Annotated in this window: 55 protein-coding genes and 1 other RNA gene; 50 read left to right on the top strand and 6 right to left on the bottom strand. The window is 58.6% G+C overall.

Going from position 1 to position 57671, the window contains the following annotated elements:
• Together ABEV74_RS16565 and ABEV74_RS16570 are read left to right on the top strand one after the other, a co-directional pair.
• On the top strand, positions 1-2550 hold a 2550-nt coding region (locus tag ABEV74_RS16565; RefSeq protein ID WP_430147674.1), incomplete at its 5' end, for an SbcC/MukB-like Walker B domain-containing protein.
• Between the two features lie 173 nt (positions 2551-2723).
• Positions 2724-3347, top strand: coding sequence for a hypothetical protein (locus tag ABEV74_RS16570; RefSeq protein WP_430147677.1), 624 nt, complete (start codon positions 2724-2726; stop codon positions 3345-3347).
• 931 nt (positions 3348-4278) lie between these two features.
• Here the strand turns inward: ABEV74_RS16570 and ABEV74_RS16575 are convergent.
• The gene (locus ABEV74_RS16575) at positions 4279-5595 is read right to left on the bottom strand and encodes a phytoene desaturase family protein (protein WP_430147680.1); all 1317 of its coding nucleotides are present in this window, start codon (positions 5593-5595) and stop codon (positions 4279-4281) included.
• Positions 5596-5779: 184 nt separating this feature from the next.
• Between ABEV74_RS16575 and ABEV74_RS16580 the strand changes: the two genes are divergently transcribed.
• The 27 genes from ABEV74_RS16580 (at position 5780) to rnpB (ending at position 32004) form a co-directional block, all read left to right on the top strand.
• Entirely contained in the window at positions 5780-6202 is a 423-nt protein-coding gene (locus ABEV74_RS16580; RefSeq protein WP_430147683.1) for a hypothetical protein, read from the top strand.
• Positions 6203-6352: 150 nt separating this feature from the next.
• Complete coding sequence (locus tag ABEV74_RS16585; protein ID WP_062492345.1) at positions 6353-6706, top strand: histidine triad nucleotide-binding protein; 354 nt, start codon at positions 6353-6355, stop codon at positions 6704-6706.
• 86 nt (positions 6707-6792) lie between these two features.
• Positions 6793-6966, top strand: coding sequence for a 30S ribosomal protein S21 (rpsU, locus tag ABEV74_RS16590; RefSeq protein ID WP_062492346.1), 174 nt, complete (start codon positions 6793-6795; stop codon positions 6964-6966).
• A gap of 16 nt (positions 6967-6982) precedes the next feature.
• Complete coding sequence (locus tag ABEV74_RS16595) at positions 6983-7426, top strand: GatB/YqeY domain-containing protein (RefSeq protein ID WP_062492347.1); 444 nt, start codon at positions 6983-6985, stop codon at positions 7424-7426.
• 143 nt (positions 7427-7569) lie between these two features.
• On the top strand, positions 7570-8919 hold the full coding sequence (locus ABEV74_RS16600; RefSeq protein WP_430147687.1) for an NfeD family protein: 1350 nt from the start codon (positions 7570-7572) through the stop codon (positions 8917-8919).
• 66 nt (positions 8920-8985) lie between these two features.
• A complete protein-coding gene (gene floA / locus ABEV74_RS16605; RefSeq protein ID WP_430147689.1) occupies positions 8986-9993 on the top strand; it encodes a flotillin-like protein FloA in 1008 nt (335 codons plus the stop codon).
• A gap of 61 nt (positions 9994-10054) precedes the next feature.
• The gene (locus tag ABEV74_RS16610; RefSeq protein ID WP_430147692.1) at positions 10055-10546 is read left to right on the top strand and encodes a hypothetical protein; all 492 of its coding nucleotides are present in this window, start codon (positions 10055-10057) and stop codon (positions 10544-10546) included.
• A gap of 197 nt (positions 10547-10743) precedes the next feature.
• A complete protein-coding gene (gene yqfC, locus ABEV74_RS16615; protein WP_062492351.1) occupies positions 10744-11022 on the top strand; it encodes a sporulation protein YqfC in 279 nt (92 codons plus the stop codon).
• Between the two features lie 13 nt (positions 11023-11035).
• Complete coding sequence (gene yqfD / locus ABEV74_RS16620; RefSeq protein WP_430147695.1) at positions 11036-12229, top strand: sporulation protein YqfD; 1194 nt, start codon at positions 11036-11038, stop codon at positions 12227-12229.
• 3 nt (positions 12230-12232) lie between these two features.
• On the top strand, positions 12233-13204 hold the full coding sequence (locus ABEV74_RS16625; protein WP_062492353.1) for a PhoH family protein: 972 nt from the start codon (positions 12233-12235) through the stop codon (positions 13202-13204).
• A gap of 17 nt (positions 13205-13221) precedes the next feature.
• Positions 13222-15465 (top strand): HD family phosphohydrolase, encoded by a 2244-nt coding sequence (locus tag ABEV74_RS16630; protein WP_430147698.1) that lies wholly within the window; start codon positions 13222-13224, stop codon positions 15463-15465.
• A complete protein-coding gene (gene ybeY, locus ABEV74_RS16635; RefSeq protein ID WP_062492355.1) occupies positions 15462-15956 on the top strand; it encodes an rRNA maturation RNase YbeY in 495 nt (164 codons plus the stop codon). The genes ABEV74_RS16630 and ybeY overlap by 4 nt, the downstream gene beginning before the upstream one ends.
• Entirely contained in the window at positions 15956-16321 is a 366-nt protein-coding gene (locus ABEV74_RS16640; protein WP_062492356.1) for a diacylglycerol kinase, read from the top strand. The genes ybeY and ABEV74_RS16640 overlap by 1 nt, the downstream gene beginning before the upstream one ends.
• 65 nt (positions 16322-16386) lie before the next feature.
• The gene (gene era, locus ABEV74_RS16645; protein WP_062496679.1) at positions 16387-17304 is read left to right on the top strand and encodes a GTPase Era; all 918 of its coding nucleotides are present in this window, start codon (positions 16387-16389) and stop codon (positions 17302-17304) included.
• 98 nt (positions 17305-17402) lie between these two features.
• Positions 17403-17564: a YqzL family protein gene (locus ABEV74_RS16650; protein ID WP_430147703.1), complete on the top strand. Its 162-nt coding sequence runs from the start codon at positions 17403-17405 to the stop codon at positions 17562-17564.
• 15 nt (positions 17565-17579) lie between these two features.
• Positions 17580-18326 carry a DNA repair protein RecO gene (recO, locus tag ABEV74_RS16655; protein ID WP_430147707.1) on the top strand — a complete coding sequence of 249 codons (747 nt, stop codon included), beginning with the start codon at positions 17580-17582 and terminating at the stop codon, positions 18324-18326.
• A gap of 157 nt (positions 18327-18483) precedes the next feature.
• Positions 18484-19872, top strand: coding sequence for an MATE family efflux transporter (locus tag ABEV74_RS16660; protein ID WP_430147710.1), 1389 nt, complete (start codon positions 18484-18486; stop codon positions 19870-19872).
• A gap of 539 nt (positions 19873-20411) precedes the next feature.
• A complete protein-coding gene (glyQ, locus tag ABEV74_RS16665) occupies positions 20412-21293 on the top strand; it encodes a glycine--tRNA ligase subunit alpha (protein WP_062492359.1) in 882 nt (293 codons plus the stop codon).
• Positions 21293-23374 carry a glycine--tRNA ligase subunit beta gene (gene glyS, locus ABEV74_RS16670; protein ID WP_430147713.1) on the top strand — a complete coding sequence of 694 codons (2082 nt, stop codon included), beginning with the start codon at positions 21293-21295 and terminating at the stop codon, positions 23372-23374. Before glyQ ends, glyS begins: the two co-directional genes overlap by 1 nt.
• 40 nt (positions 23375-23414) lie before the next feature.
• The gene (locus ABEV74_RS16675) at positions 23415-24233 is read left to right on the top strand and encodes a pyruvate, water dikinase regulatory protein (protein ID WP_430147716.1); all 819 of its coding nucleotides are present in this window, start codon (positions 23415-23417) and stop codon (positions 24231-24233) included.
• 82 nt (positions 24234-24315) lie between these two features.
• A complete protein-coding gene (locus tag ABEV74_RS16680; RefSeq protein WP_062492362.1) occupies positions 24316-24786 on the top strand; it encodes a YaiI/YqxD family protein in 471 nt (156 codons plus the stop codon).
• A 39-nt stretch (positions 24787-24825) separates the two neighbouring features.
• A complete protein-coding gene (gene dnaG, locus ABEV74_RS16685) occupies positions 24826-26673 on the top strand; it encodes a DNA primase (RefSeq protein ID WP_062492363.1) in 1848 nt (615 codons plus the stop codon).
• Positions 26674-26692: 19 nt separating this feature from the next.
• Entirely contained in the window at positions 26693-27847 is a 1155-nt protein-coding gene (rpoD, locus tag ABEV74_RS16690) for an RNA polymerase sigma factor RpoD (protein ID WP_430147720.1), read from the top strand.
• A 209-nt stretch (positions 27848-28056) separates the two neighbouring features.
• Positions 28057-28881, top strand: a complete 825-nt coding sequence (locus ABEV74_RS16695) for a hypothetical protein (RefSeq protein ID WP_062492365.1) — start codon at positions 28057-28059, stop codon at positions 28879-28881.
• Entirely contained in the window at positions 28881-29663 is a 783-nt protein-coding gene (locus ABEV74_RS16700; protein ID WP_062492366.1) for a tRNA (adenine(22)-N(1))-methyltransferase, read from the top strand. The genes ABEV74_RS16695 and ABEV74_RS16700 overlap by 1 nt, the downstream gene beginning before the upstream one ends.
• A complete protein-coding gene (locus tag ABEV74_RS16705) occupies positions 29630-30751 on the top strand; it encodes a Nif3-like dinuclear metal center hexameric protein (RefSeq protein ID WP_430147723.1) in 1122 nt (373 codons plus the stop codon). The genes ABEV74_RS16700 and ABEV74_RS16705 overlap by 34 nt, the downstream gene beginning before the upstream one ends.
• Before the next feature lie 846 nt (positions 30752-31597).
• Positions 31598-32004: RNase P RNA component class A (rnpB, locus tag ABEV74_RS16710), an RNA gene on the top strand.
• Positions 32005-32547: 543 nt separating this feature from the next.
• Here rnpB and ABEV74_RS16715 read toward each other — a convergent pair.
• Positions 32548-34464 (bottom strand): S8 family peptidase, encoded by a 1917-nt coding sequence (locus ABEV74_RS16715; RefSeq protein ID WP_430147726.1) that lies wholly within the window; start codon positions 34462-34464, stop codon positions 32548-32550.
• 189 nt (positions 34465-34653) lie between these two features.
• Between ABEV74_RS16715 and ABEV74_RS16720 the strand changes: the two genes are divergently transcribed.
• From ABEV74_RS16720 to thiI, 6 genes are all read left to right on the top strand, one after another.
• Positions 34654-35154, top strand: a complete 501-nt coding sequence (locus ABEV74_RS16720) for a YpuI family protein (protein ID WP_062492369.1) — start codon at positions 34654-34656, stop codon at positions 35152-35154.
• A 55-nt stretch (positions 35155-35209) separates the two neighbouring features.
• Positions 35210-35410 (top strand): DUF1540 domain-containing protein, encoded by a 201-nt coding sequence (locus tag ABEV74_RS16725; protein WP_062492370.1) that lies wholly within the window; start codon positions 35210-35212, stop codon positions 35408-35410.
• A 5-nt stretch (positions 35411-35415) separates the two neighbouring features.
• Positions 35416-35784, top strand: coding sequence for a DUF4190 domain-containing protein (locus tag ABEV74_RS16730; RefSeq protein WP_430147728.1), 369 nt, complete (start codon positions 35416-35418; stop codon positions 35782-35784).
• A 159-nt stretch (positions 35785-35943) separates the two neighbouring features.
• The gene (locus ABEV74_RS16735; protein WP_430147731.1) at positions 35944-36693 is read left to right on the top strand and encodes a lytic transglycosylase domain-containing protein; all 750 of its coding nucleotides are present in this window, start codon (positions 35944-35946) and stop codon (positions 36691-36693) included.
• 113 nt (positions 36694-36806) lie between these two features.
• The gene (locus ABEV74_RS16740; protein WP_430147733.1) at positions 36807-37973 is read left to right on the top strand and encodes a cysteine desulfurase family protein; all 1167 of its coding nucleotides are present in this window, start codon (positions 36807-36809) and stop codon (positions 37971-37973) included.
• On the top strand, positions 37970-39187 hold the full coding sequence (gene thiI / locus ABEV74_RS16745; protein WP_430147736.1) for a tRNA uracil 4-sulfurtransferase ThiI: 1218 nt from the start codon (positions 37970-37972) through the stop codon (positions 39185-39187). The genes ABEV74_RS16740 and thiI overlap by 4 nt, the downstream gene beginning before the upstream one ends.
• 21 nt (positions 39188-39208) lie before the next feature.
• Here thiI and ABEV74_RS16750 read toward each other — a convergent pair whose 3' ends face one another.
• Positions 39209-39910, bottom strand: coding sequence for a TerC family protein (locus tag ABEV74_RS16750; RefSeq protein WP_430147739.1), 702 nt, complete (start codon positions 39908-39910; stop codon positions 39209-39211).
• A 143-nt stretch (positions 39911-40053) separates the two neighbouring features.
• Between ABEV74_RS16750 and ABEV74_RS16755 the strand changes: the two genes are divergently transcribed.
• The 7 genes from ABEV74_RS16755 (at position 40054) to ABEV74_RS16785 (ending at position 45752) form a co-directional block, all read left to right on the top strand.
• A complete protein-coding gene (locus ABEV74_RS16755; RefSeq protein WP_062492375.1) occupies positions 40054-40722 on the top strand; it encodes a TerC family protein in 669 nt (222 codons plus the stop codon).
• A gap of 237 nt (positions 40723-40959) precedes the next feature.
• Positions 40960-41448 carry a hypothetical protein gene (locus ABEV74_RS16760; protein ID WP_062492376.1) on the top strand — a complete coding sequence of 163 codons (489 nt, stop codon included), beginning with the start codon at positions 40960-40962 and terminating at the stop codon, positions 41446-41448.
• A gap of 45 nt (positions 41449-41493) precedes the next feature.
• Positions 41494-43353: a translational GTPase TypA gene (typA, locus tag ABEV74_RS16765; RefSeq protein ID WP_062492377.1), complete on the top strand. Its 1860-nt coding sequence runs from the start codon at positions 41494-41496 to the stop codon at positions 43351-43353.
• 89 nt (positions 43354-43442) lie between these two features.
• On the top strand, positions 43443-43754 hold the full coding sequence (locus tag ABEV74_RS16770; protein ID WP_062492378.1) for a YlaH-like family protein: 312 nt from the start codon (positions 43443-43445) through the stop codon (positions 43752-43754).
• Between the two features lie 125 nt (positions 43755-43879).
• The gene (locus tag ABEV74_RS16775) at positions 43880-44152 is read left to right on the top strand and encodes a hypothetical protein (protein ID WP_062492379.1); all 273 of its coding nucleotides are present in this window, start codon (positions 43880-43882) and stop codon (positions 44150-44152) included.
• A 14-nt stretch (positions 44153-44166) separates the two neighbouring features.
• The gene (locus ABEV74_RS16780) at positions 44167-45213 is read left to right on the top strand and encodes an LCP family protein (protein ID WP_430147744.1); all 1047 of its coding nucleotides are present in this window, start codon (positions 44167-44169) and stop codon (positions 45211-45213) included.
• Between the two features lie 86 nt (positions 45214-45299).
• Positions 45300-45752 carry a pyridoxamine 5'-phosphate oxidase family protein gene (locus ABEV74_RS16785; protein ID WP_213527648.1) on the top strand — a complete coding sequence of 151 codons (453 nt, stop codon included), beginning with the start codon at positions 45300-45302 and terminating at the stop codon, positions 45750-45752.
• Between the two features lie 11 nt (positions 45753-45763).
• Here the strand turns inward: ABEV74_RS16785 and ABEV74_RS16790 are convergent, their stop codons facing one another.
• Positions 45764-46300, bottom strand: a complete 537-nt coding sequence (locus tag ABEV74_RS16790) for a YhcN/YlaJ family sporulation lipoprotein (RefSeq protein WP_062492381.1) — start codon at positions 46298-46300, stop codon at positions 45764-45766.
• A gap of 113 nt (positions 46301-46413) precedes the next feature.
• Between ABEV74_RS16790 and ABEV74_RS16795 the strand changes: the two genes are divergently transcribed.
• Both ABEV74_RS16795 and ABEV74_RS16800 read left to right on the top strand, forming a co-directional pair.
• Positions 46414-47745, top strand: coding sequence for a PhoH family protein (locus ABEV74_RS16795; RefSeq protein WP_430147748.1), 1332 nt, complete (start codon positions 46414-46416; stop codon positions 47743-47745).
• 151 nt (positions 47746-47896) lie between these two features.
• Positions 47897-49186 carry an extracellular solute-binding protein gene (locus ABEV74_RS16800; protein WP_430147751.1) on the top strand — a complete coding sequence of 430 codons (1290 nt, stop codon included), beginning with the start codon at positions 47897-47899 and terminating at the stop codon, positions 49184-49186.
• On the opposite strand, the gene ABEV74_RS16805 is transcribed toward ABEV74_RS16800, so the two are convergent.
• Positions 49170-50249, bottom strand: coding sequence for a coiled-coil domain-containing protein (locus ABEV74_RS16805; RefSeq protein ID WP_430147752.1), 1080 nt, complete (start codon positions 50247-50249; stop codon positions 49170-49172). The two genes, ABEV74_RS16800 and ABEV74_RS16805, sit on opposite strands and share 17 nt — an antisense overlap.
• A gap of 103 nt (positions 50250-50352) precedes the next feature.
• On the opposite strand from ABEV74_RS16805, the gene ABEV74_RS16810 reads away from it, so the two are divergent.
• Positions 50353-51531: a class I SAM-dependent methyltransferase gene (locus tag ABEV74_RS16810; protein WP_062492384.1), complete on the top strand. Its 1179-nt coding sequence runs from the start codon at positions 50353-50355 to the stop codon at positions 51529-51531.
• A gap of 129 nt (positions 51532-51660) precedes the next feature.
• On the opposite strand, the gene ABEV74_RS16815 is transcribed toward ABEV74_RS16810, so the two are convergent.
• Positions 51661-51897, bottom strand: coding sequence for a DUF2626 domain-containing protein (locus ABEV74_RS16815; protein ID WP_062492385.1), 237 nt, complete (start codon positions 51895-51897; stop codon positions 51661-51663).
• A gap of 292 nt (positions 51898-52189) precedes the next feature.
• On the opposite strand from ABEV74_RS16815, the gene ABEV74_RS16820 reads away from it, so the two are divergent.
• The 5 genes from ABEV74_RS16820 to ABEV74_RS16840 all read left to right on the top strand — a co-directional run bounded on the left by ABEV74_RS16820 (position 52190) and on the right by ABEV74_RS16840 (position 57651).
• Entirely contained in the window at positions 52190-52837 is a 648-nt protein-coding gene (locus tag ABEV74_RS16820) for an RsfA family transcriptional regulator (RefSeq protein WP_062492386.1), read from the top strand.
• Positions 52838-53100: 263 nt separating this feature from the next.
• Entirely contained in the window at positions 53101-54090 is a 990-nt protein-coding gene (locus ABEV74_RS16825; protein WP_430147756.1) for a ketopantoate reductase family protein, read from the top strand.
• Positions 54091-54109: 19 nt separating this feature from the next.
• Entirely contained in the window at positions 54110-54511 is a 402-nt protein-coding gene (locus ABEV74_RS16830; protein WP_430147759.1) for a DUF3397 domain-containing protein, read from the top strand.
• 160 nt (positions 54512-54671) lie between these two features.
• The gene (gene bshC / locus ABEV74_RS16835; protein ID WP_430147762.1) at positions 54672-56345 is read left to right on the top strand and encodes a bacillithiol biosynthesis cysteine-adding enzyme BshC; all 1674 of its coding nucleotides are present in this window, start codon (positions 54672-54674) and stop codon (positions 56343-56345) included.
• Positions 56346-56382: 37 nt separating this feature from the next.
• Positions 56383-57651 (top strand): adenosylhomocysteinase, encoded by a 1269-nt coding sequence (locus ABEV74_RS16840; protein ID WP_062492389.1) that lies wholly within the window; start codon positions 56383-56385, stop codon positions 57649-57651.
• Positions 57652-57671 lie beyond the last annotated feature (20 nt).

Consider the following 57671-nt stretch of genomic DNA (forward strand, 5'->3'; position numbering starts at 1 on the left):
GCATGGACCGCGGCGAGCGCCGCCGCGGCTGAGGCCGAGCCGCGCCTGGCGCTGCGGCTCGACCAGCTCGCGCAAGCGCTGCGGCTCGAGGAAGAAGCCGCCAAGCTTGCGCGAGCGATCGAGGACGGCGAGCGCCGCCATGCGGACGCCGTCGAACGGCAGCGGCGTTATGGCGAGCATGCCGCCCAAACGAACGAGAAGCTCGCTCGCGGCACGGCGCGGCAGAGCGAGCTGAAAGCGGCGCTGCAGGCAGTCGAGCTGAAGCCGCACGAGCGCCAGCAGCGCCTGCTGTTGTCGCGCCGCCTGCAGGAGCGGCAGGCGCTGGCGGCACAGCTGTCCGCCGCCCGGGAAGAGCTGGCCGCGCAGGAAAAGGCCGCCGCCGAAGCGGCGGACAACTGCCGCCAGGCCGAAGCGGCGCTCGAGCGCGAGCGGCGGGAGCTGGCCGCGGCCGAACGGGAGGTTTCGCCGGTTGCGGCGGCGCTCGGCGAACTGGAAGACGGCTTGCGGCGGCTTGCGGCCGCAGCCGAGACGGCGCTTCAGCGGGAAAGGCAGCGGGAGCGGGAGCTGGAGCGCTGGCGGCTTGCCGCGCAGCTTGCGGCGGAGCTGGCCGACGGAGCGCCCTGCCCCGTATGCGGCTCCTGCAGCCATCCGGCGCTGCACGGCCAATCGGCGCCGAACGCGCAGCCGGCTGCCACCGCTGCCGCCACCGCCGGTGCTGCCGACGCCGCAGACGCGATCGAGGGCGGCGCTGCCGCTTGGGAGCGGCTGCTGCGGCGGATGCAGGAAGCGCTCCTCGCGCTTGCGCCTGTCCGGCACCGCGCAGACGAATGGCTGGCCAAGCTGCGCGAAGCGGCAGACGGCCTGCATGGCGAACCGCTGCGTTCCGCCGACGATGCGGCCGGCCGCGCGGCCCGCGACTTGCTCGGCGCGTGGCCGGCTGAAGCGGCCGCCGCGGTCGCCGCGACTCCGCAGGCGCCCGGAGCGATGCCGGAATTCGCCGGAGCGCCCGGACTTGCCGAAGCTTCCGCGGCGCTGGAGGCGGCGGAGGAGCGGCGCCGGACGTGCGAGCTGCAGCTCGGGCGGTTCGGGCAGCAGTTGACCGCCGCCTTGAAAAGGTTGAACGAGGCGCGAAGCCGTGCCGAGACTGCGGCCGCCGAGCTAAGGGCGCTGGAGCGCCCGCTAGCGGCGGTGCGGCGCAGGGCGGAGGAAGCGCAAGCGGCAATGGCGGCGGATGACGGGCGGTGGGCCGCAGAGTTTCCCGGCCTGCCGCCGGAGAAGGCGGAGGAGACGCTCGCCGACTGGGAGCGCCGCGACAAAGAAACGGACGATTTGAAGGAGCGGCTCGAACGGAGCGTCACCTTTCTGGAAGAGCACCGGCAATTGCTTGCCGAGCTGCAGGAGGCGGAGCGGCAGGCGCAGCTGGAAGCCGTGCAGGCGGCCGCCGCGCTGGAGGGCGACCGCCGGCTGGCGGCGGATCAGCGCGAACGGCTGGCGGCATGGACCGGCGGCCGTCCCGCCGCCGAGCTGATTGCCGCAGCCGAGCGCGAGCTGAAGTCGCTGCGCGACCGGCTGCAGGCCGCACAGCGCGAGCATGAGGCGGCCCAGGCCGCCCTGCAGCAGAGCGCCGAGCGCCGGGCCGCGGCGGAAGAAGCCGAGCAGACCGCCGCCGAACGGCTGGCCGCGGCTTCCGCGCATTGGGATGAGCTGCTTGCCGGTTCGGAATTCGAGAGCGCCGAAGCCGTTGCGTCGCTGCGCGGGCTGCTGCCGCAGAAGGAAGCGATGGAAGCTGCGATCGCCCGGCATCGCGAGGCCGAGAAGCAGCTGGCGGCTCAGGTGGAGCTGCTCCGCGAGCAGCTCGGCGGTCGCTCGGTGTCGGACGAAGAATGGAGCGCTTGCGTTGAAGCCTGGACCGCCGCGAAGCGGGCGAGCGAAGAGAAGCTGCAGGCGGAAGCAAGGGCGCAGCGCGATCGGGACGAACTGGCCGGCAAGCACGAGCGCTGGACGGAGCTCGAGGAGAAGCGGCGCGGGCTGCAGGAGCTGCAGGGCCGTCTCGCCAAGCTGCAGTCCGTCTTCCGGGGCAATGCGTTTGTGGAATACATAGCCGAGGAGCAGCTCGTCCAGGTATGCCGCGTCGCATCGGAGCGTCTCGGCTACTTGACGAAGCGGAGATACGCGCTGGAGGTCGATTCCGGCGGCGGCTTCGTCATCCGCGACGATGCGAACGGCGGCATCCGCAGGCCGGTGTCGACGCTTTCCGGCGGGGAAACCTTCCTTGCCTCGCTTTCGCTCGCACTCGCGCTATCGGCGCAAATTCAGCTGCGCGGGCGGCATCCGCTGCAATTCTTTTTTCTGGACGAAGGATTCGGCACGCTCGATCCGGAATTGCTGGAGACGGTCATTGCCGCGCTGGAAAAGCTGCACACGAGCGAACTGGCTGTCGGCGTCATCAGCCATGTGCCGGAGCTGAGGGCCCGGCTGCCGAGACGGCTGATCGTTACGCCTGCGGATCCGTCGGGGGCGGGCAGCCGCGTCGCGATCGAAACGATGTGACGCCTTGCGCCTCGGGCTGTGCGCCTATGTTTCCGGTTGCCGCCGCATGCAGCCGGGCATCGAGAGCGGCGAAGCGCCTTGCGCCATGGACGGGGAGCCGCCGCCTTTCGGCCCGGCTCTGGCGCTGCGCCTATTAAGCTTGCCGTAACTGTACGGTATGGAAAAGAGGGAGTATGAAGTTGGAATCCAAATCGACCAAACGCTCATATGCGCTTGCCGTTACGCTTGTTCTGCTTGTGTTCAGCCTGATGGGCAACGTGCTGCTGTACACGCTCTATTTGAAGAACGGAATGGATCGGGGCGTCGAGAACGGTAAACAGATTGTTCGGGCGGCCGAAGGGGCGAAGCGGCACGTCGCGTCCGTCATGGACGGGACGGCCGGCTTGCTGGAAGCGGTATCCCCGGAAGAGCGCGCGTCGGCGCTGTACAGGCTTGGCCTGTCGCTTCGGGATGCGGACTTGCTGGCCGAATTCACGGAAACGGCGGTGAAAATCAGCGGGGAGGATGCAGCTGCGGAACGCCGCAGCGCTTCGGACTTCATTCTTTCCGTCGAGCGGTCGTTCGGCGATATTGCGAACGGAGCGGGCGTTCTGACCGCAGCAGAGCGGGAGGAAATACTGGCGATTCGCGCCGCTTACGAACAAATGCAAGGTATTCTGGACAAATTCGATACTTCGGCGGGCGACAACAAATCGTTTTTGATCCGTCTGCAAAACGGCGGCGGCGGCTGGGCCGTCATCGGGGGACAACTGCTCGACGCGATGTCCGGGTTCGGAGCCGCCGGCGAAGGTCAATGAAGGTTCGAAGCGCATGAAGCCCGTCAAGTTCGGCCCGGCCGGTCGGCCAGGTCAGGACGGCAAGCTTCAAACCCAGCCCGCCTGTTCAATCTTAGCCAAGCCTGACAAACTAAAGCCATCCTGAAAGTGGAGGACAATGGCATGGCGAATCCATCACTCAGCGGGCTCGGGCAAGAGTGAATCGGAGCCGGAGGCAAAAGCACGGGCCAAGGTGCACGAACCCGATTCGAGGCGACCGGCGAACCGTGACATTCTCATGGCAAGAGAAGCCTAACGAATCTGACAATCGCTATTTGGCGAAAAATCGATGTTCCGGAATTGTAACGAATCTGAGCAACGCTATTTGCTTAAAAGTAGTCCAATTCAGGCGGAATATCGCAAATAAGGTGGCTCAGATTCGTTAAATCGCAAAAATCAGCTTATGAGCACAAATAACGCTTGTGATATTCGTTAGAGTAACGTCCTACCTGAGGAGTAACGTCCTATCTGAGGAATAACGTTCCGTCTGAGGAATAACTTTCTGTCCGAGAGTAACTTTCTGTTGGAAAATAACGTGCTGTCTGCGAAACAACGTTCTGTCCGAGGAATAATGTTCAGTCGCGAATAACGATCCGTCTGCGCGAACGAACCTCTGCTCATCCCCTCCGCCGGATGCCGAAGCGCTCGAACTGTTCATGCCTTGTTCGAATTCGGCTTCCGGCCGAATGACGGATGAAGAAAAGCTAACAACAGCATAGTCGGAGCCTGCTCCCGCCGCTAGGCGGGGGCTATTTAACGTTCACCCAGGCCCGGCCGGTCGGCCGGGAAGTGCCGGTCGGCCGAGAAGGGCCGGTCGGCCGAGAAGGGGCGGTCGGCCGAGAAGGGGCGGTCGGCCGGACAAGCTGCGCGCAGGCCGGGAAGTGCCGGCTCGCAGCGGGGGCCGGCCCAGGCGTTAATGAACTGCGGCCAATGCCGATTCCAGGATCAGCTGCGCCACCCGGCGGCCGCTGGAGAAAGCCCGTTCGGCGAGTTCTCCTTTGCCTTCGCAGCCGTCGCCGCAGAAATAGAACGGCACGCTCTCGACCCGGTTCGGCAGCAAGCGGTTGCCGCTAATGTGCTTGACGCTCTGCACCATCGCCTTTTTCGAGACGCGCTTCACCTCGATCGCATCCCGCCAGCCGGGATAATGACGGTCGAACAGCGCTTCCATCCGGGTCGTCCGCTCTTCGAGGTACGCTTTGCGCTCCTCATCGGTGGCCAGCGAATCGTCATGCAAGTAGGCGATGCCCTGCAGCAGCTGGCCTCCTTCCGGTACGAGCGTATGGTCGGTGGCGGAGACGTCGGTAATGAACAGCTTGTTGTTCATATCGCTGATATAGCTGAACGGGCGGGCGACGACCCGCCTCAGACCGACGTCGTACACCATGACCTCGGTCGGCCTGCTGTTTTCGTACGGGGCCATGAACGGTTCCCATGGCGTGCCGGCCAGCAGTTTGACCGCTTGCTGGACAGGCATCGCGAAGACGACCCGGTCGAACGGCTGCTCTCTGTTTTTCGTTTTGAGCCAATATTTGCCTTTCTCGTAACGAACGCCGTCGACGCCTTCTTTAAGCGCCGTTTCCCAGCGTCCGGAGGCGTCCATTTTCGCTTTCAGCTGGTTCGTAATGACCGCCCAGCTGCCCAGCACGTAATTGACCGGCCGCTGCGACAGGAACAGATTATGATAATAGTCGGCGATTACCGGGCCCGGCACTTTCCGCGCGTCTTCGGGCGCGATGAAAAAGTTGGAGCAGACCAGATGCTCCCACAGCTCCTTCACATCTTCGCCCGCTCCGGAAGCGGCGATATAATCGCCTAATGTGGCGTAATGCTTCAGTTGGTGAATGTTTGCGATGATCGCCGTAATTTCTCCGACAAACCGCATCTTCTGCAGCGGTCGGAGCAAATCCGTTTTGACGAGATTGACAAAATCGAGCGGTGCCTCCGTAATCTGATTCCCTTTCTCGTACATGACCTTCCGTTTGTCCACCTGTTTGCTCTCGAACGTCAGCTTGAGCTCCCGCTCCATGACGGTCAGCGTATGCCGGTCGATGCCGTAGACCGCGTGCGCGCCGTAATTCAATGTAAATCCCGCTTTTTCATACGTGAAAGCGCGCCCACCGAGCTGCGGGCTCCGCTCGAACAATACGCCGCGCATCGCAGGTTGTTCGGACAAATAGGCGGCTGCCGTCAATCCGGCAAGCCCTCCGCCAATAATCGCAATATCCATTCGGGATTCCTCCTGTTCCCTTCTATTATAGGAGCGTTCGCGCGCCGGAACCAATGCCGTTTCGGACTGAAAGTCTGAACGAATCGGCATTGATAATTGTTATCAGAAGGGAGCAAGTAGCCGAATGCCCAGGGCCGCATATGATGGAGTAAAACCGATTGCAGGCAGGAGGTTAACCGCAGCGATGGAGAAGAGCCACATGGACAACAGCAAAGGCGATAAAGGCAGCAAAGGCGGCAAGGCGACGGAGCACGATATCAAAAGATGGTGCCACGAATACCGGCATCGCTACGTGCTGCTGCGCACGAAGGACGGCTGGTGCATAGACGGCATCATCGAAAGCGTCGATGACCAATTCGTCCGGTTGGCCGTGCCGACCGGAGGGGGATATGTCGCGGTGCACGGGAACGACGGACGGGACGTGTACGGCCCGGACGTCTATGGCGGCGCCGGCTACGGCCCGGATTATCGGGCCTATGTTCCGTACTGGGGTTGGGGATCCCCTTACGGCCTGTATCCGTATCCTTACTATCCCCGCGGGCGGTTTTACCCGGTCGTATTCCCGCTTGCGGCGCTGCTGGCGCTGTCGCTGCTGCCGTTCTTCTGAGCGGCCGGGCCGCCCGCCCCGACTAGAGGGCCCATTTCGGAAGCGGCGAACGTCCGCCGGCTTCCGGCGTTGGACGAGCCGCACCATTTGCGATATGATAGGAGAAGCGGAAAGCGGAACGTTAAGTTGAAGAAGGGAGACCGAAAGCAAATGGAATGCGTATTCTGCAAAATCGTCAAGGGCGAGCTGCCGTCGCGCAAAGTATATGAAAGCGAAAACGTCGTAGCCTTCCACGACATTCAGCCGCAAGCACCCGTACATATCGTCATCATTCCGAAAAAGCATATTCCGACGATGAACGACGTCGGCGCGGAAGACGATGCGGTAGTGGCGGAAATTTTTGCGGCCGCCCGGCAAATCGCCGCCGAACAGGGCATCGACGCATCGGGGTATCGCTTGATCAACAACTGCAACGCCGATGGCGGACAGGTCGTCTATCACCTCCATATTCATCTGCTCGGAGGGCGGAAACTGGGGGCGCTTGTCGCGGATTCCGCAAGTTGACACTGCCTTTCTTTTTAACATATAATGAAGTTTGATAACCGTGTTTATGGGCTCTGGACGGTCTGTTTCGGAGGGAGGGAAAACTGGTGTCAGAAACCAAGGTTCGCAAGAACGAGACGATCGATGCTGCATTGCGTCGCTTCAAGCGCTCGATTGCAAAAGACGGCGTATTGGCTGAGGTGAAGAAGCGCAAGCATTACGAGAAGCCAAGTGTCAAGCGCAAGAAGAAGTCCGAGGCCGCGCGCAAGAGAAAGTACTAGGAGGATCCTTCCAACGATGAACCTTAGCGAGCGATTAAACGACGATATGAAGCAAGCAATGAAGAATCAGGACAAGTTCAAGCTCTCCACGATTCGGATGATCCGTTCAGCAGTCAAAAATCAGGAAATCGAACTGAAACGTCCGCTGGATGATAATGAAGTGCTTGATATAATCAGTCGTGAAATCAAACAACGTAAAGATTCCCTCCAAGAATTTCGCAAGGCCGGCCGAAACGATCTTGCCGACAACGTAGCCGCGGAAATTGAAATTATTAGCGTTTACCTTCCCGAACAGCTGACCGAAGAAGAAATTCAAGCTATTGTGCAGCAGACCATCCAGGAAACCGGTGCTTCTTCCAAGGCTGAAATGGGAAAAGTCATGAGCGCCCTGATGCCGAAAGTCAAAGGGCGGGCTGACGGTAAACTTGTCAATCAGATCGTGCAGCAATTCCTGCAATAGCGGCTCGAATCCGACACCCCCTTGTTAGGGGGTGTTTTTGCATGTTCATCCTTTTTTTACGCATGCTACATATCAATGAAACGATGAAACGATTTCAACTGTTTTCCGTAATATAGTATTGCAGTAGGAAAGGGGGCAACGCGATGCGCGTTAACCGTTGGGGAAAACGATGGCTGGCGCCGCTGCTTGTATGGTTTGCGGTCGTCGTCTCGCTGTCGTCGTTCGCGGGTCCGGCCGCGGCGGAAGCGGGTCCGGCCGTATACGTCGTGCCGGTCGAGAGCACGATCGAGCAGGGGCTGCAGTCGTACCTCGAGCGGGCATACAAGGATGCGGAAGAAGCGGAAGCCGAACGGATCATCCTCGTCATCAGCACGCCGGGCGGAAGGGTGGACAGCGCCGAGCAGATCGGCAAGCTGATTCGGGAGAGCGACGTACCGACGACCGTTTTCGTGGAAGACATGGCGGTTTCGGCTGGTACGTACATCGCTCTGAACGCCGAGCATATCGTCATGAAGCCGAACAGCATGATCGGAGCCGCAGCCGTCGTCGACGGAAGCGGTACGCTGATCGACAATCCGAAGACGATCTCGTACTGGACGACGAAAATGACCGAAGCGGCCAAGCTGAACGGCCGCAATCCCAATATCGCCGCCAAAATGGTCGATGTAAACGTCGTGCTGGACGAGAAGACGGACGGCATTGCGAAAGGAAAAGGCGAAATTTTGTCGCTCGGCGCGGAGGATGCGCTGAAAGTCGGGTATGCCGACCATATTGCCGGTTCGGTCGACGAGACGCTGCAATGGCTGAAGCTCGGGGACAGGAACGTCATCCATTTTGAGATGACCGCGGCCGAGAAGCTGGCCCGCTGGCTTGTCCAGCCCGCCGTTATGACGATTTTGCTTATTCTCGGGATCGCCGGCCTCGCGATCGAATTGCTCGTACCCGGCTTCGGGGTTCCCGGCATCGCAGGTCTGGCGGCTTTCATCCTCTATTTCTTCGGCCACTATGTGGCGGGCTTTGCCGGCTTGGAAGCGGTTGTGCTGTTCGTCGTCGGCATCGTGCTGCTTATACTGGAGATTTTCGTTCCGAGCTTCGGCATACTGGGCACGCTTGGCAGTCTGTCGCTGGTCGGCGGAGTCGTCATGGCGGCTCCCGACGCGGTCAAGGCGCTCGTTTCGCTGGCGCTCGCTTTCGTCATCGCGATCGTCATCATTTTCTGGTTCGCCAAACGGAACAACAAGCGCGGCGTCTGGAACCGGTTTATTTTGCGCGATGCGTTGACGGCGGAAGAAGGGTACATTCCGGCGCCTTCGCTGGATTGGCTTGCCGGCAAGAGCGGCGTGACGCTTACCCCGCTGCGCCCAGCCGGCACGGTGGAGATCGACGGCGAACGGTTCGACGTCGTTACCGCCGGCGAGTTTATTCAGGCGGGAAAAACGGTAAAAGTGGTTAAAGTGGAAGGAGTACGCGTCGTCGTTAGAGAAGAAGTGTAGCGGAGGAAAGACGCGGGGCGTCTCTTCCGCAGCCGCAGCACAAAACGAAATAAAGGAGAGTTGTTCATGAACGGTCTGTTCGGACTAGACCCCACCGCCTCGTTTCTGATTATCGCGGTAGTGGTCATCATTCTGATCTCGGTGTTTCTGAGCTTTTTTCCGCTCATGCTCTGGATTTCGGCGCTCGCTTCAGGGGTGCGCATCAGCATCATTACGCTCGTCGCCATGCGTCTGCGCCGCGTCGTGCCAAGCCGGATCGTCAATCCGATGATCAAGGCGACGAAAGCCGGACTCGGGCTTACGATCAATCAGTTGGAAAGCCACTTTCTGGCGGGCGGCAACGTCGACCGCGTCGTCAACGCCCTGATCGCCGCTCAGCGGGCCAATATTCCGCTCGTCTTCGAGCGGGCTGCGGCGATCGACCTGGCCGGCCGGGATGTGCTGCAGGCGGTTCAGATGAGCGTCAATCCGCGCGTCATCGAAACGCCGGTCGTAGCTGCGGTGGCCAAGGACGGCATTGAAGTGAAGGTCAAGGCGCGCGTTACCGTCCGCGCGAACATCGAGCGACTCGTCGGCGGCGCCGGTGAAGAGACGATTATCGCCCGCGTAGGGGAAGGGATCGTCACGACCGTCGGCTCCTCCAATTCGCACAAAGACGTGCTGGAAAATCCCGATCTGATTTCCCGCACCGTCCTGGACAAAGGACTGGATGCCGGAACGGCGTTCGAAATTTTGTCGATCGATATCGCCGATGTCGACGTAGGCAAAAATATCGGCGCCCATCTGCAGACGGAGCAGGCCGAAGCCGACAAGCGGATCGCCCAGGCGAAAGCCGAGGAGCGCCGCGCAATGGCCGTTGCGCAAGAACAGGAAATGAAGGCCCGCGTCGTCGAGATGCGCGCCCGCGTCGTCGAGTCGGAATCCCAGGTGCCGCTCGCGATGGCCGAAGCGCTGGCGAAAGGCAAGCTGGGCGTTATGGATTACTTGAATTTGAAAAATATCGAGGCCGATACGCAAATGCGCAGCTCGATCGGCCGGCCGGACGCTCCGACCGACGGCAAAGAAGGGCAATGAGCGTAACCGTGCGCGGAAAACGAACAGCCGCCTTAGCGGCTGACGCCGGGAGGGTTGCAGCATGGAGCAGTTGATCGAACTGGTGCTCGACAACTTTTTGGTCGTGATCGCGATCATCGGTTTTCTCCTTTCGCTGTTCAGCCGGTCGGACAAAGGAAAGAAAGGAACGCACCGGATGCCGGATTTCGGCGGCGGCGGAAAGGAATTTATGCCGGTGCCGGAGGCGCCGAGCCGTCCCCGGCCGAAAGCGCGGCCGGAACCGGCGGCGAGGACGGACGAAGGCCGCGCCGGCGGCGGAGAAAGCCGCAAGCTGCCGGAACGCGTCTATACTTCGGCAAGCGGGTTCGGAGAAGAAGGCGCAGCAAGCCGCGGACAGCGGCCGGCTGCCGTATCGGCCGTGACGCATGCGGCGGCTACCAGGCCGGCCGAGCCGCACGAAGCCCGCAATCCGCACCGCCCTTCGCCCGATGCGGACGACTTGAAACGGGCGATCGTCTGGGCCGAAATTTTGGGCCCGCCCCGGGCCAAGCGCCCGTTCGGCAGATCGCGATAATGCATTGCTGCGGCGAAAACCGCTTTACCGCTTTCCCACTCGTGGGAAGGCGGTTTTTTTTCGAACTGCCGCTTTTCCTGTTTCGTATGCCTAGCAGCGCCGAACGAATCGGCGATGCGGCGCTTCCCCGCTTTTACATAAAATGCCGTTCGGCCGCATATGTTTGGTACAGTACGGTAAAGGGAGGGATGCGTTCGATGCGCCGACTGAAACGCAAGCTTCGCAAATGGACTGCCGACGTGCTGGAAATGCCGCAGGACGTCGTGTACGACCTCCCCCGTTTTACGATGATCGGCGATCGTCAGCTCTATATCGAAAATCACCGCGGCGTCATCTATTTTTCGAGCGATCGTCTGCGGCTTGCATTGAGCAAAGGAGAAGTGGAAGTGACGGGCAAGGATCTGGTCATCCGGACGATCTGGACCGATGAAGTGTTCATCGAAGGTGTGATCAGCCAAATTCACGTGTTCGAATAGGAGGTTGACTGACGTGAATGGGACTTGGATGCAATGGATGCAAGGAATCGTAACGATCCGGATCGTCGGCGGGCAGCCGGAGAAGCTAGTCAACGAAGCGCTGGCCGGCGGCCTGCGGCTGTGGTCTATACGTCGGACAAGCGCCGGCGATGTCGAATGCGCCGTAACGGTCGGCGATTTGTTCCGCCTTCGTCCTTATATCAGGAAGACAAGCTGCAAGCTGCGGATTACGGGCCGCCGGGGATTTCCGTTCTGGCTCGTCAAGCTGGAGCGGCGGAAATTTTTTGCCGTCGGCTTGCTCATGTTCGTTGCCGGCATCTATGCGCTATCCTCGCTTGTCTGGAACATCGATGTGAAAGGCAACGTCGGTATAAGCGAGGAAGCGATTCTCAAGGCTGCCGAGGAGGAGGGCGTCCGTCCGTTTCAATGGTCTTTCCGTCTTCCGGATTCGGACGTGCTCTCCAAGCGGCTCGAGGCCAGACTGCCCGACGTCGCGTGGGTCAGCGTCGAGAAGCGAGGCACAAGGCTGACGATCCGGGTCGTCGAGTCGACCCGGCCGGAGAGCCGGCCGCTGCTCAGTCCCCGCCATCTGGTGGCGTCGACGGATGCGGTCGTCACCGAAGTGCTGGTGGAAACGGGACGGGCCGTCGTCAAAAAAAACTCGCGCGTCCGCAAAGGCGATATTCTCATTTCAGGCACGGTCGGACTGGAAAGTGATCCCCGCACGGTCGTCGCCAAAGGAACGGTGCGGGGCATCGTATGGTACGAGTATAATATTGTCTCTCCGCTTACCCGGCGGGTGAAAGTCTATACGGGAGAGTCGAAGACGAGATGGTATGCGGTAGTAGGCAACAGGGCGCTGCAGATATCGGGCTTCGGCAGCGTGCCGTTCGCCGCATATGAAACCGTTCCGCTGGTCACGCAGGCGCAGTGGCGGAACTGGAAGCTGCCGGTGGGCAAGATGCGGGAACGGTTGATGGAGGTGCGGATCGACGAGCGGGAGCTGACCGCCGAGGAGGCGAAAGCGGCCGGAATCATGCAGGCGCAGGCGGATATTTTGGCCAAGGCGGGCAAGGATGCGAAGGTGCTCGCGCAAAACCTTTTGCATGAAAAGACGGACAATGGTAAAGTTTATATGAAAGTACTTTTTGAAGTAGAGCAATCGATCGTTACCGAAATGCCAATAGTACAAATGCAAGGAGAATGAGATTTGCCCAATCAGACCAAAGTCGCAACAATTTCGCTCGATAATGCGGCGGAAGGCTTGGCGCTGCTCGGCCCGCAGGACAAATATTTGCGGTTGATCGAGGCGCAGACGAATGCGGATATCCGCTCGCGGGATGCGGAGATCGTCATTTCCGGTTTCGGAGAGGAGGTCGACTCCCTCGAACAGCTGTTTTCCGTGCTGCTTCAACTGATCCGCGGAGGTTATCAGCCGAGCGAACGGGACGTGATGTATGCCTTGGAACTGGCGCGCTCGATGCAGGCGGTCGAGCTGCTCGACCTGTTCAAGGCGGAAATTGCGACAACGTACCGCGGGAAGCCGATCCGGGTGAAGACGTTAGGCCAACGCCATTATGTTTCTACTATTCGGAAGAAAGATATCGTATTCGGCATCGGTCCGGCGGGAACGGGCAAGACGTACCTCGCCGTTGTCATGGCGGTGGCGGCGCTGAAGGAAGGCGCGGTCAAGCGAATCGTCCTGACCAGGCCCGCCGTCGAAGCGGGTGAAAATCTCGGATTTTTGCCCGGCGATTTGCAAGAAAAGGTAGACCCGTATTTGCGGCCGCTGTACGATGCGCTGCACGACGTGCTCGGTCCGGACCAGACGGCCAAGTCGTTCGAGCGGGGGCTTTTGGAGATCGCGCCGCTCGCCTATATGCGGGGACGGACGTTAGAAGACTCGTTCATCATTTTGGATGAAGCGCAAAATACGACACCCGAGCAGATGAAAATGTTTCTGACCCGACTCGGCTTCGGCTCCAAAATGGTCGTTACGGGTGATGTGACCCAAATCGACCTGCCGCGGGGCACGCAATCCGGGCTGATCGCCGCTCAGCGCATTTTGGGAAATATCGATGAAATCGGCTTTATATCCTTTTCGGAGCAAGACGTCGTACGCCATTCCCTGGTTCAGAAAATTATTTCGGCCTACAATCGGTACGCGGAAAACCAAGGATAGAGAGGATTTGACGTTTCATGGACCGGAAGAATGAGGAAAAGCGGGGCTTGTCCCCTGCGATCACGGCCGGCTGGAGGCAGAGCGCGGGCGTACGCCTGCTGCTGCTGCTCATGTTCGTTCTGTTGTTTTATTTCAATCTGTCGCCGCACCTCGTTCCGGAGACATACGATATCAAGCTGAACACACGGGCGGAGAAGGACATTAAAGCGCCCGGAGAATGGGTGGATGAGAAGGCGACCCAGCTTGCGAAGGACCAGGCGGCGGAGAAGGTCGAGCAAATTTATTCGATCGTCGCGCTGCGCAACGAAAACCTGATCGCGCAAATATTCGACCGGATGGAGCAGCTCAACACGGACGATCAGGTGACCCAACAGAACAAGATCGATATTTACCGGACTGAAATTCCCCGCCGCTATGAAGAGTTTGTGGACAATTTTGTCAAAAATAACCGCGGCAACGGCACGTACAACGATTCGCTGCTGGACGAAATGGCCAGGGTCGTAAAAGCGCAGGCCTACACGATCCCGGAAGAGACGTTCTACAAGATGCCGCGTCTTACGGTGGAGCAAATCGCCGAAATGCGGCAGGTCGGCGTCGAGGTCGTCCGCAAGCTGATGAGCGAGCAGCTCCGGGAAGCGGAGACGGCGCGCACGAAAGTCGCGGAGCTCGTTAACGCGAGTGCGCTCGACGATCGGACGGCGCGGGAGATCGTGCAGGAGCTGGCCCGGTTCGCGATTATGCCGAACAAGTTCGCCGACAAGGAAGCGACCGACGAAGCGCGGGTGCTGGCCAAGGAGAATACGCCGCAGGTCGTCATCAAGGAAGGCGATATCGTCGTCAGCAAGGGCCAGTTGATTACGGAGGAAATTTACGAGCGGCTGCAAGGGCTTAACCTGTTGAAGGAACAGAAAACATATTGGCCGCAGGTCGGCGTTTTGCTAATGTCCCTGCTGTTCGTGCTGGCCATCTACAGCTTCCTCCATCAGACGGGCGGTTTCAGCGGTGCGAAGCCGGCATACGGCAACGTGCAGCTGCTGATACTGCTGACGATCTATCTCGTCAATATCGTGACGATGCAGATTGTCGGCATGATTCAGACCGACAGCGTATCCTATGTCGGATTTTTGGCTCCCGCCGCGATGGGCGCGATGCTGATTACGCTGCTGCTCGACATTCATCTGGCCTTTGTCAGCTCGATTCTGTTCGCCATTATAGGCAGCGTTATTTTCAGCTTGCGGCAGGACCAGCTTTTCGATTTTCATTACGGCTTTTTCATCGTCGTCGTGTCGTTCTCGGCCATTTTCGCGATTCACCGGGCCAGCCAGCGGTCGACCATATTGAAAGCCGGCATCATCGCAAGCCTGTTCGGCGTCATCTCGGTCATCGTGTTGCAGCTGCTGGGCGACACGCTCGACCGGACGGCGATGCTGTACTCCGCTACTTTCGCGTTCGCCAGCGGACTGATTACGGCGGTGCTGGTCATCGGGTTGATGCCGTTTTTCGAAGTGACGTTCGGCATTTTGTCGGCGCTGAAGCTTGTCGAGCTGTCCAACCCCAATCATCCGCTGCTGCGCAAGCTGCTGACCGAGACGCCGGGCACGTACCATCACAGCGTCATGGTCGGCAACCTGTCGGAGGCGGCGGCGGAATCGATCGGCGCGAACGGCTTGCTGTGCCGCGTCGGCTCGTTCTATCATGACATCGGCAAGACGAAGCGGCCGAACTACTTTATCGAAAATCAGACGAATATCGAGAATCCGCACGATTCGATCGATCCGAAGCTGAGCAAATCGATTATTATCGCCCATGCCCGCGACGGGGTGGAAATGCTGAAAGGCTATAACATTCCGAAGCCGATTCGCGACATCGCGGAGCAGCATCACGGGACGACGTCGCTCAAGTACTTCTATCACAAGGCGCTCAAGCAGGCCGAGGCGGACGGCGTGGAGCCCGACTTCACTGAGGAAGATTTCCGCTATCCGGGTCCGAAAGCGCAATCGAAGGAAGCGGCGATCGTCGGCATCGCCGACTGTGTAGAAGCGGCGGTCCGCAGCCTGCGCAATCCGACGATGGAGCAGATCGATTCGATGATACGCAAAATTATAAAGAGCCGACTCGATGACAATCAGTTCAACGAGTGCGATCTGACGCTCAAGGAACTGGACCGGATCGCGCAGACGTTGAAGGAAACGGTAGTGGGTATTTTCCACTCCAGGATCGAGTATCCGGACGATGTGAAACAGAAGGAGCGGCTAGCATGAGTTTGCGCTTGGAATGGAATAATGAGCAGGACAAGATGGACATACCGGAAGCGTGGATCGCCCGGCTGGAGCAACTGCTGCGGCTGGCTGGCGAAGCGGAAGGGCTGACGGACGGCGAAGTGGCGCTTACGTTCGTCGACGACGCCGAAATCCGGCGGCTGAACCGGGAATACCGGAATATCGACCGTCCGACCGACGTGCTTTCCTTCGCGATGCGAGAAGAAAGCGACGGCGAGCCGGGCATCATATTCGGAGACGGCGGGCCGGAGCCGGAGGAATTCCCGGAGATGCTCGGCGATATTATCATTTCGATCGAGCGGGCGAAGGAGCAGAGCGAGCAGTACGGCCATTCGCTGGAACGGGAAATCGGCTTTCTGTTCGTCCACGGCTTTCTCCATCTGATCGGCTACGATCATCAGGACGAGGCGTCGGAAGCCGTTATGATGGAAAAGCAGGAAGCGGTGCTGCGGAAGGCAGGCTTGCCCCGCTAATGCGCCGTTTCCTGCGAAGCTTCCGGTTTGCGGTGTCCGGCGTGGCGTATACGGTGCGCACCCAGCGCAATATGCGGATTCATCTGGCTTTCGCCGTTGCCGTCACCGTCGCGGCGACGGCGCTTGGCGTTTCGGCGCTGGAAGGGGCTGTACTGGCGCTCGCCGCCGCTTCGGTCATGGCGCTGGAACTGGTCAATACGGCCGTCGAGCGGACGATCGACCGGATCGGCCCCGATCCGCACCCGCTCGCCAAGACCGCGAAGGACGCCGCGGCCGGCGCGGTGCTTGTCGCTGCGGCTGGCGCGGCGCTCGCCGGTCTGTTTATACTCGGCCCTCCTCTTTGGCGGCTGCTTTTCGGCGGCTGACCTTTTTTTTCGCAAAGATAAACCATGATAAACCATTACGGATAAAAGGAAGTTGGAATATGGCAATGAATCAGCAAGCGAACGGGGAGCGTCGGCCGTTCCGTTCCGGCTTCGTCGCGATCGTCGGCCGTCCGAACGTCGGCAAGTCGACGCTGATGAACCGGATTATCGGGCAAAAAATCGCGATTATGTCGGACAAGCCGCAGACGACCCGCAACAAAATTCACGGCGTTTATACGACGGACGAAGCGCAAATCGTTTTCCTCGATACGCCGGGCATTCATAAGCCGTCCTCGAAGCTCGGCGACTATATGATAAAGGCGGCGGAGAACGCGCTGAACGAAGTCGATGCCGTCCTGTTTCTGATCGATGTGGCGGAAGGAATCGGGGGCGGCGACCGGTATATTATCGAACAGCTGAAAAAGGTGAAGACGCCGGTTTTTCTCGTCATGAACAAGATCGACAAGGTGCAGCCGGAAGATTTGCTGCCGATCATCGCGCAGTACAAGGAGTTGTACGATTTTGCCGAAATTGTGCCGGTTTCCGCCGCCGCGGGCAACAACGTCGGCACGCTGATCGATACGCTGATCGGTTACCTTGACGAAGGTCCGCAATATTACCCGGCCGATCAGGTGACCGATCATCCCGAGCAGTTCGTCTGCGCGGAATTGATCCGCGAAAAAATATTGCATCTGACGCGCGAGGAAGTGCCGCATTCGATCGCGGTCGCGATTGAGGATATGCGCGTGCAGGAGAACGGCGTCGTCTATATCGGCGCGGTTATTTTTGTGGAGCGGGATTCGCAGAAAGGGATTATTATCGGCAAAAACGGGGCGATGCTGAAGGAGGTCGGGCGGCTGGCCCGCCAGGACATCGAGGCGCTCCTCGGATCGAAGACGTATTTGGAGCTGTGGGTCAAAGTGAAAAAAGACTGGCGCAACCGGGAGCATGTGCTGAAAGATTTGGGTTTCCGAAACGACTGACGGGAATTGACAAATCGATTGTCGGGATAGAGACCGTGCGATTATCGCATCCTAAAACCGTGGGACGAAACATTTTCCGGGAGAAAGGATGGATACGAATGCGGGATTTTTCGTGGAGGTATTTTACATTGACCGGCGATTTGGACGCATTTTTGCTCTACAGGGAAATGAATCAGCTCACAGTAGCGGAAACCGCAGACGAAGGGCAAACGGACGAGGAAGATTTTGCGGCGGAAGCGGGAGGGGCGACCGGATCGTAACAGGAGGAGTCGCGGGTGCTCTACCGTGTGGAAGGAATCGTTATCCGCAGTATGGATTACGGGGAAGGCAACAAAATCGTGACGATCATAACCGATACTCATGGCAAGGCTGGCGTGCTCATTCGCGGAGCGAAGAAGGCGAGAAGCCGCCACGCTTCGCTCGCCCAGCCGTTTACATACGGGGAATTCGTGTTTTTTCGCGGAAGCGGGCTCGGCACGTTGAACAGCGGCGAGATTATCGCTTCCCATCACGCGCTGCGGGAAAATCTCGAGCTGGCGGCTTACGCTTCCTATGCGGCGGAGCTGACCGACCGCAGCCTGCAGGATGACGAGGCCGGCGGTTACCTGTTCCGCCAGCTTCGCGCTTACCTGGAAGCGCTGGAGGAAGGGAAAGATCCGCAAATCGTCACGTTTTTGTATGAAATGAAAATATTGGAGGCGTCCGGATACGGTCCGGTTGTCGACGCATGCGTTTCGTGCGGCGCCGAAGACGGGCCGTTCCGGCTGTCGGCGTCCGCCGGCGGCGCGTTGTGCCGGCGCTGCTTCCCGCGCGATCCCGAAGCGCTCGAGCTGGCGGAAGGACCGTGGAAGCTGCTGCGGCTGTTTCGCCGGATGGATTTGACGCGCCTAGGCCATGTGCAGGTAAAAGACGAGACGAAAGCGGCGCTGAAAACCGCCATGCGCAGACTGACCGACGCGCATCTCGGCTATCATTTGAAGTCCAGAGCATTCCTCGATCAAATGGACAAATATTCGTTGTAAAATATCGCGTTTGCGCAAGGAAGGAGCCGAATCGACCGGCTCCTTCCGCTATTGGGGCATAAAGCGGAAAACGCCGGCCGATGCAGGAGTTGACGGGACGCCGAGAGCGGACTACAATGGGCATCAGTTTGACGAAAAGAGAGGCGCTTGCCCTTATATGAGCACAACGAACAAAAGGTCGATATCCATCTGGGCGTTGACCTGGCCCATTATGATCGAAATGTTTCTGCAATTTATGCTTGGCACGGCCGATACGCTGATGGTGAGCCGGATTTCCGACGATGCGGTGGCCGTGACCGGCATTGCCAACCAGTTTTTCAATGCGATTATCGTCCTGTTCACGCTCGTGTGCAGCGGCGCCGGCATCTTGATCGCCCAGAAGCTCGGAGCGGGGCAGCCGGCGGACGCCCGGACGATCGCCATAATGTCGGTGACGGTAACGGCGGCGCTCGGCGTTGCCGTCAGCGTTGTACTTGCGCTCGGAACGAAGCCGATCGTCGCCGCGCTGCAGGTGCCGGACGATATTCGGCCTCTCGCCTATACGTATATGGCCGTCATTGGCGGCGGCATGGCCGTGACGGCGCTAAATCTGTCGCTGAGCACGGCGGTGCGCAATACGGGCGATACGCGATCGCCGATGTTCATTTCGCTCGCGATGAACGTCATCCATATCGCGCTCAATTACGCGTTCATTTTCGGCGCGTTCGGGTTTCCGCAATGGGGATTGTTCGGCGTCGCGGTTTCCACCGTCATCAGCCGGCTGTTTGCGCTCGTTTTGCAAATCCGCCTGTTCCGGCATGCGTTCGGGGAGCGGATCGCGCTCAGGGAATTTGCCGTTTTCGACTGGCCGCTGTTCAGGCAAGTGCTGCGCATCGGCTGGCCGCTCGGCATAAACGGCGGCTCCTGGACCTTATCCCAGCTCGTCATTTTCAGCATCATCGCCTCGATGGGCGCGCAGCAGCTGGCGGCGCGGACGTATATGAACACGCTCGAATCGTTCGCCTTTACCGTCGGCTGGTCGCTTGCGCTCGCGGTGCAAATCCGGATCAGCCATCTGTACGGGGCGAAGGCGTACAAGGAAGCGTATTACAGCGCCTACAAGGCGCTCGCTGCGGGCATCGTCATCGTTCTCGCCAATACCGCGCTTTTGCTGCTGTTCCGGCATGCCGTCATGCGGTGGTTTACGGCCGATCCATGGATCGTCGACACCGCCGTGGCGCTGCTTTGGCTGAATTTGGCGCTGCAGCCGGGCAAAATGTTCAATATGGCGCTCGGCCAGTCGCTCAGCGCGATCGGAGACAGTAAATTCGTCATGGTTACCGCGCTCGCCAGCATGTGGATCGTATCGGTCGGACTGTCCTATGCGCTCGGCATCCATTTGCAATGGGGCCTGTACGGCATTTACGCGGCCATGATCGCCGACGAATATATCCGCGGCATCTGGAGTCTCGTCCGTTGGCGCCACCACCGCACGAAGCTGACGCTTGCGGAAGGCTTTCGCGATGCGGACGCCCGCCGGCAGGCCGTCGTCGCGGCGGACTTGTGACAGGCCGCTCCGCCCCCTACCGCGGCTTTCCGCTTTCGCGGCTTTCCGCCGCTCTGCCGCTTCCGACACCCGCGGTTTTCCACCGCTTCCGAGGCTCTGCCGCCTTTCCGCCGCTTTCCGCGGCCGACGAATGTTCGGACTTTTTTTTCGGAAGTGGACATTGACAGCGATTTTGATTTTGTCTATAATCATTCTGATAAGACGAAAAGAATAGGATAGGACAATGAAGGAGAAAGTAGCCGGTTGCGAACCGCGCAGCCAGCGATCCGGGGACGGTGGAAGCCCGGACGGATGAATCGGCGAAATGGCGCTCCGGAGTCTTGAACGGATGCAACCAAAGCGGGCCGAAGTTCCTTGCGAGCCGTAGGGAGAAGGCCAAGTAGGGTGGAACCGCGGGAGAATACTCTCGTCCCTACGTCTGCAAGCAGGCGTGGAGACGAGGGTTTTTTGTCGTGTCCGGGCCGCGTATTCCGCTTTTCGCCGCGGGGGCGAACAGTCGCCGCCCATTCAATTCTGAAGGACAAGGAGTGTCGCCAGCGATGAATTTTCAAGGAATGATATTAACGCTGCAGCAATTTTGGGCAGAGCAAAATTGTCTGATCGTGCAGCCATACGACGTCGAGAAAGGGGCCGGGACGCTCAATCCGATGACGTTTCTCCGGGTTATCGGTCCGGAGCCGTGGAACGTCGCATACGTAGAGCCGTCCCGCCGCCCGGCCGACGGCCGTTACGGGGAAAACCCGAACCGGCTGTATCAGCATCACCAGTTCCAGGTTATTATGAAGCCGTCGCCGGACAACATCCAGGAGCTGTACCTGGAAAGCCTGAATCGTCTCGGCATCGATCCGGCCCATCATGACATCCGTTTCGTGGAGGACAACTGGGAGCATCCGGGTCTCGGCGCATGGGGACTCGGCTGGGAAGTTTGGCTCGACGGAATGGAAATTACGCAGTTTACGTATTTCCAGCAAGTGGGCGGTATCGACATGAACCCGGTAGCGGTGGAAATCACCTACGGGATGGAGCGGCTGGCGTCCTATATTCAGGAGAAGGAGAACGTATTTGAGCTCGAATGGGTGGACGGCGTCACATACGGCGACGTGTTCCTTCAGCCGGAGTACGAGCATTCCAAATATACGTTCGAAATATCGGATACGGCGAAGCTGTTCACGCTGTTCAACATGTACGAGGAGGAGGCGCGGCAGGCGCTGGAACAAAATCTCGTGTTCCCGGCGTATGACTACACGCTCAAATGCTCGCACACGTTCAACCTGCTGGATGCGCGCGGGGCGATCAGCGTGACGGAGCGAACCGGCTACATCAGCCGGGTTCGTAATCTGGCGCGGGCATGCGCCGCGACTTACCTGCAGGAACGGGAGCGTCTCGGCTTCCCGCTGCTGAAGAAAGGAGAGGAGCGCTAATGGCGAAGCATCTGCTGTTCGAAATCGGCCTCGAGGAGGTGCCCGCCCGTTTCGTTCGCGGCGCGATGAATCAACTGAAAGAAAAGCTCGTCAAATGGCTGGACGATTCCCGCATCGGCCATGGCGAAGTGAGCGCGTACGCGACGCCCCGCCGTCTCGCCGTGCTGGCGCGCGACGTCGAAGAGAAGCAGGCGGACGTGAGCGAGGAAGTGAAAGGACCGTCGCGCAAAATCGCGGTCGACGAGCAGGGGCAATGGAGCAAAGCGGCGCTCGGCTTTGCGCGCAGCCAGGGGGTGGAGTCGGATCAGCTGTTCTTTAAGGAACTGGGCGGCGTCGAATACGTATATGTAAATAAGAGCAGCGCAGGCGTCGCGACGGATACGCTGCTTGCGGAAGGGCTAACCGGCATTCTCACGTCGATGACGTTTCCGAAAAACATGCGCTGGGGCAGCTACGAGCTTCGGTTCGTCCGCCCGATCAAATGGATCGTCGCCCTGTACGGCAGCGATGTCGTGCCGATGGAAGTGACGAATGTGCGCAGCGGCAATGTGACGCGAGGCCACCGTTTCCTTGGCGGGGAAGCGGTAATCGAGTCGCCGGACCGCTATCTAGAAACGCTGCGCGCGCAGCATGTCATCGCCGATCCGGCCGAGCGGGAACGGGAAATCGTCCGCCAGATCGAAGCGCTGGCGGAAGAGAAGGGCTGGGATATCGCCGTCAAGGAGGACTTGCTCGAGGAAGTGGTGTTCCTCGTCGAGACGCCGAGCGTGTTGTTCGGCACGTTCGATCCGTCCTTCCTGGACATTCCGCAGGAAGTGCTCATTACATCGATGCGCGAGCATCAGCGCTACTTCCCGGTGCTGGACAAGAGCGGCCGGCTGCTGCCGTACTTCGTCACCGTCCGCAACGGGGACCGGACTTCGATCGAGCAGGTGGCCAAAGGCAACGAGAAGGTGCTGCGCGCGCGGCTGTCGGACGCGAAGTTTTTCTACGCGGAGGATCAGAAGCTGGCGATCGCGGACGCGCTGTCCAAGCTCGAGACGATCGTCTATCACGAGGAGCTAGGCACGCTTGCCGACAAGGTGCGCCGCATTCGGGCGATCGCGGACCGGCTGGCCGTCCGCCTCGGCCTCGACGAAGCGGCGGCAGGCTCCGTCAGCCGGGCGGCGGACATTTGCAAGTTCGATCTCGTGACGCAAATGGTTTACGAGTTTCCCGAGCTGCAAGGGATTATGGGCGAGGATTACGCCCGCAAAGCCGGCGAGCCGGAAGCGGTCGCCCGTGCCGTATTCGAGCATTATCAGCCGCGTTTCGCCGGGGACCGCACGCCGTCGTCGCTCGTCGGGGCGATCGTCGCGATTGCCGACAAGATCGACACGATTGTCGGCTGCTTCTCGATCGGCATCGTGCCGACCGGGTCGCAGGACCCTTACGCGCTGCGCCGTCAGGCGACAGGCATCGTGCAAATTATTTTGGCGCAGCGGCTTGACGTCCGTCTCGACGAATTGTTCGAGATGGGGCTCGGAGCGCATGGCGGCAAGGAGGCCAAGCGCACCGCGGAAGACATCCGCAAAGATTTGTACGATTTCTTCGCGCTCCGCGTCAAGAACGTGCTGTCCGAGCAGGGCGTCCGCTACGATGTCGCCGACGCGGTCATGGCTTCCGGCTTCGACGATTTGCTGCTGACGGTGCAGCGCGCGAGCGCGCTGTTTGCCGCCGTGACGGGAGAAGCGCGGGACGAATTCAAGACGGCCGTGGACGCCTTTAACCGGGTTTCCAACCTGGCGGCCAAAGCCGATTCGCGTCAGCCCGACGAGTCGCTCTTCGAAGCCGATGCCGAGCGGGAGCTGTACCGCTGCTGGCAAGACGTGCATCCGGGATTCGCGCAGGCGCTGGATGCGAAGGACGCAGCCGGCGCGCTGGAGAAGCTGGCGCTCCTCAAGCCGCAGATCAACGCTTATTTCGACGCGGTGATGGTCATGGCGGACGACGAGGCGATCCGGCGCAACCGGCTGGCCACATTGGCGGCGATCGCGTCCGACATCTCGCGGGTGGCGGATTTCGCGAAGCTGGTATGGTAGGCGGCGGACTGCTGCCCGCCGCATAAGGGGGGATGTTAGGATGCCGAAAAATCCGGAGGTCATTCTGTACATCGTGTCCGACTCCGCAGGCGATACGGGCGAGTATGTCATTCGCGCGGCGGTTGCCCAGTTTCATCCGATCTATGCCGATATACGGCGGGCCCCGTTCATCTCCGACGTTGGAGTGCTGAAGCGGGTCATCGAACAGGCCGCGGCGCAGCAGGCGATCGTGCTGTACACGCTTGTCATCCCGCAGCTGCGCAGCGCCATGCTGTCGCTTGCCGAAGAGACCGGCATCGTCGCGATCGATCTTCTCGGTCCGCTGATCGGCAGCCTTGAGGAGAAGACGGGGCGGCGGGCGCGGCAGGAGCCCGGATTGAACCATGTGCTGGACGAAGACTACTTCCGCAAGGTGGAGGCGGTCGAATTCGCTGTCAAATATGACGATGCGCGCGATGCGACCGGCGTGCTGAAGGCGGACATCGTCCTTGTCGGGGTGTCGCGCACGTCGAAGACGCCGCTCTCGATGTATCTGGCGCATAAAAAATATAAAGTCGCCAACGTGCCGCTCATTCCCGAGCTGAAACCGCCCGAGGAGTTGTTTACGATTCCCCGCGAGAAAATTGTCGGCTTGACGATCGGCGTTCATTATTTGAACATTATCCGCAAGGAGCGTCTGAAGGCGCTCGGCCTGCCCGACAACGCGGCCTATGCGACGCCCGAGCGGATCGAGCGCGAATTGGCGTACGCCCAGCAGGTGATGGAGAAACTCGGCTGCGTCGTCATCGACGTCTCCCACCGGGCGGTGGAGGAAACGGCCAGCCTGATTATGGAGGCGGTCGGACGCCACAGTTCGTAAGGCGGAGAGCTTTGCGGAAGGATTTTGCCGGTGCGATGTTGTATATATTAAGAGAAGACGAAAAATCGGACGGTGATGAGCGATGAAACCCGGGAAGCCGACCATCGTCGTCGATGCGGACGCATGTCCCGTCAAAGCGGAAATCGCGCGTACCGGGAAACAATTCGGCGTCCCCGTCCTGATGGTATCGTCCTACGACCATCTGCTTGTACCCGAGGAAGGCGTTGATATCGTCCAGGTCGACCGGCATAGTCAAGCGGTCGACCTGTATATCGTAAGCCGGGTTGTGCGCGGGGACATCGTCGTGACGCAGGATTTCGGACTGGCGGCGATCGTGCTCGCCAAAGGGGCTGTCGCCCTGTCGAACCGGGGGCAAATATATGACGATCGGACGATCGGCTATTTGCTCGACCGCCGCCACGAACAGGCCAAACGGCGCAGGAGCGGGGGGCGGACCAAAGGACCGAGGGCGATGACGGAAGAGGACCGGCGGCATTTTCAACAAAAGCTGACAAAAGTTTTGTTGGAGCGGCAGGAGAATAGTGAACCGTAGCGAATAGTATTACGTGTTATTTTCAGGAGATGATGGACGATGACATATGCCAGAATTCCGGAATCCGTCATCGCCGCGGTTCTCCGAAGCCACGACATCGTGGAAACGGTCGGGAAGTACGTTCATCTGACCAAGCACGGCAAATACATGAAAGGATTGTGCCCGTTTCATTCCGAGAAGACGCCTTCTTTTACGGTTACGCCGGAGAAACAAATTTTCCATTGCTACGGCTGCGGCAAGGGCGGGGATGTCATCCGGTTTGTGGCGGAAATAGAGGGCTACTCGTTTCCGGAGGCCGTGAAGACGATGGCGGAGCAGGCCGGCATCCCCGTTTCCTGGAGCGCGCCTAGCGCCGGTCCGTCGCCTGTCGATTCGGCGCGGGACAAGCTCAGGGAAGCGCATGAGCTGGCGGCCAAGTTTTATCATTACTTGCTGCTCAATACGGCCCAAGGCCGGGAAGCGATGGCCTATTTGCGCAGCAGGGGCATCGGCGAGAAGCTGATCGACCGGTTTGTCATCGGATATGCGCCGAAAGGATGGGATACGCTCGCCAAATTTCTGGAATCTCGAAAATTCGACCTCGGGCTGATGGAAAAGGGCGGTCTGCTGGCGGCGAAGCAGGACGGCAGCGGCTTTGTCGACCGGTTTCGCGGGCGGATCATGTTTCCGATCTGGAGCCGGGACGGCAAAGTGATTGCGTTCGGCGGGAGAATACTCGGCGACGGTCAGCCGAAATATTTGAACTCTCCCGAAACGCCGCTCTTTGCGAAAAGCAGGCTGCTGTACAACTTTCATCAGGCGCGTCCGGCGATTCGCAAGAGCGGGACCGTCGTCCTGTTCGAAGGATATATGGATGTCATCAAGGCGTGGAGCGCGGGCGTTGCGAACGGCGTCGCGACAATGGGCACGGCGCTCACGCCGGAGCACGCGGCGGCGCTCCGGCCTCATGCGGATGAGGCGATCATCTGCTATGACGGCGATGCGGCGGGACAGAACGCGGTTCTGAAGACAGTGCCGCTGCTCGAACGGGCCGGACTTCGCGTATCGGTGGCTATGCTTCCGGGGGGACTCGATCCCGACGAATTCATCGATAAATACGGTCCGGAAGCGTTCGTTCGGGAAACGCTGGAACACCCCGTTTCCGTCACGAAATTTAAGCTTATATATTTAAGAAAAAACCATATACTCCTAGAAGAAGAAGGACGCAAAAACTACGTGCTCGAGGCGGTCAGAACCGTGGCCGAGCTCGACTCGATGACCGAACGGGAAGTATACTTGAAGGAGCTGTCGCGAGAGTTCGATATTTCTCTCGACGCGCTCAAGCAGGACTGCAACCGATTCCGGATGCAACTGCAAAAAAAACGGCCGGCCGGGGATAATCCGGATAATTCGTGGAATAATGGTAGGAATGACAGGACCCGTCCGGCGGCAGCGCCAACGCTGATGCCGGCCTACCACCAGGCGGAACGCAGACTGCTGTATGTGATGATGCATGACGCATCGGTTGCGCAGACGGTGCACGACCGGGTCGGCGATGGCTTTAACGCGGAGGAGCATGCCGCATTGGCCGCTTATATATACGCCTATTATGCGCAAGATAACGAACCGGATGTGAGCCGGTTCATTGCCACGTTGCAGGATGACCGGCTGCAGCGGGCAGCTTCATCGATTTTGATGATGGACGGCGATTTCCCGTTCGACGAGCAACTGCTGGAAGACTACGTCAAAGAAATATTAAAAGTCCCCAAGCTTCGGGAAATCGAGCGAAAAAAAGAAGAGATGGTGCGCGCGGAGCGTGCCGGGGATGTAATGCTGGCGGCGCAGATTGCCAGCGAGATCATAGCCCTAGAGAGACAGCTGAAAGACCGACAGGACGATCGTTTCTAGGGAGGAGGGAGTCGGAAATATGGCGAATGATCAACATACTGAACTAGAAACAGAACAAAAGCTGGATCTGGTGAAAGAACAGCTGATCGAACAGGGCAAGAAGAGAGCTTCCCTTTCGTATAAAGAAATTATGGAGAAGCTGTCTCCGTTTGACCAGGACCCGGAACAAATCGACGAGTTTTTCGAACAGCTGGACGATTTCGGCATTGAAGTCACGAACGATAGCGATGACGATCTTCCGATGACAATGGGGGGGGAAGATCGGGATCGCGATCATGACCACGACCACGATCACGAGCATGACGAATTCAATTTTGACGACGACTTGGCGCTTCCGCCGGGCATTAAAATCAACGATCCCGTTCGCATGTATTTGAAGGAAATCGGACGGGTGCCGCTGTTGTCGGCCGACGATGAAATCGAGCTGGCCAAGCGGATCGAGAACGGCGACGAAGAAGCGCGGCGGCGTCTTGCCGAAGCGAATCTGCGGCTCGTCGTAAGCATCGCCAAACGTTATGTTGGGCGCGGCATGCTGTTCCTTGATTTGATTCAGGAAGGCAACATGGGACTGATCAAGGCCGTTGAAAAGTTCGATCATACGAAAGGCTACAAGTTCAGCACGTATGCGACCTGGTGGATTCGTCAGGCGATTACGCGGGCGATAGCCGATCAGGCCCGGACGATCCGTATCCCCGTTCATATGGTGGAGACGATCAACAAGCTGATTCGGGTATCCCGACAACTGCTGCAGGAATTGGGACGCGAACCTACGCCGGAGGAAATTGCGGCGGAGATGGATCTCAGCACCGAAAAAGTGCGGGAAATTATGAAAATCGCACAGGAGCCGGTGTCGCTCGAAACGCCGATCGGCGAGGAAGACGACTCCCATCTGGGCGATTTCATCGAGGATCAGGAAGCGCTCGCGCCGGCCGATGCCGCGGCGTACGAGCTGCTGAAGGAGCAGCTTGAGGATGTGCTCGATACGTTGACGGAAAGAGAGGAGAACGTGCTGCGTCTCCGCTTCGGACTGGACGACGGTCGTACCCGCACGCTGGAGGAAGTGGGCAAAGTGTTCGGCGTAACCCGCGAACGGATCCGGCAAATCGAGGCGAAGGCGCTTCGCAAGCTTCGCCATCCGAGCCGCAGCAAACGGCTGAAAGATTTTCTCGAATAATGAATTCGCAGACCTTTCTGCTTATGCAGCAAGGTCTTATTTTTAGAAACTTGCTGCTGTTTCAACACGTTCGATGCATTCGAAGCGCTCGATGCGCTTGATGCGTTCTATGTATTCCAGGCGATAACGGCGCTTTCCGCCGAGGACGGCGAAGCCGGTTGTCCCTTGGAACAGCGGCGATATCGCGCAGAAGCGAAAGGAACGGCGATATGAACGAGGAACGTCGAAAAATAATCGTGCAAGAGATCGAGCAATGGCGCCGCGGCAAGCTGCTGCCGGACCAATATTGCGATTTTCTGCTAAATCTGTATGGCGAGCCGGACGAACGCCCGCCGTCGCATTCTTTGGGCAAGGCGGCTTTTGCGCTCCAACGGGCGACGGGCAGGCAATGGCTGCTAGGAACTGGATTATTTTTCTTGATTTGTTTTGTTGTGTTTTATTTTAGCGCTTTTCATCCTCTATTGCAAATAGGCTTGGTGGCGCTTGCCGTAACCGTTTTGCTGAGGATCGGACATAAGCGGCGCACGACGAACGAATCCGCCGGTCTTGCGGTTATCGGCACCGCTATGCTGCTGCTGCTCGGAGCCGGCTTGCTGCTGTTGGAGATGCACGGACTTTCGGAATGGGGCTGGAAAGCGGCCTTCATAGCCGGCTGTGCGGCTTTATGGATCGTCTACGGTCTCGGGGCCGATATTCCGCTGCTCCATTTGTGCGGATGGGTTGCGGCTGTTTTGGCATACGGATGGGTACTGTCCCGTTATACGGACTTGCCGGCCTGGTATGAAGTGCAGCTCTTCTGGCTGCCGCTGTCCTGCGCTTTCGGCTGGTCAAGCTGGTTCGTGCAGCGCTGGTCGAAGCGCGCTTCCTCCGTTCTGTTCGCCGTATGCGCGCTGCTCTGGTTTATGCCGGAGCTGTATGCGGCCGTTTATTTGCGCGATATGGAATGGCTTGAGCTGCAATTGCTCGTAAAAATTGCGGCAGGAGGAGCGTTGTTGTACGGGATGCGAAAAAAATGGATTGCGTGGGTTGCTTAATGTTGAAGCTATCGAAACGGCTGCAGACGATCGCCGATCTTGTCGCGCCCGGCGCCCGGGTTGCGGATATCGGCTCCGATCACGCGCTTCTGCCGACTTATCTGGTGCAGACGGGACGTTCGCCTTCGGCTATAGCCGGGGAACTGAACGCCGGGCCGCTTGCGGCGGCGAAAAAGCAGGTGAAGGAAGCCGGTCTGGAAGCGAAGATCGATGTGCGCCAAGGGGACGGACTGGATGTGCTGCAGGCGGGGGAAGCCGATACGGTGACTATTGCCGGCATGGGCGGCAGCCTGATGGCCGCCATTCTGTCGCGCGGTGCCGCAGCCGGCAAGCTCGACGGCGTCCGCGAGCTGGTGCTCCAGCCGAACGTCGGCGAAGAGCTGGTGCGCAGTTGGCTGCTTGACGAAGGCTGGCTGCTGACGGCCGAGGAGATCGTCGAGGAGGACGGAAGATGGTACGAAGTGCTGCGGGCCGTCCGGTCGTCCGACGCCGATGCGCTGAACGGGAAGCTGTACGATACGTCCTTCTTGCCGTCCGGGATCGGACAGGAGAGAGGGAGACGCCTGCTGCTTCGCATGGGGCCGCTGCTGCTGCGGCGCGGGGAGCCGCTGCTTGGCGCCAAATGGGCGCATGAGCTGGAGAAGATGGAGTATATTTGCCGGCAGCTGTCGCTTTCGGAAACGCCGGAAGCGAAGGAGAAGGAAGCGGGGTTGCGCCGGGATATGGATGAAATCAAGGAGGTGCTGGCATGCTTGCCCATGGACAAACGGTCGTGCAGCTGATGGAACGGCTCGCTCCCAAGCATTACGCCGTGGAAGGGGACAAAATCGGCCTTCAGCTCGGCACGCTGCAGAAAGAAATACGCAAAGTGCTCGTCGCGCTCGACGTGACCGAGGAAGTCGTGGATGAAGCGATTTCCGTGGGCGCGAACCTCATTGTTGCCCATCACGCCATCATTTACAGGCCGATCGCCAAGCTGGACACATCGACCCCGGCCGGACGGCTGTACGAGAAACTGATCAAGAACGATATTGCCGTATACATCTCTCATACGAACCTGGATGTCGCCGAAGACGGCATGAACGACTGGATGGCCGATTTGATCGGCATCGACACGGAAGGGCGACTGCCGTTGGACGAGGTGCATACGGACAAGTTGTACAAGCTTGTCGTTTTTGTGCCGAAGGACTACCGCGACCGCGTATTGGAAGCGGTATGGCAGGCCGGAGCGGGCGGCATCGGCAATTATTCGCACTGCAGCTTCAATCTTGAAGGAACCGGCACGTTCCGTCCGCTCGAAGGGGCCGATCCGTTCATCGGCTCGACCGGGAAGCTGGAACAAGTCGAGGAAGTGCGGATCGAGACGATCGTTCCATACAGCGTTCACCGTGCCGTCATCCAGGCGATGCTGAAGGCGCATCCGTACGAAGAGGTCGCGTACGACCTGTACCCGCTGGAATTGAAAGGGCGCTCGTTCGGTCTGGGCCGCGTCGGGAAGCTGTCCGCCCCGACTACGCTCGGCGAGCTGGCCGACAAAGTCAAGAAGGCGTTCGATGTGCCGTTCGTCCGGGTTGTCGGCGATTTGCAGCGCAGCGTCAGCAAGGCGGCGGTGCTGGGCGGATCGGGCGCCAAATATTTCCGTCAAGCGCAGTTCTACGGCGCCGATGTGCTCGTTACCGGAGACATCGACTACCATACCGCGCACGACGCGCTTGCCGCCGGCATCGCCTTGATCGATCCGGGCCATTACGCCGAGAAAATTATGAAGGCGAAAGTGGCCGATTGGCTCGCCCGCGGGCTGGCGGAACGCAAAAGTTCGACCGAGGTCGTCGCCTCGGCCGTCGATACGGAGCCGTTCCGCTTCGTGTGAGCTTAGCCGGAGCGCGAAGTCGCTTCCGGCTATGGGGGCCCGCGCGCGGAATAGAGCCCTGCAGGTGCGCAATGTAGCGCGGCCGCCGGGGGGCGCGACGCTTTGCGCAATGTAGCGCGGCCGCCGGGGGGTGACGCTTTGCGCAATGTAGCGCGGCCGCCGGGGGGTGACGCTTTGCGCAATGTAGCGCGGCCCCGGCCCTCGCGCGCGAGCTTTACAGTTGCGTAATGGCAGATTTGCCCTTCGAAATGATTTGCAGATTACACCTGGACAGGTGAGTTCGGAGGAATACTGCAAAAGTGCAGGATTTTTTTCCTTGACGGACGTCTTGGGCTCAAGTTACTGCAGAAGTACAGGATTTTTTGGCTATTTCCATCTTACATGCAGTTTGGAGGCCCAAAATACTGTATTATCGCAGGAATTTGACCGTTCGGGCTGTCAATAGCGGGAAAAAACTGTACTTTTGCAGGATTGGTTGATTTGAAATGAATGAGAACGGCAGCAGGTGCGGGGGCAAACGGCAGCAGATCCCATCGATTAGCCGTAAGCATGCCCGTAAATAGCTGCGCGATTTCGTTGTAAAGGGGATATTCGAAGCGGCGGCCGGCAAGATCCGAATATGTGCTTATCGTCTAAGCGATTTACCGCATTTCCAAGCGCAGTGAGCACATGCCGTCTTTTATAGCGTTTAGTGGTCCTGCTTGCGCCGAAATGGCCAGGCCGACATGGTCAGTAAAGATCACTATTATCAAAAACGCGCTGGATTTGTCGTATGCAACTGGCAACGCTGGCATTCATTCAGGGTTGAGCTTTGCCGCTGTTCCTTGTATACTGGAGAATGCACGGAAAGTTTGACAGACAATCGCTGGCGGCTTTGGCCGCGAGAGGAAAGTCCGGGCTCCACAGGGCAGGATGCTGGATAACGTCCAGTCAGCGCGAGCTGAAGGATAGTGCCACAGAAACGGACCGCCGATGGCCGGCATGCCGGCACAGGCAAGGGTGGAACCGTGGTGTAAGAGACCACGAGGAGCATTGGTGACAATGTTCCTGGTAAACCCCATCCGGAGCAAGACCTAAGAGGACATCGCGGCGGCTTTGCCGCTGCAACCCTGGCCCGGGGTATGTCCGGGTTGGTCGCTTGAGCCGTTCAGCAATGGACGGCCTAGATAGATGATTGTCGCTTCAATGGTGGGAGGGTCGTTCCCGTTCGCACCACCGGAAGTACAGAACCCGGCTTATGGCAAACTTTCCGAACGAACGGCAACAAAGCATCCTGCTCTTGTCTTCCATGGACAAGGACAGGATGCTTTGTTGTTTGCGCTCAAAAACAGGCTCGCCGGCCGGGCGGCTTCGACCCGAACAGCGCCGGCATGCGGCAGCGCTTAGGTCAAGCTCGACATGTTGACGTTGTAGAGACAACTTGGCAAGCGACGGCGCTGTAAGACCGACTCGACATGCCAACGCTGTAGGGCCGACCTGGCCCCGACTCGGCATGCGGCCGCTTTAGGCCCGGACTCGACATGCCAACGTTGCAGGGCCGTCTCGACATGCCGTCGTTATAGGGCTGACTTGGCAAGCGACGGCGCTGTAAGGTCCGTCTCGGCATGCCGCCGCTGTAAGACCGACTCGACATGCCAACGCTGTAGGGCCGACCTGGCCCCGACTCGGCATGCGGCCGCTTTAGGCCCGGACTCGACATGCCGTCGTTATAGGGCCGTCTCGACATGCCGTCGTTATAGGGCTGGCCCCGTCTCGGCATACCGCCGCTGTAAGGGCGGCCTCGGTATGCGACCGCTTTAGGGCCGGCTTGGCGTGCCGGCGTATTTGTCGACGATGCGCTGGAGGCGATCGGCCAGACGAAGCGGGAAGCGCTGGAGCGATACGGTCGATTGTCCGGCAGCTTCCAGTGCGCGTCTGACGTCGATTTGACCGTAGCCGAAGTAGATGTCTTTGCCCGAATCCCCCATATCGATCGCCGATGTGCGCATAATCTCCATCACTTCTTCATTGTTCAGTTCGGGGTTGGCCGAACGGATGAGCGCGGCCAGCGCGGACACATGGGGACTTGCCATCGACGTTCCCGACAAGGCGGCATATTGGCCGCCCGGATAGGTGCTGGCGATGCTGGCTCCCGGAGCGGCGACGTCGATATAATCCCCGTAGTTCGAGAACGACGCGCGATTGCCGTTGTAGTCAGTGGCCGCGACAGCGAAAACTTCCGGATAGGCGGCCGGATAGCCGGGCCGATCGGTATTGTCGTTGCCGCTGGCCGCCACGATGACGACATCGCGGTCGTAGGCGTACCGCACGGCGTCGTGAAGGAAGTCCGCCTGCGCATAATTGCCGAGACTCATATTGATTACTTTGGCCCCGTGGTCGGTGGCCCAGATAATGCCTTCGGCGACCGAATAGGTCGATCCTGCGCCGTTTTCGTCCAGCACTTTGACAGGCATAATTTTGTTGTACCAGGACATGCCCGCGACGCCTTCGCCGTTGTTGACCGCCGCGGCGATAATGCCGGCGACATGGGTGCCGTGTCCGACGTCGTCCTCGGGGTAAGCCGACTCGTCCAAAATATTGATGCCCTCGACAAGCCTCCCCTGCAGATCGGGATGGTCGCGCTGAACGCCGGTATCGAGCACCGCAACGATCACGTCGTCGCTTCCTTTGGACAAATTCCAGCCTTTCTCCGTTTCGATCGTCGGCAAATTCCACTGATATTGGGAGTACAGCGCGTCATTCGGAACGATCGGAACTTCGTCGCTGGGAATGGCCGGGTCCATGCCGACCGCTTCGTTCGTCAAGTACAAGTAATGCGGTTCGACGTACCGGGGATGCCAGCGATCGCGGAAATACGCGATCATTCGCTCGGCATCCATCGAACGGGACCGGAACAAATAGGTATAGCCCAGCTTGCGCACCGATACGGCGGATATTTCCTTCTTTATAAGCTCCATTTGCTGCGGGGAAGGATCGCGTTCGAAACGGACGACCACTTCATCGACCCGATAGTGGCTGGCATTGCCGTTATCTTCGCCCGATCGCACGCTTTTTTGTTGCGTCGAGTTCGGTTTCACCGTCTTGACCCGGTATTTCCCGTTGGCGGGATACGGAACGAGACGGAGGTTGCGGCGTTGGTGCCGCTCTACCGCTTCGACGACATTTTGCTTGACCAGTCCGACAATTCCCTGCCCCTGGTAACGTTCGTCGGGTATGCCCATGACGACGTACCGGACACTGCCGTCCTTGATTGTGGGAGATACATATTTTTTTCCCGATTTGACGCTCGTTTCGGCTTTATTTAAATGCGTTTCGGCCGAATCTTTTACCGGCTCCGGAACAGAACCGCGCGCGACCGAACGATCGCCCGTCATCCAGCGGATGTAAACCATGTGCGGATGATCGGCCATAAGCCGCCGGATATGCTTTTCTTTGCCTTTGCCGTCGCCGCCTTGCGCTAGCAGCTTGCGAAAATCTTTCGCGCATTCGGTCGTACACAGCAAGGCCGTCGCTTCCATATCGCTGCGCAAAATTGCCATTTTCCGTTCTTTTTCTTGCTTCGCCGACATCGTGCGATTGTATGATTTGGCCGTTTCGTTCCCGGGTACGGTTCGCTCCTCAGACTGATCGTTCCCTTTAAACCACGGCGCGAACGGCAGCAGGAACAGGGCGACCGCCAGCACGGCCATACCGACAAGCCATTTCTTTTGCATCGTGATATCCTCCAATGATTCATCAAACTCGGTTCGGGTAAGGTTAGAATGGGATGCGCAGGTTGAAAATATACGGAATAAACGACGGAAGGCAGTACCACTTCCATGCAATTTGTGGTACCATGTAAATCATGAAAAAGTATTGAAGTTTTTGTTGCGCTCTTGACGAAGAAAGGGGATCTACCGACAATGTCATCGATCAACGTGAAGCCGCTCAGCGAATCGACTCGTGACAAACTGAAGGAAGCCATCACGGCACTGGAAACATTCCTGAATCATTACGCTTTGCCTCAGCTTGTAAACGAAAACCAGGGAGAAGAAGAGCAGCTTTATTATAAAGGGTTATTATCCGATCTGAGACATCTTCTCGTTTTTTCGGAAGTCACTTACGAGAAGCTCGGCATCGTTCTTCGCCGTCCCCAATTCGATAGCGATTCCGCGGAGCGGACGTTGTATGATGTGTATCACCAATGCGTGAATGCATACTTCTATCCGAAAAATGAAAGCTATTCCGAAGACGGACGCTATGCGTACACCGGTCAGGAAGCGATCCGTTTCCGCTACGTGCCGTCCCGTCCGGCCCGTGAAATCGTGCTTTATTTGTCCAAAATTTTCGAGGAATTGCGGGAAGATCTCGCGTATTACGAAAATGACTATATGACCCAGCGCAGAATGCAGGGGCAAAAATAAGGCAGACATAGTTCACCTCCGTCGAGGGCATCTTGTGTAACGGAGGTGATTTTCTATGCCGAAAGGCGTCCTGTGCACCGTCGCCAACTGTACCTTCTGGGGCGAAGGAAACAAATGCAATGCCGACTCGATCCTCATCGATCTGGACAAACATGCTTCCGAAAATTACGACAGTGAATTCGCCAAAGAATTGCATCAGGAAATAGCCGAGGAATCGTCCGCAACCTGTTGCCACACCTTTAGGCCGAAGAGGTGACGGAAATGGGCGAAAAACATCGCAAGCGCAAAATGTACGAATGGAAGCGGGAGTCCGGCTTTCACGAAAAAGACGAACGCGATGCGGAGTTTTCTGCCGAACTGGCCGCTTCGCCTTCGAAGGATAGGGACGAGAACCGAAAAGAACGCGACGACGTTCAATCGTACGGCGTGAGCCTGGGTTGGATCGCCCTCGCTTTTGCGGTCGCCTCTTGGTTCGTTTGGCCGATTCTGCTCGGTCTTACCGCCGCCGTGCTCGGATTTGTCGCATATCGGCAAGGAAGCCGGGCGCTGGGCATCTGGTCGATGACGCTCGGTTTGATTGCCGCTTGCACATTTTTGGTGCTTATCCCTCTTTATTACGCGTTCACGTAAAAGTTTGCCGCCGGAGCCCTCGTTCCGGCGGTTTCTCGTGCCGGGCTGCCGCAAAGCGGCTTTCGCTTTTGGGACTGGCAGATCCGCGCGAAAACATGTAAAATGATTCGTAGCGGCGAAATTCATCGATTTTTTTACATAGAGGAAGGAAGAACGGGCATGTATCTGAATACGGACCCCCGTGTCGCGCAAGCGATGCTTCAGCTGCAACTGTCGCCTTCGACGAGTTTGCTGAACGGCAGCCATACGACGACCGATTCTTACGGCGCGACCGGTACGGCTTCATTGTTTGAAACATTGCTGATGCAACTGCTGTCCGATTCGTACGGCGGCTTCTCGTATGCTGAGCCGAATTCCCCGTCGTACCGGACATCCGCTCTCGATTGGGCGCCTGCGGCAGCAGCGGTATGGCCCGTATCTGCGGGATATGAAGCGATGTCGGCGGAGGCGACGAATGCCGAATCCGCGCCATTCGATCACTTGATCGAAGGAGCGGCCGCGCGTTACGGAGTCGATCCCGCGCTTGTCCGCGCAGTCATCGCCACGGAATCGAATTTCCGTCCGGACGCGGTGTCGTCCGCTGGAGCCAAAGGCTTGATGCAATTGATGGACGATACGGCCCGCGGTCTCGGCGTTGCCGATTCTTTTGATCCCGCGCAAAATATTGACGGCGGCACCCGCTACTTGTCGTTTTTGCTGCGCAAATATGACGGCGACGAGCTGGTGGCGCTGGCGGCCTACAATGCGGGCCCCGGCCGGATAGATCGGCTCGGTATTCGCACGAACGAGCAATTGATTGCCCAAATGCATTTGCTCCCCGGCGAAACCCGGCGCTATATCGGCAAAGTAACGGAAGCGAAAGCCCGGTATTCGGCCGGAAGCGGCATGGCCGGGCCGCATGCGGTATAATGAACGGTAATGAATGCGACATAATTGTAGGGCATGATAAACGTTGAAGCCGCAGATGAACTGCCGCTTCAACGTTGCTTTTTTTTCAATACGATTCGGGAAGGATTTGTGAGATGCTTTATTTCGACCATTGCGCATCCACTCCGCCGCATAAAGAAGTGATTCGGACGCTCGCGGAAGTGATGGAACGTCATTACGCCAACCCATCTTCGCTCCACAAGCCCGGCGCCGAAGCGAACAAGCTGATCGAGCGGGCAAGGGAGCAGGCCGCCGCTTTGTTCGGCGTTAAGGCGGAGGAATGGATTTTCACGTCGGGAGGAACGGAAAGCAACAATCTGGCGATCAAAGGAGCCGCCCGGCAATACCGGAGCAGGGGCAATCATCTGGTGACGACGGGGATCGAGCATGCTTCGGTGTACGAGGCGTTTCGCCAGCTGGAGCGGGAAGGCTTCCGCGTCACGTATGTTCCGGCCGGACCGGGCGGTCATGTGTCGCCGGAGCGGATCCGGGAAGCGTGCACGGACGATACGATACTCGTCAGCGTCATGCATGTAAATAATGAAGTAGGCGCCGTTCAACCGATCGCCGAAATCGGCCGCTGGCTTCGTTCCAGACCGAAAACGCTGTTTCATGTCGACGGCGTCCAAAGCGTCGGCAAGCTGCCCGTCAGCTTGAAAGAGTGGGGGATCGATCTGTTCAGTATATCGGCTCATAAGCTGCAAGGACCGAAAGGGGTCGGGCTGCTGTATGTGCGGGAAGACGTCCGCCTCGATCCGCTGCTTTCCGGCGGCCAGCATGAACGCGGCTTAAGAGCGGGAACCCAGAACGTGCCCGCCATCGTTGCGGCCGCCAAGGCGCTTCGTCTGGCGATCGAATCGCAGCCGCTGCGTCTCGAGCGGATGACGCGGCTTCGCGAACGGCTTGTCCGGCAGCTGCAGGCGATTCCGGAGCTGGTTGTGAACGGCGATGCGTCTTCCGGGGAGATGGCCCCTCATATTGTCCATTTCTCTTATCCGGGGATGAAGCCGGAAGTTATCGTCCATATGCTTGAGCAAAACGGGGTGGTCGTCTCGACCAAATCGGCCTGCTCCTCGAAGGACGACCGGCCAAGCCGGGCATTGCTCGCCATGGGGCTGCCGCATGACCGGGCAGCCAGCGGCGTGCGGATCAGCTTCGGGGACGAGCACACCGAACAAGACATCGACAAGCTGGCGGCTATTATCCGGATGACGGTGGATACATTGAAGCCGCTGGAGCGGAAGGGAGGCGGCCAGGCATGATCTACGACAGAATCATTCTTCGGCTTGGCGAAATTACGGTTAAAGGGCGCAATCGCGGACGGTTTGAGAAGCGGCTGCTCGAACAGGTCGTGGAGGCGCTCAAGCCGTTTCCGCGCGCGAAAGCGACGGCGACTTACGGCCGCATCTATGTCGAATTGAACGGGGAAGCGTACGAGCCGATCCGGGACCGGCTCAAGGATGTATTCGGATTGAGCTCCTTCAGTCCCGCCAAGCGGGCCGATTCGGAGCTGGAATCGATCCGGGACGCGGCGCTTGCGATTATGCGCTCCTATCCCGATGTTCCCCGGACATTCAAAGTAACGGTGAAGCGCGCATGGAAGCAATTTCCGCATACGTCCCACGAGATGAATCATCTGGTGGGCGCACATGTGCTGCGCGCGACGCCGAATTTGAAAGTGGACGTGCACCGGCCCGATGTCGAGCTTCATGTCGATATCCAACCGGAAGGGACTTATCTCTATTGCGAGGCCGTGCCGGGAGCGGGAGGTTTTCCGTACGGAACGAACGGGAAGGCGATTTTGCTGCTCTCCGGCGGCATCGACAGCCCGGTAGCCGGTTGGATGGCGATGCGCAAAGGGTTGGAGCTGGAAGCGGTCCATTTTCACAGCTACCCTTTTACGAGCGAGCAGGCCAAAGACAAAGTCGTCGAACTGGCGCGGCGGCTGGCGTACTACGGCGGAGGATCGCTGAAACTCCATCTCGTCCCGTTCACCGATATTCAGACTGCGCTCGTCCGTTTCAACAAGGAGCATTTGCTCATTACGCTGATGCGGCGGGCTATGCTGCGCATTGCCGAGCGGATCGCCGACCGCCGAAAAGCCGGGGCTATCGTTACCGGAGACAGTCTCGGCCAGGTGGCCAGCCAAACGCTCGGCAGCATGAATGTCATCGGCCGGACCACGAGCCTGCCGCTGCTCAGACCGCTCGTCATGATGGACAAGCTGGAAATTATCCGGATGGCGGAGCGGATCGGAACGTATGAAACGTCGATATTGCCTTATGAAGATTGCTGCACACTGTTCCAGCCGAAATCGCCGAGCACGAATCCGAATCTGAATGTCGTCGAGCGCATCGAGTCGTCGATGCCGGAGCTGGACGGCATGATTGCAGCCGCTGTCGACGGGACGGAGACGATCGTCGTGGAGTACGGAAGCGGCGGCAAGGTCGGCGATCTCGAGGAAAGCTGGTTTTGACCGAAAAAAAAGCAGGGGCCCTTAATGGGATTCCCTGCTTTCTTTTTGCATAGCGGCTTTGTTTCTGCGCATATTGTTGGTCGCCATTCCGGCCAGAATGACCAGAGCGATAATGGCGATTTTGAATGACCAGCCGATCAGAACGGGTTCGAAGAACGACTCCAGAACAGGCTCGTGAGTGATCATCTTGGCCGCCGTATAAGCGAGAATGCCCGAACCGATGTAGATGATCCACGGAAACCGGTCGATCAGCTTAATAAACAGCGTGCTTCCCCAGACGATAACCGGTATGCTGATCAGCAATCCGATAATGACGAGCGCCATGTCCCCGTGAGCCGCTCCCGCTACCGCGATGACGTTGTCAATCCCCATTGCGGCATCGGCGATAATAATCGTTTGAACCGATTGCCACAACGTATTTCCGGCTTTGATGTCACCGTGGCCGTCATCTTGCAAGACAAGCTTGTAAGCGATCCAGATGAGCAGCAGACCGCCCGCAAGATGGAGCCATGGGATGTTCAGCAGCTGAACGACCAGCACGGTTGCGATGATCCGAATGCCGATTGCCCCTGCCGTACCGTAAATAACGGCTTTCTTCTGCTGGTTTTTTGGCAGGTTTCGCGCTGCCATTCCGATGACGATCGCGTTATCTCCGGCCAGGAAGAGGTCGATGAGAACGATAGTCAGCAGGGCAGTATAAAATTCGAGAGAAAACCATTCCATTTTGCTTGTCCCTCCTTCCTGTGCGCATAAAATTCGAACCAACTTCTAGTTACGCAAAATACGGATTTAAGGATTCAAAAATTTTTCGTGACATATTTTATTTTTTTCAACATACCGTGAGGACAAAGGGGGAGAAGGACAAGATGGACCAAGTGTTGCTGTTTGCCGAAATTTTGCTGATCAATATTTTGCTCAGCGGCGACAACGCGATTGTGATCGCGATGGCAAGCTCCAGACTTCCGCCTCACCAACGGAAACAGGCGATCTGGTGGGGAACGGCTGCCGCGATCGCGCTTCGCTGCGCCATGACCGCCGTCGCGCTTGCCTTGCTCGCCGTCCCTTTCCTCCAGGCTGTCGGAGCGGTGCTGTTGTTCGCGATTGCGGTAAAGCTGCTGACCGATGCCGAAAACAACAAACGGACCGGCACCGATATTCGGCGCGCCGGCTCGCTCAGGGCGGCGGTGCGAACGATCGTCGCCGCGGATTTGATTATGAGTCTGGACAATGTGTTGGCCATCGCAGCCATTGCCCAAGGCGAACCTGTTCTTATTGTTCTCGGAATCGTGCTGACCATACCGGTAATCATTTGGGGCAGCCATATGCTTACCACATTGCTCGAGAAAGTGCCGTTTCTCGTATATGCCGGGGCCGGACTGCTCGGATATGCCGCCGGAGAAATGCTCGTTCGCGACGAGGGACTCAACCGCTTGCTGCTGCACGGTTCGGCGACCGCCTCCGAAGCGATTCCGCTGCTCAGCATCCCGCTTGTGATCGTCGTCGCGATGCTGCGCATTCGTTTTGCATCCCGCTAAACGGAAAGCAATTGAGACGATGAAATGCGCGAAAGCCGCTTGCTCCGAAGGGAAGCGGCTTTTTCGCGTTTTGGGAAGCTATACACTGGTTTTTTGCACGCAGTTCCATTAAACTATAAGAATGATCAAGTTCAGAACGGCTCTTGCCGGCTTTGCGAACGAACGCCTCATTCTTCCAACGCGGTAGCCGTTGTCAAAGCCGAATCGGGAGCAGTGCATTCAAGCGGGGGGAAGCTGATGGTGAAGAACAAATACTCCGCCGGTATTTTTATTTTGCTGGCTGGCATCGTCATTTTGCTTGGCAAGTTGGGAGTATTCAGCTTTATCGGTTCTGTGTTTTGGCCGTTATTCATTTTGGTGCCGGGCATACTGCTGCATGTGCTGTTTTTCGGCCGGCTGCTGCCGGCGGTCGTCTTGATTCCGGGCGGCATGCTGTGCGTATATGCGCTGCTGTTCTTGTTCTGCACGGTTTCGGGCTGGGACAATATGAAATACGTATGGCCTTTTTTCATTTTGGGCTTGGCCGTAGGGCTTTATGAATTTTATTTGTTCGAGTCTTCGCGGCCGCGGTTTGCCTTTACGGCTTCCGTAGCGTTGGCCGCCGTTTCGGCCGCTGCGTTCGCGTTGATCCTGCTTTGGAAATGGGGAGTCTATTTGATTGCGATCGCTCTGATCGCGGTCGGTGCCTGGATGATGTACGGCCGCAAAGCGCGCTCGCGCTGGTAAAGGTAGAGAAAAAATAATAGAGGATACGGAGTGAGAACTAGTTTTATGATCGAACGAAACAAATTGCGCAATATCGCGATCATCGCCCATGTCGATCACGGCAAAACGACGCTGGTCGACAAGCTGCTGCAGCAATCCGGCATGTTTCGCGCCAATGAAACGATCCAGGAAAGAGCGATGGATTCCAACGATTTGGAACGGGAACGCGGGATTACGATTTTGGCCAAAAATACGGCAATTACGTATAAAGATTATTTGATCAACATTGTCGATACGCCCGGACACGCCGATTTCGGCGGCGAAGTGGAGCGCATCATGAAGATGGTCGACGGCGTTCTGCTTGTGGTCGACGCTTTCGAAGGCTGCATGCCCCAGACCAAGTTCGTGCTGCGCAAAGCATTGGAATCCGACCTGACCCCGATCGTCGTCGTCAACAAGATCGACCGGCCCAACGCCCGCCCGGCGGAAGTGGTCGACGAGGTGCTCGATCTGTTCATCGAGCTCGGCGCGAACGACGACCAGCTCGATTTCCCTGTCGTCTATGCATCCGCCCTGATGGGAACGTCCAGTACTGACCCCGATCCGGCCAAACAGGAAAGCGACATGCAGTCTCTGTACGAAACGATTATTAGCCATATCCCCGCCCCGGAGGAAAAAGTAGACGAGCCCCTTCAGTTTTTGGTGACGCTGCTCGATTATAACGAATATTTGGGACGCATCGCGATCGGCCGCGTCAATCGGGGGATGATCCGGCAAGGCCAGTCCGTTGCGGTCATGACCCGGGAAGGCGGAATGAAGCAGGCGAGAATCGAGAAGCTGTTCGGATTCCAGGGCTTGAAGCGGGTAGAGCTGAAGGAGGCGGGCGCCGGGGACATCGTGGCGATCGCCGGAATCCGCGAGATCAACATCGGCGAGACGATCGCCGACCCTGCACATCCCGAAGCGCTTCCCGTTCTGAAAATCGACGAGCCGACGCTGCAGATGAGCTTCCTTGTGAACAACAGCCCGTTCGCCGGCCGCGAAGGGAAATGGGTGACGTCACGCAAGCTGCGCGAGCGGCTGATGAAGGAGCTGGAGACCGATGTGGCGCTGCGGGTCGAAGAGACGGACAGCCCGGACGTCTTTATCGTATCGGGAAGGGGAGAGCTCCATCTCGGGATACTGATCGAGAATATGCGCCGGGAAGGCTACGAGCTTCAAGTATCCAAGCCCGAAGTGATCGTGAAAGAAATCGACGGGGTGAAGATGGAGCCGTACGAGCGGCTTATTATCGACATTCCGGAAGAAAGCATGGGTCCGGTGATGGAAAGCCTCGGCACGCGGAAAGCCGAGATGGTCAATATGATCAACAACGGGACGGGACAGGTGCGGCTCGAATTTATTATTCCGGCACGAGGGCTGATCGGGTACCGCACGCATTTTCTGACGCTTACGCGCGGTTACGGCATTATGAATCATGCGTTCGACAGCTACGGGCCGATCGCCGGGGCCGACGTCGGAGGACGGCATCAGGGCGTTCTCGTCGCCAGCGAAAGCGGAACGTCGACATATTACGGCATGCTGTCGGTGGAGGACAGAGGCGTCCTGTTCGTCGAGCCGGGAACGGAAATTTATGAAGGGATGATCGTCGGCGAGCATAACCGCGACAACGACATCGTCGTCAATATATGCAAAGAAAAGCAGCTGACGAACATCCGCTCGGCGACGAAGGAGGAAACGGTGCGCCTGAAGACGCCCGTCATCTTCTCGCTCGAGCAGGCGCTCGAGTATTTGAACGACGACGAATATTGCGAAATAACGCCCAAGTCGATTCGTCTGCGCAAAAAGCTGCTCAACAAATCCGAGCGGGAACGCGCCGAGAAGCAGCGCAAAATGGCGCAGGCCGGCGCAATCGGCAAAGCCTGAGTTTGCGAAGCGGCTTTACTCGAAAGCAAAGTTTGGCACAGGCCGGCGAAGCGACTTTGCCGAAGGCAAAGTTTTAGGAGGGTCAACGAATGCAAGAGTGGTTAAGCGCCCATCCGCTTGTCTCTTATTTGCTCATTCTGGGCTGCACGATCTACATTTTCAACAAAGTGTTCCGCGCTCAGCGCCTTCCGCTGCTGAAAGAAGTGATCGTCTATTTGATGATGGCGCTCGGTTCGTTCGTGCTGCTCATCCTGCAAATTGACAAACTGCCGATCATCCAATGCATGGCGGTTGCGGTTGCGATGATGCTGCTGCTCCGGATGAGGCAGCTGTACGACAAATGGAAGAACAGGCGCGGGGAAGATACGGAGAAAATGAAAACGGAATCGACCAAATCGTAAACGTCCTGCTAGCGAACGTTCCAGACGGATTGAAACTTTCCGAATGGGACGTTCGTCTGATATGACGACCGGTCTTGCCGAATCGTGCCGACGGCCGGTCGGCGGATGCGGAAGGAGGAGAAAGCATGCGGCTCGAAGACGCGCTGTTTAATTGGCTGCAAATGCGGATTGTTTGCGATGCCCGTCCGGACGACGGGGCCGCTTTCAAGACGCTCGACTTTTTCGCCCAAATTCTGGCCGAAGATCACGGCATTACCGGTATGGCGATCGTGCGGCAGGACGAAACGGTCATCGACGTGCGGCTCGAGAAGGACGGCGAGACGATCATGAAGCGGATGGATCGCGAGTCGGCCGAGCAGCTGCTGCACGACATTAACGCCAATCCAAAATACAACTGACAGGGGATGTTGCGATGGAGACGCAATTCGGCGCCGGACTCGGCCCCAGATCCGAGGCGCACGGACGAAGCGCACGGACGAAACGGGGACGGGATAAGAAGCCGAAGTCCGGATCGCCTCTCAAAAAAGTAATAGCTGCCGTTCTTGTTTTGCTGCTGGCAGTCGGGGGATATGTCGGCTATTTGGTATGGGAAACCTATTACGCCATTCGAACCGTCGGCGTCGACCGCGAGGTGCCTCCGGGCGAATCGGTGAAAGACAAGCCGAAAGCGTTCCTCCTTTTGGGAGTCGATTCCCGTGCCAAAACCGGCACGTTGAATACGGATGTGATTATGGTTGCCGCGCTCAATCCGGCGACGAAATCGGCGACGGTCGTATCGGTTCCGCGCGACAGTCTCATTCAACTCGACGGATATAAGCAGCAGAAGGCGAACCAATTCTATGCCGGATTTCTGCGCAGCGTGAAAAAAGACGGATTGAGCGGAGAACAGGCGGAGTTGGCGGCCAAGGAAGAGCTGCGCAAAATGTTCGGGAAGATGTTCGGCATTCCGATCGACTATGCAGCGACTATCAATTTCAAAGGCTTTATTGACGTCGTCGATGCGCTTGGCGGCGTAACGGTCGACGTCGATATGGATATGCGCTATGTCGATCGCGCGGACGGAACGAACATCAATTTAAGCAAAGGCCTGCAAAAGCTGAACGGACAGCAGGCGCTCGATTTCATCCGGTACCGCAAATCGAACGACGGCAAAAACATGTCCGACGATTTCTCGCGAAACAAGCGGCAGGGCGAAGTGCTTGCGGCGATCGCGGACAAGCTGAAATCGTTCGGGGGAGCGGCGAAGCTCGGCTCCGTTATAAGCGCCGTGGGCGACAACATGAAAACGGACATGCCTTCCAGCGAAATTACGCAGCTGTTCACGACTTATTTTGGCATAGATAAAGATAATATCGAATATATTCCGCTTCAAGGCGATTGGAAAAGTCCTTACGTCTATTTGAACGCAGCCAGACTGGAGGAGGCCAGAGCCGCTCTTGCCGCCCGTATGGCGGAATGACCGGTGGTACGTCCGTGACCGCTGTGGTACAATGGCATTACGAACCTGCTTATGAACTTTATCGTCTGCGAAGGAGGTCGTCCCGGATGACCGAACCGGTTACCGCGCTATCGGACGAAATGGTTTTGCAGCTTCAGTCCCAGCCGTTCGTGCTGTTGCATACCGTCGATGCGGACAGCGGATATCCGACGTCCAGCGTCATTTCGTGGGTGTTCGCTCCCGACGCGAAGCGGATCCGTTTTGCCGTTGACGGCCGTTCCCGGCTCGTTCGCAATATGGCGTCCAGACCGGATATTTGCCTCACTGTATTCGGTCCGTGCACCGCGCAGGCCGTATACGGCAAAGTTCGCGTCTTGTCGGACGATCTGGACGGCGTGCCGTTTCGTCTCGTATGCTACGAGGCGGAAATCGACACGGTTCGCAATGCGATGTTCCACGGTTCCCGTTTGGCCGCGGTTCCGGAATTTGAGAAAACCTATGACAAGCGCGCCGCCGACAAGCTGGACGGACAAGTATTTGAAGCGATAAGAAAAGCCTAGTGATGATTTCACTAGGCTTTCGGCATTTTTGAAGGGTCCGGTTCGGTGTCGCTCGGTGTTATATGACGGGGAATTTGCGGCACGATGCGTCCGACGATATCGGCCAGTTCCTCGGCAAAACCGGCGATCGGACGGCCTGCCCGGATATCCTCGCTCAGTTCCCTGAGCCGCTCGTTCAGATCCATATCCGCCGTGACGATTGCATTGATGCCGTACGGATCTTTGCGGAACGCTTCCGCAACGGAATATTTGATCGTGCCGACGTGCGAACGGTCTACCTTGCTGTCGACGTCGATGCCTACGACGGCCGTGTTGCCCAATACGACGCAATGGGCTCCTTTCACGCCCCGAACGCCTTGTGCCAGCCTTTCGAGATGTGCCGTCAGCTGCCCGGGGGTTATGACTTCCGCTTCGCGGGGAGCAACCTGCTGCGTGCGCACGCCTGCATGACTTTGCGGAGAGGGTGATGTTTCATTGCGCGCGACGGTGCCGCATCCTGTCGCCGCTACACATAGTAACAACGCCGCTGCCAACCATTTGCAGTACATGTTCGCCACCTTGCCTTTCCTAAAATCTCGTTGCTTGATTCTTCCGTAGTTTGTCCGCTTCCGGATGCGGCTATGTATGGCCATCAACCGATCAACGCCAGGAGGGACGAAAAATGAAAAAAATATTCGTTCTGGACACCAATGTGCTCCTTCACGATCCGCAAGCGATTTTCGCTTTCGAAGACAACGAGATCATCATTCCCGCAATCGTGCTGGAAGAAATCGATTCCAAGAAAAGGATGGCCGACGAGCTGGGACGCAACGCGCGATCGGTATCCCGGCTGCTTGATACGATGCGCGAGCATGGCCGGCTGCCCGACGGCATCCGGCTGCCGAACGGCGGCGTGCTGAAGGTGGAGCTGAACCACCGCAGCTTTTTCCGCGTTCAGGAGATGTTCGGGGAAATGACGAACGACAACCGCATATTGGCGGTTGCGCTGAATTATCATCTGGAGGAGGCGAAAACGGAGAAGCCGTCGCCCGTCATTCTCGTGAGCAAAGATGTGCTCGTCCGCATCAAGGCGGATGTGCTTGGCCTTATGGCGCAGGACTATTTATCGGACCGCCCGACGGAGCCGTCGGACCGGTACACCGGCTATACGACGCTGCACGTGCACCCGGCGATCATCGACGAATTTTATTCTTACCGTTTTCTCCCGGTCAAAAGCTTGCCGGCCGCGGCACCGTTTTATCCGAACGAATTCGTCATTTTGCGGGATGAGATGGGCTCTTCGAAATCGGCTTTGCTGAAAGTAAGCCCGGACGGAACGCGGCTGGAGCCGCTCTATTTGAGCAACGATCCGGTCTGGGGCATTACCGCCCGCAACGCGCAGCAACGGATGGCGCTGGAACTGCTGCTGAACGACGATATTCCGCTCGTCACCCTTACCGGAAAAGCGGGCACAGGCAAAACGCTGCTTGCGCTTGCGGCCGGGCTGATGAAAGTCGAGGACGAGCACAAATACAAAAAGCTGCTCATCGCCAGACCCGTCGTGCCGATGGGCAAAGATATCGGGTATTTGCCGGGCGAGAAGGAAGAGAAGCTGCGGCCGTGGATGCAGCCGATCTACGACAATCTGGAATATTTGTTCGACGTCAAAAAAGCCGGGGAAATCGACAAAATTTTGATGGGACTCGGCAGCATTCAGGTCGAGGCGCTCACTTATATAAGAGGCAGATCGATTCCCGGCCAGTTCATTATTATCGACGAAGCGCAAAATTTGACCCGCCATGAGGTGAAGACGATCGTATCGCGAGCGGGTGAAGGCAGCAAAGTCGTGATGATGGGCGATCCCGAGCAAATCGATCATCCGTATCTCGATTCGGTCAGCAACGGGCTGACGCATCTGGTGGAACGGTTCAAGAGCGAAGGAACGAGCGGCCACATCACGCTTGAGAAAGGAGAACGCTCCAAGCTGGCCCAGCTTGCCGCTGATTTGCTGTAACGGTTCCGTGCGGACCGCTTGCCGCTCCCGGGCCGTCTCCGCGTCGATGGACGCTCTTTTCGGAGCAGCTCTTTTGCTTTTGCGGAAGACAAAACGGGACTTTACTGCTATGATAGCGATATAGGAAAATAGTAGGAGAGGAATGGGCGCAGTGTCCCGTAAAACCTATATGATGCTGCTGGCAGGATCGGGTTTTTTGCTGCTGCTTATCGTTATGCCGCTCGTATCCGGGCCGGGCTCGCCGGTGTCGGGGCCGCTGCTGCGAACGAACCGCGAACAGCCGGCGGACGGCGCTGCCCCGCCGGCCGAGCGGCGCCGGCTGCATATCGCCGTAGCGATGAGCGAGCAGGAATTCGCGAGGTTGAAAGCGTTTAATCGGGAAATGGAAGCGCGCTACCCCGAATTGTCTATTTTCGAGACGAATATCGACTCCGCCGACGCATACCGGACCTGGAAACAGGAGGCGCAGATCGGCGACAGTCCCGACATTATGCTGCTGGACAACGCATGGGTGCGGGAGTTTGCCGTTCGCGGCTATTTGCTGCCGGCCGATTCGGCCTATACGGGAGAGACGCTGTCCGATCAATTGAAGGGCATGCTGGAGCCGCTGCAATGGAACGGCTATTACTGGGGCGTACCGAAGGATGCGGACCCGTTGCTCGCCGTCTGGAACGGCGAGCTGCTTCGCTCCGCGGGCAGCGAAAAGCCGCCGGGCTCGATCGAGGAGGCGTTGCGGCTCGCCGCCGCCGCGGCGGACCGGGAGCCTGACGTCAGGCTTGTCCGCCTTGCCGCCGAGGACGGCCTCGGACTGGCGGTATGGCTCGATTCGCTGGAGGCAAGCGGCGGATCGGCAGTCCGGCGCCACGTGCCGACAGATAAGGAAGCCGGCATGCTCCGGTTGCTTGGAACGGCCGCGGCGCCGCTCATGATCGGCGCGGACGGCGGCGCGGAAAAGGTGAAGCAGCTGTTCCGTTCCGGCCGGCTGCTGTCGGCGCTTCTGCCGCAATCGGAATATGCCGGTCTCGGTGCGGCCGACCGCAAACTGGTCGTGCGAAGTGAAATCGACCGTCATGCCGTCTGGACCGGGGGCAGAAGCTTCGTCATCTCGGCCGCGACGGAGGCGCCTGATGAGGCGAGCCGATGGATTGCGGAGTTTACGTCAGCGAACAGGCAATGGGAAGATTACCGGGAGTTCGGCAAGCTGCCTGCTCGCAAGTCGCTGTACAGCGGTACATTGTCCGCGTATTCGTCTGTGGCGGACGGGGCGGCATGGCTTGCCGCGTTCGACCGCCCGGAGGCGTACCCCGCCGATCCGGAATGGACAAGCCGGATGACGGCGTGGTCCGAGACGTGGGCGGCTGCCGTTCGTGCGGGAGCGGAAGAAGGAAGGCGCTTCCTGGAAGAGTGGGAGCGCCGAATGGCCGTTACAGACCGACATTAAGGGTAACCTTAAGCTCGCCGTCGCTTATGCTGACGGATGTCGCTTTCAGGAATGACATGATTTTGTGAGGATAGAAGCCGAGGTCGAATTCCTTTTCGAGCGCTCGCCGCGTCGTGTCCGGCAAGTAAAGACCGTTGAAGCGCAGCTCGTCGACATGGAACACCAGTCCGTTCTTCGGTTCGTCCTCGACGGTGTAGTGGCCCGCGATTTGCACGTCCATCCCTTCCCGGCTGCCGCCTGCGGTAATCCGTCCGTCCTGAAAACCGAAGGAAAAGTTCATAAACAGATCGTTCTGTTCACGCAAAAATGCGTTCAGCCCGTCTTCCGGAATTACGAGCGTATACTGCAGTCCCTGGATCGTCAAATAATCGTCGTTCGATTGCACCCAGTCCGGCAGCTGCTGCATCGCATCGGCCAAAGCGCGGAAATATTGGCGCACTTCGCGAAGTCCGGCCGTTTCCCAGTACCGGTTCATTTCGTCCATCCAGATTCGCAGACGTTCGGCGTCCGTACGGCCGTCCAGCTCGCTGTCGAGCTCGGCTTGCAGCGCCGCAAGGCGGTTGCGCTGTTTCAACAGTTCGTCCTCGGTCGCTTTGAGCAGTTCCAGCTCGCGGTTTTGTTCCTCGTAGTTCTGTTTCAACTCCCGGTATTGCGCCATATAGTCATTCAAGGTATGCTGGTCTCGGGCGAACAGCAACTGCACATAGTCGAGCATGGCCAGAAGATCCGCCAAGCTGTCGAAATGGAGCAGCGCGGCAAGCAGCATATCTTTTTCGCCCATATAATAGGAACGGAGCACGCGGCCGGCCTCCTCGCGTTTCCGCTCGACGGCGGCTTCGCGTTCCGCAAGCCGCTCCGCGGTCCGCTCCGCCGTATCGGCCAGCGCTTCGTGCTGTTCGCGGATTCGCCCGATTTCTTTGTCGATTTCGACGATGCTGAGACTTTTCTCCAGCAGGCGGCGCGTTTCTTCGTCGGGGGAAACGGCGCCGACCGAAAGCCTGGCCGAAAGCAGCGTCAGCACGATCGATAAAATGGAGGCTGCCCGCAGCGCTCTCTTGTTCATCGGTATTCCCCCTCTTGTCCAACCCGTTCGGCTACATTGTATGCTTCGTAACGGCCGATTACGACAACGAAAACGATCAACGACCGCAATGAAGGAGCGCGAGATGGAACGAACCGGACCGAATGCTTTGACCGAAAAAATCGCCCGTATCATCGCCGAAAGCGGCGAGGCCGGCTGGAAGGATACCCGCCGCGGACCTTCGGGACCGTTTCGCTGCATTACGTTCGCCCGCTATATGCAATTATGTCTGTACGACGATACATACGGTTACTATCGTTCCGGTCGCGTCCGGATCGGCAAGGACGGCGACTTCTATACCAGCCCGGGCATCGGAACCGCCATGGCCGATGTTCTGGCCTCGTTCGTACTGGAGGCGGCACGGCCATTCGGAACGGCCGAAGTTGTCGAATGGGGAGCCGGCACCGCCCGGCTGACGGCGCAAATGATGGCGGAATGGAGCAGACGCGAACCGGGATGGGCGGAATGGCTGCGTCCGGTTATCGTCGAGGACCATCCGGCGCATCTCGCCGCAGCCCGCAACAACGTCGCTTCCGCCGCGAGCGGCTTCGGCACAGGCTGTGCCGCGGCGTTTCTGACATCCGGCGAGGCGGAAAGCCGCGGCTCGCTTCTTCCGGCCGTCATCATCGCCAACGAGCTGCTCGACGCGCTGCCCGTGCATCGCGTCATCAGGCGAAACGGCCGGCTGTATGAGCTCGGCGTCGCCGTCGATGCCGAGGGCGAAAGCGACGGCCGCTCGCCGTTCTGTTATGTACGGATGCCGCTGTCCGACGAGCGCATCGCCGCTTCGCTCGATGCGGACGGTACCGTCCTTCGCGAAGGACAGGAGACGGAAGTCCATCTGCCGGCGGGCGAATGGCTGGAGCGGATCGCCCGTCTCGTTCCCGAAGGCGTTCTGCTCATTGCCGATTACGGGCACGAGGCGGAGGAATATGCCGCCGCTCATCGCATGAAAGGAACGCTGCTTTGCTATTCCCGCCATGTCGTGCATGACGATCCGTTCCTGAACCCCGGCGAGCAGGATATTACCGCGCATCTGAATTTCACCGCATTGCGCCGCATGGCGGCCAGGGCGGGGTGGTCGGAGTCGTTCTACGGCACGCAGCAGCGGTTCCTTGTGGAGAACGGCATTCTGGAAGCGCTGCGCGACCATGACGGAACCGATCCGTTCGGCGTGACGGCCAGGCGGAATCGGGCCATTCGCCAGCTGCTGCTGAGCGATGCGATGAGCGAAGCGTTCAAGGTGCTCGTTCTTCGCCGCTAAAGCGGTTCGACAACAAAACAGCCGGGGCGTCCCGGCTGTTTCGGTTTCCTTATGTTTCTCCCGTCCAAGGCGCAGAAGCCGATTGCGCTTGGGTCTAAGTATACGTCGTAACGGTTTTCGCCCCCGCTCCTAGAAGGGAAGCCCCATCTCGAAAACGGTCCAGTACGTAAAGCCCAGAAACGACAGGACCATATAAGCCCAAAAAATCGTCAGGTAAGTACGTTCGGAAAAATTCAAATATCCCAACAGGACGAACACGGCCGTTTGGACAAAGAACAGGATGGCCATCTCGATCATATGTCCTGCAAATGCCATAAGACCGATAACCAGCGTCCAGAAGCCGAGTACCCGAAACATGCGCGCCATGTATTCATCCCCCTCTCGTCAATCATCCACCCAAACACTATTGACATTATAACCGTTCGGGGCAAAGCCTGTAAACCTTTTGCTATGACGAATTTCGTCGACGCCGGACTTGCCGCTGCCGCAGATATCCGCAGCTTGCCTCCGTCCTCTCCAGTTTGCGCCGTTTGGAGCGAAAACATGTATGAGCCCTGTGAAATTTGGATATACATTTTAGTATCCGATAGATTCTATGAACTCTACCAAGGGCATAGAGATAAAGTAAGCGCCTTTTACGTGAGGAGGTTATTGTAGTATGACAGCAGTGAGACAGGATGCGTGGAGCCCGGACGACGATTTGATTCTCGCCGAGGTGACGCTGCGGCATATTCGCGAGGGAAGCACACAACTCGCGGCATTCGAGGAGGTGGGGGAACGGATCGGGCGAACCTCCGCCGCTTGCGGATTCCGGTGGAACAGCTGCGTACGCAAACGGTACGAGGAAGCGATTCAGCTGGCCAAGCAGCAGCGGCAAAAACGCAACTATATGAAAAAACAGTCCTATTCGCCGGTGTCTCAAGTATCTGCCCTGTCCCTGATGGAAGGGGAGGAGAAGGGGGGCAAAGGGGACGCCTTCTCTGAAGAGGGCTTGTCAATCGATGCGGTTATCCGTTTCTTGCGGCAATGGAAATCGACGTATGCGGAACTTACCCGCCAAATCCGGATGCTGGAGAAAGAGTTGAAAGAAAAAGAGGAACTGGTAAGCGAGCTTCGCGAAGAGAACGAGCGGTTGACCAACGAGATAAATAACGCCCAGACCGATTACCGTACCGTCAATGACGATTACAAAACGCTCATTCAGATTATGGACCGGGCGCGGCGGCTGGCTGTGCTGACGGATGAAGAAGATGCGAAGGCCCGCTTCAAGATGGACGCGAACGGTAATTTGGAGCGAATCGAGTAACGTGCGATCATGTCGCCCGGACGGGAACGGGCCAGGCACAGCCAGCGCGCGCCGGCAACGGCGCGCGTTTTGCGTTTTGCTTGACGCATGCAGTTCGCCTGGCGCTTGCAGTCCGCTTGGCGCTTGCAGTTCGCTTGACGCATGCAGTCCGCCTGCCGTTTGCAGCCTGCTTGGCGCCCGCTCGCAGCCTGCCTGCCGTTCTGCTACAATAGCAGCATAGCCGCTTTGGGGCAAGCGAAGCAGAGGGCCAAGGAGGAAAGCGCATGGAATTTCATATCGTGGGAGGCGGCTCGATCGGTCTGCTGTACGCGGCGAGACTGGCGCTCGCCGGTTACCCGGCAACGGTATGGACGCGAACGGAAGAGCAGGCGGCGGAATTGAACGGCTGCGGCATCCGGCTGGAGGCGGGGGATGCGGCGAGACAGGCCGCCGTCCGTGCGGCCCCCTTGTCGGAAGCGGCGGCGACCGGACCGGATCAATGCGCAAGCCGGACGGTGCTGCTCGCCGTCAAGCAGCCGCAGCTGACGCCGGAGCTGCTCGGGCTTGCGGGACGGTTGGCGCAACCCGGCGCGGCGGTTTTATGCCTGCAGAACGGCATCGGCCATCTTGAGCGGATCGCCGCGGCGATGCCGGATGCCGACGTATACGCCGCCGTCACGACGGAAGGCGCCCGCAAGCTCGCACCGGCGGTCGTCCGCCATACCGGAGAGGGCGAGCTGTGGTTCGGGCCGGCGGCGCGGAATGCCCGGCCAGGGGGCGCCTCGGGCGGCGCAGATGGCCGCCATGCGCAAGCGGATGGCGAAAATGGGCGCCATTCGCAAAATTTGTTGCTTTTCGCCTTGAAAAAGGCAGGAATTGATGCCTATCTGTCGAATGACATCCATAACCGGATCTATGCGAAATTGTTGCTGAATGCGGTGATCAATCCGCTGACTGCGATTTACGGGGTGCGCAACGGCGCTTTGCCGGAAGATCCCGCCAGACTCCGTCTCATGCTCGCGCTTCACAAGGAAACGGAGGAGGTTCTGCGCGCGGCGGGAATGGCGCCGTCGGAAGACACTTGGAAGCGTCTTCTGGACGTATGCGCAAGTACGTCGGCAAACGTGTCGTCCATGCTGGCCGACATCCGGGCCGGAAGGCGCACGGAAATCGACTGGATCAACGGAGGCGTATCGGCGCTGGCCAGGAAAGCCGGGCTGCCGTCTCCGCTCAACGACGCGATGGTAACGCTGGTGAAAGCGTTGGAACAATAGACGGGAGGGACGGGCGAACTTGGACTGGATAGTGAAGAACGTCAATTATTTGTACGCGGTTCTGGCGGTGGCGCCGGTCATCCCGTTCGCTCTCGTTTATTATATCTACGGCGCGTTTGTGAAAGACCGCAAAAAAGCGTTCCGTATGGCCATGGATATTACGACGGGGCTGCTTATCGGCTGCGTTGCGGTTCTGTTTGACAAAATTTTCAACAGCGGGTTCGGTCTGTACGGCATCATGCTCGTCATGCTGCTTGGCGGCGGACTGCTCGGCAATTTGCAGTTCCGGAAACGGGGCGCCGTCAACGTAAAGCATATCGTGAAAGTTGTCTGGCGGCTCGGTTTTTTCGCCATGAGTCTGCTTTATGTCGTGCTGATGTGCATCGGCCTCGGCCAAACCTTGATCGCAACCGTATACTAATGAATAATGCAATGAACGTCAAATTCGGCGGCTCTTTCGCGTCCAAAGGGTCGTCGATTCGTTTTGACGGTCAACACCGCATTGTGTACAATTTAAAGCAGGTTTTAGCGCCAATGGGTTTCATTGACTATACAGGATACAGAGCAGGAGGTTCTGGCTGTTGACCATAAAATGGGAAACCTACAATTGGCCGGGAGGACAGCCGCTGGCCGAAGCCTATCGGCTACGGACAGATCCCGCCGTGCTGGAGTTGTTCGGCGCCCATCCGCTGGATGCGGAAGGATGGACGCAAAGGTTGGAGCGGCTGCGCTCGCATGCCGATAAGCGGGCCGACATCCGGAAAGTCGCGGAGGTGCTGCGCGCCTATAATGCCCGTTTCGATGCGCCGGAAGCGGTGGCGAACAATATCGACGCGCTGGCCGAAGGCGCTCCGGCCATCGTCGGCGGGCAGCAGGCCGGATTGTGGACCGGACAGCTGCTTGTCATCCACAAGGCGGTGACGGTCATCCAAGCCGCCCGTGCGGCTGCCGGCCGCCTCGGCCGTCCGGTCGTGCCGGTGTTCTGGATCGCCGGCGAGGATCACGATTGGGACGAGGCGAATCACGCTTATGTGCCGGGCGGCGATCTGGAGCCGCGGAAGATCGCCATTCCCCGGCCCGCCGGGGCGCGCACGTCTGTGAGCCGGACGATCGTCGACGCCGGCGCGTGGGACCGGGCGCTGGCGGAATTGTCGGATACGCTGCCCGATTCCGAGTTCAAGCTCGAATTGCTGGAGCGGCTTGGATATGCCTCCCGCCGGTCCGCTACGCTGTCCGAGCTGTTCGCCGACGTGCTGACCTGGCTGTTCGGCCGCGAAGGTCTCGTCCTGCTCGATGCCGACGATCCTGCGCTGCGCCGACTGGAAGCGCCGATGTTCCGGCGCCTCATCGAGCAGGGCGACAGCCTCGCCGCGGCCTACGCGTCGGCGGTCGAACGGGTGAAGCTTGCGGGATACGGCATTCAGGCGGACGTCGTGCGGGACAGCGCGAACTTGTTTCTGTTCAGAACCGATGAACCGGAACGCGGCGGACACGAAGCGTCCGCCGGCGAGCGTACGCTGCTGTTCCGGCGCAACGGCCGCTTCGAAGACCGGCGGGGCCTTCCGGTAGCCGGGTTCGACGAGCTGCTGCGCATGGCGGATGAGCGGCCGGAGCTGTTCAGCAACAACGTGCTGACGCGTCCGCTCATGCAGGATTATGTCCTTCCGGTTCTCGCCGCCGTGCTCGGACAGGCCGAGATTGCGTACTGGGCGCTGACCGGCGAAGCGTTCGCGCTGCTTGATATGGCGATGCCGATTATCGTGCCCCGGCAGTCGTATACGCTCGTGGAGGGCGCGATTGCGAAGCATATCGGCAAGTACGGGTTCACCTTCGACGAGATTGTGAACCGCTTCGAGGCGAAAAAAGCGGAATGGCTCGCCCGCCATGACGAGCTTAACATTGAGGGGCGGTTCGCCGAAGCGCGGCGGCGGTTTGCGGAAATATACGGTCCCGTGCTGCAGCTTGCGTCCGCCGTCGATCCGGGGCTGACGCAGCTTGGCGAGACGAACCGGCGCAAAATTATGGAGCAGATCGATTATATGGAAGCGCGGACGATCGATGCCCGCAACAGGCGGTTCGAAACGGTCGTCCGCCGGCTGGACCGGATGGCGAGGGCGATTGTGCCGCTCGGGAAACCGCAGGAGCGGGTCATCAATATGACCGCCTACTGGAACCGTTACGGAAGAGATTGGCTGGACGCGCTGCTGCGGCTGCCGTTTGAGCCGTGCGCCAGCCATCGTATCGTATACTTATAGGCCGCATTGCTAATTTGCGAGGAAAGGTTGTGACAAGATGAGCGCAGCAGCGAAAAGCGAAAGCGTCATTCGCGATATCGGACTTGCGCCGGAAGGTCGCTTGAAAATCGAATGGGTGCAGGCGCATATGCCCGTACTGAACCGGATTCGGGAAAAATTCGAAAAGGAGCAGCCGTTTAAAGGACTGAAAGTGGCGATCTCGCTCCATCTGGAAGCGAAGACCGCTTATTTGGCCAAAGTGGTGAAGGCGGGCGGCGCCGAAGTGGCGATAACGGGCAGCAATCCGCTGTCTACCCAGGACGACGTATGCGCGGCTCTGGTGGAAGACGGCATTACGGTGTTCGCCAAGTACAATCCCGATCCGCAGGAATATAAAGAGCTGCTGATCAAAACATTGGAGACGAAGCCGGATTTGATCATCGACGACGGCGGCGATCTGGTAACGATTCTGCATTCGGAGCGGCGGGATCTGCTTCCGAATATCCGCGGCGGCGCCGAAGAGACGACGACCGGCATTCTCCGGCTAAAGGCGATGGAGAAAGAAGGCTCCCTGCAGTTTCCGATGGTGGCGGTCAACGACGCGTTCTGCAAATATTTGTTCGACAACCGCTACGGCACCGGGCAATCGGTATGGGACGGCATTAACCGGACGACCAATCTGGTCGTCGCAGGGAAGACGGTCGTCGTCGTCGGATACGGCTGGTGCGGCAAAGGCGTGGCGATGCGGGCCAAAGGGCTTGGCGCCAACGTCATCGTCACCGAGGTCGACGCGATCAAGGCGGTTGAGGCGTACATGGACGGCTTCCGCGTAATGCCGATGATGGAAGCGGCCAAAATCGGCGATTATTTCGTGACCGTAACCGGTAACCGCGATGTCATTCGCGGCGAGCACTACAAGGTGATGAAGGACGGCGCGATCTTGTCGAACGCCGGCCATTTCGACGTCGAAGTGAACAAGCCGGAGCTGGCCGCGCTTTCGTCCGAAGTGCGCACCGTTCGCCGCAATATCGAAGAGTACCGGCTCAAGGACGGGCGCAGCATCTATGTGTTGGCGGAAGGCCGCCTCGTCAACCTGGCGGCGGGAGACGGACATCCGGCCGAAATTATGGATATGACGTTCGCGCTGCAGGCGATGTCGCTCCAATACGTGAACGAACGCTACAAGGAAATCGGCAGCAAAGTGGTCAACGTTCCCTACGAGCTCGACGAGCAGGTCGCACGCCTGAAGCTGGAATCGCTCGGCATCGGCATCGATACGTTGACCGACGAACAAAAGGCCTATCTGGACAGCTGGACCGAGCATTAGGACAAACGGCGGGGCTGCGC

The organism is Paenibacillus cisolokensis (genome assembly GCF_050481165.1).
Taxonomy (GTDB): Bacteria; Bacillota; Bacilli; order Paenibacillales; family Paenibacillaceae; genus Paenibacillus_AH; species Paenibacillus_AH cisolokensis.

Excerpts from the sequence above, each read along its gene's own strand:
- ABEV74_RS16570 (WP_430147677.1), top strand. The coding sequence starts at position 2,724 with ATGAAGTTGGAATCCAAATCGACCAAACGCTCATATGCGCTTGCCGTT.
- ABEV74_RS16575 (WP_430147680.1), bottom strand. The coding sequence starts at position 5,595 with ATGGATATTGCGATTATTGGCGGAGGGCTTGCCGGATTGACGGCAGCC.
- ABEV74_RS16580 (WP_430147683.1), top strand. The coding sequence starts at position 5,780 with ATGGAGAAGAGCCACATGGACAACAGCAAAGGCGATAAAGGCAGCAAA.
- ABEV74_RS16585 (WP_062492345.1), top strand. The coding sequence starts at position 6,353 with ATGGAATGCGTATTCTGCAAAATCGTCAAGGGCGAGCTGCCGTCGCGC.
- ABEV74_RS16595 (WP_062492347.1), top strand. The coding sequence starts at position 6,983 with ATGAACCTTAGCGAGCGATTAAACGACGATATGAAGCAAGCAATGAAG.
- ABEV74_RS16600 (WP_430147687.1), top strand. The coding sequence starts at position 7,570 with ATGCGCGTTAACCGTTGGGGAAAACGATGGCTGGCGCCGCTGCTTGTA.
- floA (WP_430147689.1), top strand. The coding sequence starts at position 8,986 with ATGAACGGTCTGTTCGGACTAGACCCCACCGCCTCGTTTCTGATTATC.
- ABEV74_RS16610 (WP_430147692.1), top strand. The coding sequence starts at position 10,055 with ATGGAGCAGTTGATCGAACTGGTGCTCGACAACTTTTTGGTCGTGATC.
- yqfC (WP_062492351.1), top strand. The coding sequence starts at position 10,744 with ATGCGCCGACTGAAACGCAAGCTTCGCAAATGGACTGCCGACGTGCTG.
- ABEV74_RS16630 (WP_430147698.1), top strand. The coding sequence starts at position 13,222 with ATGGACCGGAAGAATGAGGAAAAGCGGGGCTTGTCCCCTGCGATCACG.
- ybeY (WP_062492355.1), top strand. The coding sequence starts at position 15,462 with ATGAGTTTGCGCTTGGAATGGAATAATGAGCAGGACAAGATGGACATA.
- ABEV74_RS16640 (WP_062492356.1), top strand. The coding sequence starts at position 15,956 with ATGCGCCGTTTCCTGCGAAGCTTCCGGTTTGCGGTGTCCGGCGTGGCG.
- era (WP_062496679.1), top strand. The coding sequence starts at position 16,387 with ATGAATCAGCAAGCGAACGGGGAGCGTCGGCCGTTCCGTTCCGGCTTC.
- ABEV74_RS16650 (WP_430147703.1), top strand. The coding sequence starts at position 17,403 with ATGCGGGATTTTTCGTGGAGGTATTTTACATTGACCGGCGATTTGGAC.
- ABEV74_RS16660 (WP_430147710.1), top strand. The coding sequence starts at position 18,484 with ATGAGCACAACGAACAAAAGGTCGATATCCATCTGGGCGTTGACCTGG.
- glyQ (WP_062492359.1), top strand. The coding sequence starts at position 20,412 with ATGAATTTTCAAGGAATGATATTAACGCTGCAGCAATTTTGGGCAGAG.
- glyS (WP_430147713.1), top strand. The coding sequence starts at position 21,293 with ATGGCGAAGCATCTGCTGTTCGAAATCGGCCTCGAGGAGGTGCCCGCC.
- ABEV74_RS16675 (WP_430147716.1), top strand. The coding sequence starts at position 23,415 with ATGCCGAAAAATCCGGAGGTCATTCTGTACATCGTGTCCGACTCCGCA.
- ABEV74_RS16680 (WP_062492362.1), top strand. The coding sequence starts at position 24,316 with ATGAAACCCGGGAAGCCGACCATCGTCGTCGATGCGGACGCATGTCCC.
- dnaG (WP_062492363.1), top strand. The coding sequence starts at position 24,826 with ATGACATATGCCAGAATTCCGGAATCCGTCATCGCCGCGGTTCTCCGA.
- rpoD (WP_430147720.1), top strand. The coding sequence starts at position 26,693 with ATGGCGAATGATCAACATACTGAACTAGAAACAGAACAAAAGCTGGAT.
- ABEV74_RS16695 (WP_062492365.1), top strand. The coding sequence starts at position 28,057 with ATGAACGAGGAACGTCGAAAAATAATCGTGCAAGAGATCGAGCAATGG.
- ABEV74_RS16700 (WP_062492366.1), top strand. The coding sequence starts at position 28,881 with ATGTTGAAGCTATCGAAACGGCTGCAGACGATCGCCGATCTTGTCGCG.
- ABEV74_RS16705 (WP_430147723.1), top strand. The coding sequence starts at position 29,630 with ATGCTTGCCCATGGACAAACGGTCGTGCAGCTGATGGAACGGCTCGCT.
- ABEV74_RS16715 (WP_430147726.1), bottom strand. The coding sequence starts at position 34,464 with ATGCAAAAGAAATGGCTTGTCGGTATGGCCGTGCTGGCGGTCGCCCTG.
- ABEV74_RS16720 (WP_062492369.1), top strand. The coding sequence starts at position 34,654 with ATGTCATCGATCAACGTGAAGCCGCTCAGCGAATCGACTCGTGACAAA.
- ABEV74_RS16725 (WP_062492370.1), top strand. The coding sequence starts at position 35,210 with ATGCCGAAAGGCGTCCTGTGCACCGTCGCCAACTGTACCTTCTGGGGC.
- ABEV74_RS16730 (WP_430147728.1), top strand. The coding sequence starts at position 35,416 with ATGGGCGAAAAACATCGCAAGCGCAAAATGTACGAATGGAAGCGGGAG.
- ABEV74_RS16735 (WP_430147731.1), top strand. The coding sequence starts at position 35,944 with ATGTATCTGAATACGGACCCCCGTGTCGCGCAAGCGATGCTTCAGCTG.
- ABEV74_RS16740 (WP_430147733.1), top strand. The coding sequence starts at position 36,807 with ATGCTTTATTTCGACCATTGCGCATCCACTCCGCCGCATAAAGAAGTG.
- thiI (WP_430147736.1), top strand. The coding sequence starts at position 37,970 with ATGATCTACGACAGAATCATTCTTCGGCTTGGCGAAATTACGGTTAAA.
- ABEV74_RS16750 (WP_430147739.1), bottom strand. The coding sequence starts at position 39,910 with ATGGAATGGTTTTCTCTCGAATTTTATACTGCCCTGCTGACTATCGTT.
- ABEV74_RS16755 (WP_062492375.1), top strand. The coding sequence starts at position 40,054 with ATGGACCAAGTGTTGCTGTTTGCCGAAATTTTGCTGATCAATATTTTG.
- ABEV74_RS16760 (WP_062492376.1), top strand. The coding sequence starts at position 40,960 with ATGGTGAAGAACAAATACTCCGCCGGTATTTTTATTTTGCTGGCTGGC.
- typA (WP_062492377.1), top strand. The coding sequence starts at position 41,494 with ATGATCGAACGAAACAAATTGCGCAATATCGCGATCATCGCCCATGTC.
- ABEV74_RS16770 (WP_062492378.1), top strand. The coding sequence starts at position 43,443 with ATGCAAGAGTGGTTAAGCGCCCATCCGCTTGTCTCTTATTTGCTCATT.
- ABEV74_RS16775 (WP_062492379.1), top strand. The coding sequence starts at position 43,880 with ATGCGGCTCGAAGACGCGCTGTTTAATTGGCTGCAAATGCGGATTGTT.
- ABEV74_RS16780 (WP_430147744.1), top strand. The coding sequence starts at position 44,167 with ATGGAGACGCAATTCGGCGCCGGACTCGGCCCCAGATCCGAGGCGCAC.
- ABEV74_RS16785 (WP_213527648.1), top strand. The coding sequence starts at position 45,300 with ATGACCGAACCGGTTACCGCGCTATCGGACGAAATGGTTTTGCAGCTT.
- ABEV74_RS16790 (WP_062492381.1), bottom strand. The coding sequence starts at position 46,300 with ATGTACTGCAAATGGTTGGCAGCGGCGTTGTTACTATGTGTAGCGGCG.
- ABEV74_RS16795 (WP_430147748.1), top strand. The coding sequence starts at position 46,414 with ATGAAAAAAATATTCGTTCTGGACACCAATGTGCTCCTTCACGATCCG.
- ABEV74_RS16805 (WP_430147752.1), bottom strand. The coding sequence starts at position 50,249 with ATGAACAAGAGAGCGCTGCGGGCAGCCTCCATTTTATCGATCGTGCTG.
- ABEV74_RS16810 (WP_062492384.1), top strand. The coding sequence starts at position 50,353 with ATGGAACGAACCGGACCGAATGCTTTGACCGAAAAAATCGCCCGTATC.
- ABEV74_RS16815 (WP_062492385.1), bottom strand. The coding sequence starts at position 51,897 with ATGGCGCGCATGTTTCGGGTACTCGGCTTCTGGACGCTGGTTATCGGT.
- ABEV74_RS16820 (WP_062492386.1), top strand. The coding sequence starts at position 52,190 with ATGACAGCAGTGAGACAGGATGCGTGGAGCCCGGACGACGATTTGATT.
- ABEV74_RS16825 (WP_430147756.1), top strand. The coding sequence starts at position 53,101 with ATGGAATTTCATATCGTGGGAGGCGGCTCGATCGGTCTGCTGTACGCG.
- ABEV74_RS16840 (WP_062492389.1), top strand. The coding sequence starts at position 56,383 with ATGAGCGCAGCAGCGAAAAGCGAAAGCGTCATTCGCGATATCGGACTT.